This is a genomic window from Flavobacterium sp. KACC 22763 (assembly GCF_028736155.1).
GTDB lineage: Bacteria > Bacteroidota > Bacteroidia > Flavobacteriales > Flavobacteriaceae > Flavobacterium.
This window is the reverse complement of sequence record NZ_CP117879.1, coordinates 4,498,378-4,556,048: the sequence shown is the minus strand read 5'-3', so window position 1 is coordinate 4,556,048 and position 57,671 is coordinate 4,498,378. Positions and strand designations below refer to the sequence as shown.

Sequence of the window (57,671 nt, the reverse complement as noted above, 5' to 3'; positions counted from 1 at the left end):
TTACCTTTATAATCAGGATGGGAGAAATTTGCTAAACCATCCGAATGAATAACATTTGCTAAACCATCACCATGCAAATAACATCCTACTTTTCCAACTTTTACTAAACGATAATCTTTTTCAATTCCGTAAACATATTGTATTGCCCAAGCAAAATGATCATCTTTCCAGTTTCTTATTTTCTTTGCAATGCTAGGGTTATATTTTTTATCATCTTCTTGATCAATTAAACGTTGCATTTCATGCATTGTTTCTGTCAAAAAGTGGCCACTTCCTGCTGCATAGTCCATTACATATGGCAAAAGCGTATCATTATCAATTTTTGCAGAATTTAATTTATTACGCAAAATAGTATCTATTGGTAAACTTTTAATAACAAATTGAGCAACGGGAACTGGTGTAAAAAACTGTCCTGATTCTTGTTTTAAACCTGTAGTTAAAAGTAATTCAAAGAAATCTGAAAGATATTGCTGTTTCTTGGTATAGCGGAGCTTATATTTTTGTAAAAGTTCAACAATCTCTTTTACAACAACAGCATTTTCATTAAAAGACTGTTCGTCATAAACGTCTTTTATTGCAAACTCATTGTTTTTTTCTAATCGAATTTTTCGAAACTCTTCGATAATTGGATTTCTTTGTTCCTCTGTTAAAGTTGGAAATTTATTTTTGAATTCTGTCTCAGAAAAGTCCGTTACCACCTTTTCTAAAAATTCATGCATCCCATTCTTATATAAATCCGTAAGTCTTAATTGAAAAGTTCTATGAGTATCTACACCTTCCAACCATTGAAATCCAAGTTCATTATCTGTCCCTTCATTGGTTTTTTCATCGTAAATTTTACAAAGGAATAATGTGAAAATCCTATTAAAAGCATTTCCTTTATCAGAAACTACATTATGACGTAAAATTTCCAGAAAACGATTAAAAATAAAACTGCTGTCTTCTTGGCGAATTTCTTCAAGATCATTAATCGTTAAAGCTTTACTTTCAAAATTATAAGGATTAACCCAATTATCAAAAACACCATTGTCTTTGGTCAGTTTATTCCATTTTTCATAAAAATCTTTTACATCACCAGTTCTGTAATCGTCTTCTATTTTTACTATTTCACTTTTAGAAACAATATCGTTTCCTTTTAACTCTGATGCATAAAGCATGATAATATCAGCTTTATTACTAAATTTAAAATAAGTAAAAAGCTGGCCACCATCTTTTTTGATTCTGTTAAATTCTTTATCGAATTCTTTTCCGTAAGTCTTACATTCAATTAAAAGATATTCTGAACCATCTTCACGAGTCACACAAATATCTAATCGTCCAGAAAATCCATGCCCTGCAGGATATACTTTCTCTAATGAAATATTTTCAGGTTTATATCCTTTTTCTAAAAGTCTATTTACACATTCAAGAACAACCCAGTCTTCGGGCTTACAAATATTCTGAATATCTTTTCCTTGAATTTTAATTTTCCCTCCAAAATTAAATGTCAATTTTTCAAAATCAACTTCAATAGAATATCCATCGGAATATTTTTTAATAAAAATCCCTGACGCATTTTCTTTTGCTTGAAAACCAATGTTTTGTATTAATTTTTTAGTAGGCATTTAATAAATTTTGAGTTATTTAAATTCAATTATGAAAAATTAAATTTGTAAGTAATGTATTATATTGCTAATAATTACAAAAATATAATAAAAAGAAATCAATTTTCCATTATAAGAAAAATATTTTAAACCAATATACTAACAATAAAAAAATCCCAAATTCCAATTTAAAGGAACTTGGGATTTTTATGGTGAAATTCCGAATTCGGGCTCGGAATTTCACTATCAAAAATTAAAACTATTAATGAGTATGTTTCGGATTAAAACCATCTTCACTTAATTCTGTTGGTGTATAATCAGCATGCATTTCTGCTTCGTAGTCGATTTTTTCACCTTTAGAGAATTTTCTAATGATTTTCTCCATAATATCATAGATAACAGGAACCACAATTAACGTAAGGAATAATGAAGAAATCAAACCTCCAATAATTACCCATGCCAATCCGTTTTTCCATTCTGCTCCTGCTCCAGATGCTAATGCAATTGGGAACATACCAAATACCATCGCAATTGTTGTCATCAAGATCGGACGTAAACGTGCATGGTTTGCTTGAATCAAGGCATTTCTGATAGATTCCCCAGCTGCCCTACGCTGATTGGTATAATCGACAAGCATGATCGCATTCTTACACACCAGACCAATCAACATGATCACCCCTAAGATGGTAAAGATATTCAATGTATTGTTTGTTAATGCCAGTGCAAATAAAACTCCAATGAACGAAAGTGGGATAGCAAATAATACGACAAACGGGTGAACGAAACTGTCATATAATCCAACCATTACAAGGTAAACCAAAATAATAGCGGCTAATAATGCGATTCCTAAAGTACCAAATCCTTCTGATTGGTTCTCTTGGTCACCACCCCAGATGTAATTAACTCCTGTTGGTTTTTGCAATTTATCTAATTTTGCTTGCCATTGCTGAACGATTGTTCCTGCTGGAACCCCAACGTTCTGACCTTGTACGGTTACAGAAGCTGTTTTATCTCTACGCTCTAGTTTACTTGGTCCTGAACCTTCTGTAATTGTTGCGAATTGGTTTAATTTAATTTGCTGGCCTGCATTGTTGATGAAAATCAAATTACTAACGTCTGTGATGTTTTTTCTATCAAATTCGTTGTATTTAATGTTGATGTCATACTCGTATTCACCAGCTCTAAATTTACCATCCGTATTACCACTATAAGCTGTCTGCATGGTCAAACCAACTGTTTGAAGTGTTAATCCTAACGCAGCCATTTTATCTCTGTCAACCTGAACGTTGATCTCAGGGTTTCCGTCCTCAACTGTTAATTTAATCTCAGTTGTTCCAGGAATAGTACGCAATTCTGCTTCGGCAAGTTTAGCAAATTTCATGGCGCTTTCTACGTTCGGACCTGTTACGATCAAACCTAAAGTTGCATCCTCAGCAGTACCTAAGATACCTACAGGAACTGTTTTTACTTTTGCACCAACTAAAACTTTTTCCAGTTTACGTTTCACTTTTGCAGCGTATACATTGGCATCATCTGTACGATCTTTTTGATCGATCATTTTAACGTCAATCTCCGCTTTGTACGCAGTTGCCTGAGCCGCTCCTAAACCTTCACTGGTTTGACCAACTGTAGTAATTTGACTGAAAACATATTTCTCTCCTTTTAAGAAAGCTTCTGCTTTTTGCGTCATAAAGTTAGTTTGCTCTAACGAAGCATCTTTTGGCATCTCGATTTGCACTAAGAACTCACCACTATCAGATGATGCGAAGAACTCTCCTCCAATATATCCACCTCCCATTAACCAGAAGATTGTACCAAAAAACATTACAAGGATAACTCCCATTGTTTTAATGTAGTGATCTAAACACCAGTTAAGCAAGTTTGATACCCAGTTTGTAAAACGAGTCAAATAGCTTTCGAAACCAAGAATGATTTTTCCGAAAAGATTTTTACCTTCAATATGCTCTAGTTTTCCAAAACGAGAAGATAACCACGGAATAATGGTAAACGAAGCCAACAACGAGAACATTGTAGAAATAATTACCGTAACACAGAACTGTGTAATAATGTTCGATACTAATCCTGTACTCATCGCAATCGGTAAGAACACCACCACAATTACTAATGTAATCGAAGTTACTGTTGCACCAATTTCGGCAGTTCCATCATAAGCGGCACGAATTCGGCTTTTACCCATCTCCATGTGTCGATAAATATTCTCTAGTACCACAATCGCGTCATCCACAAGAATACCAACCACAAGAGATAAACCAAGTAAAGACATTAAGTTAAGCGTGTAACCTAACAAATAAATTCCAATAAATGTTGCAATCAAAGATGCTGGAATAGATACCATTACGATTAATGAGTTTCTAATACTGTGCAAGAAGAACAACATTACGAATGCTACCAGAATAACCGCAATTAATAAATCGTGTACAACAGAATCTGCTGCTTCAAGAGTAAAGACAGTACTGTCTTTTGCTACTTCTAATTTTAATTGAGCCGATTTATAATCGCTCTCTAATGTTTTAATTGTTTTAATCAACTGCTCACTTACCGCTACGGCATTGGCATCTGATTGTTTTACAATTTGAAGTACAATAGCACTTTTTTGATCTACACGCGCAATTTTCTCTGCGATTTTTTGTGTATCCTGAACATCTGCAATTTCTCCTAAACGAATTTGAATTCCGTTTTGAGAAGAAACCACTAAGTTTCTTAATTCGTCAACATTTTTATATTTACCCGCTAAACGAATTAAGATTTTTTGGTTACGAGTTTGAATATTACCTGTTGGGAAATCTAAGTTTGAACTCAAGATTGTCTGCTGAACTTGCGGAACAGAAAGTCCGTAACCTTGCATTTTTACTGCATCAAGGTTTACTTGAATCTCACGCTCTTGACCACCAATAATGTTTACCTGAGCAACCCCTTGTACACGAGATAAAACTGGAGCAATCTTTTTATCGATCAAATCGTAAAACGCTGCTTCGTCCATTTTTCCATTTGCACCAAGCGTCATAATTGGTAAATCACTCAAAGAGAATTTAGTCAATGACGGCGGATCTGCATCATCTGGCAAGTCACTCAAAATCGCATTGATTTTACGTTGAGCATCATTCATCGAAATATCAACATTTGCGTTTGACGTCAATGTGATCGATACAATCGAAAGACTCTCATAAGATTTCGAATCGATTTTTTTGATATTTTCAAGAGACGCAATCGCATCTTCAATTTTCTTTGTCACTGTATTTTCAACCTCACTTGGAGAAGCTCCAGGATATACAGTTGAAACCGTAATTACGTTGGTTTCGAATTTTGGGATCAGCTCGTAGCCTAATTGGCTGTAACTGAACAATCCACCTAGTGTCAGAATTGTAAACAAAACAATTACCAACGACGGACGTTTTATGGATATTTCGGCTAATTTCATATATTTTGTTTTAGGCTGTAGGCTATACGCTGTAGGCTTTAGGCTTTTTTGAAAGGCTTAAAGCTTATGGCTTACGGCTTAAAGCGGTACAATTATTTAATAATTTCTACTGTATTTCCGTCTTGTAAGTTGATTTGACCCGTAACAATTACAGTTTCTCCGTCATTTAAACCATTGATGATTTCAACTTTATCTCCTAAAATTCTTCCTGCTACTACTTTTCTTAATTTAGCAACACCGTTTTCTACAACAAAAATCTCGTTACTGCTCACGCTACCAACAAATGCATTTCTAGGAACCACTTTCAAGTTTTGTTTTTGGCTCTTAGCACCAAAGTTTGCCGTTCCGTACATACCTGCTTTTAAGTCGTTATTAGCATTGTTTGTAATTTCAATTTCTACAGGGAAATTTAAAGACGCATCTGCTTTTGCAGCGATGAAAGTAATTTTTCCGCTAAATGATTTATCAGGATAAACACTTGCTGTAATGTCTACAGTTTGTCCTAATTTTAAACTAGCAACTTGAGTTTCGTTTACTGTAACTGTCAATTTTAATTTAGAAACATTTACAATATCAAATAAAGCAGTTGCAGGCATTCCAGCTAAAATAGATCCTGGTTCGATATATTTTTTATTGATGTATCCATTAATTGGCGCTTTTACTCTTGTATCTCCAACATTGATTTTTGCTTGAGTATAGTTAGATTGAGCATTAGTTAAAGCTAATTTTGCTTGATCTAATTGCTGTTTTGTAACACCGCCTGTTTTGAAAGCATTTTCATATCTAACATAATCAGATTTTGCGTTTTGATATGCTGCTTCAGCTGCTTGAGCATTTACATTGATAACATCACCTCTTACTGTTAAAAGAGTTTGACCTACTCTTACATAGTCACCTTCTTTAACTAAAACACTAATTACTTTTCCAGATTTTTCAGCAGAGAAAGTCAATTCTTGAATTGGTGCGAAGTTTCCGTTTGCAGTAAAACCTAAGTTAACATCTTCTGTTTTTACTGTAGCCACTTTTACAGAAACTGCTGCGTTTTTTTCTGCTACAATGGCAGTTTTCGCTTCGTTTTCTGCTTTGTTCTTATTTAAAATGTAGCTAACTCCAAAAAAAGCTACAATTATGATTACGACTGTTATAATTATTTTCTTCATTGTAATAATTTGTTATTTAGTAAGAGATTTAAGTTCGCCTTTCGATTTGATTAGAGATATTTCGGCAATTTTATAATTTAAAACTGCTCTTGTAAAATTATTTTGAGCTTCAAGTGATGCGTTTTCTGCATCAAGCAAATCGGTTAAAGATGCTAAACCTTGAAGGTAATTGTTTTTGGTATTTCCTAAGATTTCTAACGCCAAACGCATATTTTCTCTCTGATTTTCAATAGTCACAAGATTATTATTAATCTGAGCCATTGCATTTCTATAATCTAAATCAAGAGAAAGTTTTGTGTCTTTAATGTCTTCTTGCAACTCTCTGATTTGAACATCTGCCTGTCGTACTTTTGCACGAGTTCCGAAACCTGTAAAGATTGGCACGTGTAAGTTTAAAGCAACAGCTGAGAAATCTGACCAGTAAACTCCTTTTTCTGGTTTTGCAAACCAAGGCATTTCAGGTCCTTGTCCGATGTAATTGTAACCTGCAGACAATGAAAGTGTAGGATAATAACCTGCTTCAACCGCTTTTTTATTGAATACTAAAAGTTCTTCTTGTTTCTTCAAAAGCAAATATTCTGTTCTATTTTCAATATTTGGCTCTTGTGTTAAAGCAGCTGGCACAACTTCAAATTCTTCTTTTGGCATAACGATTTGAGTTTCGATAGGCATACCCATATAAAACTTTAATGCATTTTCCTGTAATTCGATCTGATTTTTAACCTGTTGACGATCTGTATCAATGTTAGACATTTTTACGATAATACGGTCTAAGTCAATTTTTTTAGCTAAACCATTATTAAACTGCCCTTGAACAATATCACGAACTTTTTCTGTATTTACATAGTTACTATCTAATAGAATAAGTCTTTCTTTTTGTACATAAACTGAATAATAGTTATTTGCAACTCGTTCAATAACTTGCTCTTCTGTCAATTGATCATTTATCTGATAAAACTCACGAGTCGTTTTTGCAGCTCTCAAACCCGTAAAAACAGATTGATCAAATAATGCCTGAGTTAAAGAAAGCCCTGCAGTTGAAGTCCATTTCTGTCCAAATGCTGCCTGAATTGTAGTTCCTGGCTGCCCAAAACCTGCACCATCGATAACTGTAGTCTGAATTACCGGATTATACGTTAAACTTCCGTTTGCACTAATTTGTGGCAAAGCTCTCGAACGTATTTCCTGAATCTGATACTCACTATTCTCTACCTGAAGCTTTGCTTTTTTAGCATCGGCTTTATTTTGAAGCGCATAATTGACCGCGTCTTTCAGGGTTAAAGTGGTTTGTGCGTTGGCAGTCAAGCCAATGGTGCACAAAAATATAAGAAGGATTCTTTTCATAAGTAGTTAAATATTTATTTTTTAAATTTTGAGATAGTATCGCCATTTTCCATCCTCACTCAGAATAATGACGATTGAATATATTTAGATGAATTAATTATTTATTCTTTTTAGCTGCTTTTCTAATTCTTCTACTCCTTTTAAAGTTGCCATTGCGCGAGTATGATATTCTAATGCTTCCAGCTCAATTCTTTGTGCTTCGCTTTCAGAAACGGTGTTTTCGTTTATATGAAAAACTAGCGTATAATAAAACTTGACATAAACCTCTATATTCAAATCGCTTCTGTAAAGACCTTCACGAATTCCCTTTTCAATATTTTCTCTAAACATCTGTGTACATTGATCAATTTCAAATGAAAGAATATTTTGATAAATCTCAGGGTAATGCTTTTTGAGTTGATAAATTGGAGAAGTATCAATGTTATTTTTAAACATGTCGCGGAACATTTCTCTAATCTCAAAATTTTCATGAATAGCATTAAAATTCTTTGCAATAATGGTATCCATGATTTCGTGTACCTGGCCATGAACCAGCGAAGTGCTCTCCTCAATTAAGACTTCTTTATTGCAGAAATACTTGTAAATCGTTTTTTTCGAAATACACATTTCGCCTGCAATATCGTCCATTGTAACACTCTTAAAACCAAGCTTTAAAAACAACTCGCTTGCTTTTGCTATAATCTTCTCTTTCATTTTAAATTCTCGATTGCATCACAAATATACTTTGGAAACTAAAATTAAAAAAATAGTTTCCTGTTAATTTGTAATAATTTTACATCAAATTATTGATTTGGTAAGATTTATATGCTAAATTCTAAATTTGCTATAAGTTTAATGTCTTTGCCTAAAGCAGCACCCGAAGCGTGGTTGAAAGAACTGTAATCTAAACCAAAGTCTTCACGTTTGATATTTCCTTTGATTTCAAAAGCTACTTTCTTTTCTCCGTTATAAATATTTTCCCCTAGAAATTCAGCATCCAATTCAACTACTCTTGTAATATCTTTTATAGTTAAATCTCCTTTGAAAAAATTGATGTTCTGATTTACTTTTTGAAACGATGTCGATTTGAAACTGATAATTGGATGCTCATCTTCTTCAAAAAAATCCTGAAGCTGTAAATAAGCATCTATAGATTGGAAACTTTCATTTTTATTATTGATATCTAATGAGAATTCTACAGAAGCATCTTCAATCTCATTATCTTCAATATTTACATACCCATCAAATTTATTTGAGTCTCCTCCCAAATAAGCAGTTCTTGATCGTCTCATTTTCAATAAAACATCTGATTGGCTAGAATCTAAGGTCCATTTTGTTTTCATAAATAGCTGATTTAATTGATTTTAAGAATCATTAAAACTCTTCATGGAAACTTTTACAGTGTTCTTAGTTTCCATTTTATCGCTGCAAATATAGACAGGAAACTCTGAATACCAAAAAAGTTTCCAAGTTTTTTATAAAAAATTTTAACATCTTAGAAATGAGACGGATTAAAAGCCTGTTTAAAGTGATTCATACGCTTTTAACATTTCATCCTTAGAAATTCATATTTGAATTGTATCTTTGAGCCGCGAAATCAGAATTTATTATGCACGATATAAGTCAGTACCAAGATTTTTTCATCAATTATCTACAGAGTCAAAACATACATAAAGAACCCAAAAATCTTTACGAACCTATTGAATACATTTTAGGACTTGGAGGAAAACGCATCCGTCCAGTTTTAACTTTAATGGCTGCAGAGGTTTTTGATACTGATTATTCAATTGCACTTCCGGCTGCAATGGCGGTTGAAGTTTTTCATAACTTTTCGCTTGTTCATGATGATATTATGGACGATGCTCCATTAAGAAGAGGACAAATTACTGTGCACGAAAAATGGGATTTAAACACTGGAATCCTTTCTGGAGACGCCATGCTTATTTTGGCTTATCAATATTTTGAACAATACGAGCCAGTTGTTTTTAGAAACCTTGCCAAATTATTCAGTAAAACAGCGCTTGAAGTTTGCGAAGGACAGCAATGGGATGTAGATTTTGAGACTCGTAAAGATGTTACGATTCCTCAATATCTTAAAATGATTGAATATAAAACAGCTGTTTTGGTTGCTGCAGCCATGAAAATGGGCGCAATTGTGGCTAAAACTTCTGAAAAAGAAGCAGATCTAATTTATGATTTCGGATTAAATTTAGGATTAGCTTTCCAACTTCAAGATGATTATTTGGACGCTTTTGGAGATCCTGAAACTTTCGGAAAACAAGTTGGTGGCGATATTATAGAAAACAAAAAAACCTATTTATATCTAAAGGCTTTAGAGTTTTCTACTGAGGATAAAGCTTCTGAATTAGAAAAATTATTCACGTTACAATTAGAAGATAATTCAGAAAAAATAGAAACGGCAAAAACTATTTTTAACGAATCTGGAGCATCACGCGCCACGCAAGAAGCTATTGAAATGTACACTTTAAAAGCCTTTGAAACCTTAGAAAAAATGGATATTAATTCTGAAAAAAAGGATATTCTAAGAACATTTGGCGAGAATTTAATGGGCCGTAAAGTTTAGTATTCAGGAAAAAATCTACAATCATAAATCAGCAATCTAAAATCTAAAATCACATGTTTGTAGCACCAGTAAATACCGAATCATTATTAGCGCAAGCGCAAGCAGAGACTTTATACCTTAGTCTTATTGAACAGCTTAATAAAGATTTTAATTTGGCCAATGAAGGAATCGATTTTCCGTTAAGCATTTCGCCAGATGAATTAAAAATTCAGCTTCACGAAAAAGTCTACAGAATGATTCAGTACAAATTTGCTGAATATTTAAATCTACTCTACATCATTGACGTTCCCGAAAATGAAATCAAACAACTAGATGGTTCGGATTTAGTTATTTTAGCTGAACAAGTTGCTTTCTTGATTTTAAAAAGAGAATGGCAGAAGGTGTGGTTCCGTAACTATTATAAATAAGGTTCTGAGGCGCTGAGATGCTAAGGTTTTTTATCATTGGAGCGAACGACATTATGTAATTTATCTAATTCACTCCAAAGTCCAAAATACTGGGTATCTATTTTACTTCCAATAATTTGGAAACGACCGCATTTAAAGCAAATCTTTGCTATTCCGATTGTCTTTTTTTTCTTTTTAAAAATAAAAATATCGCGATATTCAGGGATACAAGCATATTCATTAGTCTGAATAGAATCTTTTTCACTGAATACGTCTTGAATTTGTCTTTGTTGCTTACTTGATAAATTCGATTTTTTATAATCATATTTCAACAACAGATTCTCAAAATCTTTTTCGACAGTATTTGGATAATACCAATAAAAAAAGCTTGAGAATTCTTTTTTCTTTTCTATCTGTATATCATTATCCTTGGATAAATGTTCGAAATCACTTTTGAAATCAATATAATAATGATTGATTTCATCAGAATCAAAAAAAGGTCGTAATTCTTTTTTTATCACCTTTTCTCCATTGATATCCGGTTTCTTGGAATTACAACCTAAAAGTATAATTACCGTAATTATAAAAATAAATTTCTTCAAATTTCTGTATTTAAAGCTTACAATCTTAGCATCTCTCTCCTGACAGATATCGGGATAGCAACTTTAAAAATACACCCTCACAAAAGGCATAAATCCAGAACCGTAAAGGCTTTTATTAGGATTATATAAAACGTCATAACGTGCACCGATAGTGACACTTCCTGTTCTATAACCTGCTCCTAAATATAAAGCTGTATTCCAATAACTATCTGAATATGGACGATAATAATTACCATAAATATCATATCCTCCTTCATATTGACTATCGACCCTTACTTGTTCTAATTCAGCTGACAACTGGATTTCTGGAATTGGATTTACTAAACCAATAAAACTTCCTCCCCAAACAAACGATTCGTAATAATCTCTTTGATATAAATAACCAAATTGCAATCCAACACCGACTGCAACAATTTCGTTAACATTATAAATGGCGCTCGGCATAACCGAGATATTGGTGTAACCAGATCCGAAACCCAATCCGAGTCCTCCACCAAATTGAACTTTGTCCCAAAAATGATTACTGTTGTCAATGACATATTTTTGTTGTCCAATACTATAACTTGAAAACAAGACCGCCAAAATCACAAAAAAATATCTGAAATCGATTGAAGATTGAATTTTATTCATAGTTAACGTTTATTTTAACAAATTTTTACGTAAAAGTACGTAAAAAAAAGATTTAAATAAATGCGATTGTTGTACTTTTGCCTTTCTATATAACAAAAAAGTATATTCACTCATATTATGGATAGGTTTTCATTTTTAAACGCAGCGCATACTGAGTTTTTTGCACAATTATACGATCAATATTTAGTTAACCCAGACAGCGTAGAGCCTAGCTGGAGAAGTTTCTTTCAAGGTTTTGACTTTGGACAAACGACTTATAATGACGAAAACCCTGTGCAAACGATCGTTGAGTACGTGACTAGCGATAACACAGATTACAGTCAGATTTCTGAAAAACTAAAGAAAGAATTTAACGTTCTTAAATTAATTGACGGATACCGTACGCGCGGGCATTTATTCACGAAAACAAATCCTGTTCGTGACCGTAGAACTTCATCTCCAACTTTGGATATCGAGAACTTCGGATTATCTACAGCAGACCTTTCAACTGTTTTTGATGCGGCTCAAACAATCGGAATGGCGCCATCTTCTTTGCAAGATATCGTAAATCGTCTAAAAGCTATTTACTGCCAGCATATCGGTATTGAGTACATGTACATTAGAAATCCTAATGTAGTAAAATGGATTCAGGACAAATTAGCTGTAAATACAAATCAGCCTAACTTCTCTTCTGACGAAAAGAAAACAATCTTAAATAAATTAAACGAAGCTGTTTCTTTTGAGAATTTCCTTCATACTAAATATGTTGGACAAAAACGTTTCTCATTAGAAGGTGGAGAATCTATCATCCCAGCTCTTGACGCTTTGATCGAGCAAGCTGCTGAAAAAGGTGTTGAACAATTCGTAATGGGAATGGCTCACCGTGGTCGTTTGAACGTTTTGGCAAACATCTTCGGAAAATCTACTCAAGATATCTTTGGTGAGTTTGACGGAAAAGATTACGATCAAGAATATTTTGACGGTGACGTAAAATACCACTTAGGTCTTACTGCTGACAGAAAAACAAGATCTGGAAAAAGCATCAACATCAACTTAGCACCAAACCCTTCTCACTTAGAGACTGTTGGAGCTGTTATTGAAGGTATTACAAGAGCAAAACAAGAAAGACATTTCCCAGAAAATATTTCAAAAGTATTGCCAATCGCTGTTCACGGTGATGCGGCTATCGCTGGTCAAGGTATTTTGTATGAAATCATTCAAATGTCTTTATTGGACGGATACAAAACTGGTGGTACAATTCATATCGTGATCAACAACCAAGTTGGTTTTACAACAAACTACTTAGACGCTCGTTCTTCTACTTACTGTACAGACGTTGCCAAAGTAACACTTTCTCCAGTATTGCACGTTAACGCTGACGATGCTGAAGCTGTTGTTCACGCTGTATCTTTTGCATTAGATTACAGAATGCAGTTTGGACGTGACGTATTTATCGATTTATTAGGATATAGAAAATACGGACACAACGAAGGTGATGAGCCACGTTTTACTCAGCCTGTTTTATATAAAATCATTGCTAAACATAAAAACCCAAGAGACATCTACGCAGAGAAATTACTTTCTGATGGCGTAATTGATGCTTCTTACGTGAATGCTTTAGAAAAACAATACAAATCTCAATTGGAGGAGAACTTAGAAGCTTCTCGTAAAAAAGATTTGACTATCATTACTCCATTCATGAAAAACGAGTGGGAAGGTTTTGTTCAGGTTACAGACACGCAAATGCTTCAAAAAGTTGATACTTCTTATCCAAAAGAAAAATTAACTCAGATTGCAAATGCTATTTCTAATTTACCTGAAGACAAAAAATTCATCAGTAAAATTCAAAAATTAATCAACGACAGAAAAACAATGTTCTTTGAAACTAATCTTTTAGATTGGGGAATGGCAGAACATTTAGCATACGGATCTTTATTACAAGAAGGTTTTGATGTTCGTATTTCTGGACAAGACGTAGAAAGAGGAACTTTCTCTCACCGTCACGCTGTAGTTAAAGTTGAAGATTCTGAAGAAGAAGTAATCTTAATCAATAGCCTTGAAGACAAAAAAGGAAACTTTAATGTTTACAACTCTCACTTATCTGAGTATGGAGTTTTAGGTTTTGATTACGGATATGCATTAGCAAGTCCAAAAGCTTTAACAATCTGGGAAGCACAATTTGGAGATTTCTCTAACGGAGCTCAAATTATGATTGACCAATACATTTCTTGTGGTGAAGATAAATGGAACAACCAAAACGGTATCGTTCTTTTATTGCCTCACGGATACGAAGGACAAGGTGCTGAGCACTCTTCTGCAAGAATGGAGCGTTACTTACAGCTTTGTGCAAGACATAATATGTATGTTGCAGATTGTACAACTCCTGCTAACTTCTTCCACTTATTAAGAAGACAATTGAAAACGAATTTCCGTAAACCATTGGTTGTATTTACTCCAAAAAGTTTACTTCGTGACCCAAGATGTGTATCTCCAGTAGAAGATTTAGTAAACGGAAGTTTCCAAGAAACAATTGATGATACTACAGTAAACAAAAAAGATGTTAAAACATTAGTTTTCGTTACTGGTAAATTCTACTATGATATTACTGCAGAAAGAGAAAACAACGGAAGAAAAGACGTTGCAGTTGTTCGTATTGAGCAATTATTCCCTTTCCCAGTTGAGCAAATCAAAGAAATCATTGCAAAATATCCAAATGCTGATGATTATGTTTGGGCACAAGAAGAACCTAAAAACATGGGAGCTTACAGCTTTATGTTAATGAACTTTGATCTTGTAAAATGGAGATTGGCTTCATTAAAAGCATACTCTGCTCCTGCATCTGGAAGTTATACGCGTGCTAAACGCCGTCACGCAGATGCAATTAGAATGGTATTCGATAAAAACTTATTTAGATAATTAAAAAATAATTGTTTCAAGTTTCATGTTTCGGTTTCAAGTGCAACAACTTGAAACTTGAAACTTGAAACCATAAAAACCTTAAACAAAAACAAGATGATTTTAGAAATGAAAGTCCCATCACCAGGGGAATCAATAAAAGAAGTTGAAATTGCAACTTGGTTAGTAAAAGACGGAGATTATGTAGAGAAAGATCAGGCTATTGCTGAAGTTGATTCAGATAAAGCTACTCTTGAATTGCCTGCTGAAATGAGCGGTGTAATTACACTAAAAGCTGAAGAAGGTGATACAGTTGCAGTAGGTGCTGTAGTTTGTTTAATTGATACAGATGCTGCTAAACCAGCAGGAAGTGCTCCAGCGGCACCAGCGGCAGAAGCTCCAAAAGCTGAGGCTCCTAAGGCAGAAGTAAAAGCAGAAGCTCCAAAAGCTGAGCCAGTTCAAGCTCCAGCTGCTACAAGTTATGCAGCAGGAACTCCATCTCCAGCAGCAAGAAAAATATTAGACGAAAAAAATATTGCTCCAGCTTCTGTATCAGGAACTGGTAAAGGCGGAAGAATTACTAAAGATGATGCTGTAAACGCAGTACCTTCAATGGGAACTCCAACTGGTGGAAGCCGTGGAACTGAGCGTACAAAATTATCAATGTTGCGTCGTAAAGTAGCAGAAAGATTAGTTTCAGCTAAAAATGAAACTGCTATGCTTACTACTTTCAACGAAGTAAACATGACGCCAATCAACCAAATTCGTAATGAATACAAAGATGCTTTCAAAGCTAAACATGGTGGTTTAGGTTTAGGTTTCATGTCATTCTTTACAAAAGCAGTTACAAGAGCTTTACAATTATACCCAGATGTTAACTCAATGATGGATGGTGACTACAAAATCGCTTACGATTTTGCTGATATCTCAATCGCAGTTTCTGGACCAAAAGGATTAATGGTTCCTGTTGTTCGTAACGCTGAACTTTTAACTTTCCGTGGAATTGAAGCTGAAATCAAAAGATTGGCTTTAAGAGCTCGTGATGGTCAAATTACAGTTGACGATATGACTGGAGGAACTTTCACAATCACTAACGGTGGTGTTTTCGGAAGTATGTTATCTACTCCAATCATCAACCCTCCTCAATCAGGAATCTTAGGAATGCACAACATCATTGAGCGTCCGATTGCTGTAAACGGAAAAGTTGAAATTCACCCAATGATGTATGTAGCTCTTTCTTATGATCACAGAATTATCGACGGACGTGAGTCTGTTGGTTTCTTAGTTGCTGTAAAAGAAGCTTTAGAAAACCCATTAGAATTATTAATGAATGGCGACGCTAAACGTGCTTTAGAGTTGTAATTTTTAAGTAATTTTCGACAATACAAAAGCCTGTTCTTTCATTAGAACAGGCTTTTTTTTGCTTAAAATTAGCTTAAGATTAGCTTAAGATGTTAATTTTTTGCATTAATGAAAATTTTAACCTTTAAAAAATAATTTATTTAGAATAAATAAAAACAACTTGCCTGATTGCTCTCCAGCAGTTAAATTTGCACTATCAAAATTAATTCTAAATAAAAATGAAATTAAAATTTACGATTTCGCTATTAACTTTATGCTTTGTTCTACTTACGGGAACATCTGTTTTGGCACAGGAGAAAGCGACAATAAAAGGTCAGATTAGTTCGGATAGTGGAACAGCAGATAACATTTCTGTTGCTTTAAAAGGAACAAAAATCGGAACAAACACAGATACTAAAGGGAATTATGAAATAAAGAACCTTAAACCGGGAACTTATATTATTAGAGTTTCGGCAGTTGGATTTACATCTAAAGAAAAAAGTATCACTCTTAACAGCGGAGACGAATTAATTGAAAATTTCAGTATTAACTCAAACTCTGAGCAGTTAAACGAAATTGTAATTAACGGAAACGGCAGAAAAAATCCTCTGGCACGCAAAGAAACACAGCAAGTATCAAGATTACCGCTTAAAAATCTTGAAAACCCACAAGTATATACTACCATTACAAGCGAGCTTTTAAAAGAGCAAGTCGTTACAAACCTTGATGATGCGCTTAAAAATGCTCCAGGATTAAATCCGTTATGGGCTTCTACAGGTCGTGGAGGCGATGGAGCAGGATATTTCTCTTTACGAGGATTTGCTGTACAGCCAACTATGATTAACGGTTTGCCAGGTTTAACAAACGGAAGTTTAGATCCTGCAAACATCGATAAAATTGAAGTAATAAAAGGACCTTCTGGAACTTTATTTGGAAGCAGCCTTATTTCTTATGGTGGTTTAATCAATATGACTACCAAAAAACCTTATGACCGTTTTGGCGGAGAAGTGACTTATACGGCAGGAAGCTACGGATTAAACCGTGTTACTGCTGATGTAAATACTCCATTAGACGAAGAACACAAAATTAACTTCCGTCTTAACACTGCTTACCACAGCGAAAACAGCTTTCAAGATGCTGGATACAGAAAATCTTTCTTCTTTGCTCCTTCATTGTCTTATGAAGTAAATGACAGACTTTCATTTTTCATCAATACTGAATTCATGAAAAACGAAGCGACTAACCCAACGATGCTTTTCTTAGATAGAGCTGCTCCATTAAGAGTTCACAATATTGACGAATTAGGTTATGATAACAAACGTTCATATACAAGTAACGAACTTGCAATTCAGACACCTTCTTATAGTCTTCAAGGACAAATGAACTATAAAATTTCTGATCAATGGACTTCTCAGACAGTAATTTCTAGAGGTTCATCAAAATCAGAAGGATATTATACTTATTTATATGAAGGAACAAAATCAATTCCTCAAATCACCGAAGGAATTGTTTTAGGACGTTCTATGAACTATCAAAACTCTACAACTTTAACTACAGATATCCAACAAAACTTCATTGGAGATTTCAGAATCGGAAGTTTAAGAAATCGTATTGTTGCCGGTTTAGATTACTTCAACAGAGGACAAATCGATAATGGATCTGGATATGTAAGAAATGGAAATGTATATATCGGAAACATGGATTTAGCAACTGTTAACCAATATGTATTTGGTATTACAGATCCAAAAAAATATGTTACAGATGGAGATAATGGTAATTTAACAAAAGCCGGTTCAGACAAACTTTTGGCCGAAGCTGCTGCAAATAACAACAAAACTAAACAAGAAGTTTTTAGCGCTTATGTTTCTGATGTTATTAATATTACTCCTTCATTATCTGCAATGGGAAGTTTACGTGTAGATCGTTTTATGACAGCTGGAGACGTAACTACCAGTGATGATGATTATAACCAAACTGCCTTTTCTCCAAAATTTGGTTTAGTTTACCAGCCAATTATTGATAAGGTTTCGATTTTTGCAAACTACATGGATGGTTTTGCCAACTCTGCTCCAACAAGCGATATTTTACCTGACGGAAGTTCTAGTCCAAGAACTTTCAAACCAGAGCATGCTAACCAATTTGAAATTGGAACTAAATTAAATGTTCTTAAAGATAAAGTTTACGCAACTTTTAGCTACTATGACATTCAGGTAAAAGATCAGGTATATACCGTATACGGAACTAGTGGTTCTGTTAACACTCAGACATCTTACCAAAACGGTGCTCAAAGAAACAAAGGTTTTGAAGCAGAAATCGTGGCAAGTCCAGTTCCTGGTTTAAACATTGTAGCAGGCTATAGCTATGTAGATGCAATCTTAAACGCAGGAGATCCTGATTTCGTAGGACACAGACCAGAAAGCTCTGGACCAAGAAACTCAGCAAACTTCTGGGCAAGCTATAAATTCTTAGAAGGAGATTTACAAGGATTTGGTTTAGGTTTTGGAGGAAACTATGCTGACAAAAACCTAATCATGAACAGAACAATTACAGGTCAGTTTACTATACCTTCTTACACTGTTTTAAATTCATCAATTTTCTACGGAACAGAAAAATATACATTGACACTTAAACTAGACAACATAGCAAATGTTGACACTTACGATGGATGGTCAACTATTCATCCAAGAAACATGAGAAGCGTTGCTGCTAGTTTCGCTTATAGATTCTAATAAAACAACAAAAACACCTTCCTTAATCGGAAGGTGTTTTTTAAATTCTAATTGATTATGATTACAATTGCCAGTCTTATCGTTTTCTTAGCTTTTTATACACTGTATTATACTTCGAAAAGAGCAGTGTTGTCGTATGATTTGGGGTTTGAAAAATGGATGCAGAAAAATCCAAAACAAACTAAAATCATCGGATTAATGCTTTTGCTTTCTGCTTACGCAATGTGGCTTTTCACACAATCTTTAGGCTGTGGCACCTTGATGTTTTTCATTCAGCTGATGACTGTGGGAAGCTTAATCATTATCCTAACTCCTTTAAAAAAAATAAATAGCAAACTACTTTTGGCTTTGCTGCTTTTTGTTGCTGTAACTGAAATTTATTACAACTAAAATCCAATTTAAATTATAATATGCCAGCAAATCCAAAATATCTAAATCCTTCTTTTTGGCCTCGTTTTTCCAAAATTACTGCTGCAATTTTAGGCGGATACTTTGTTTCTGTTACTTTTCATCTGGCTTTAGCGGCTTGGTTTAGCCGAAAAGATATCTTAATCACAATGGCTTTCAGCGGTTTTATTCTTTGGGTAGCCTTAATGATTATTGCTTTTTTAGCCAAAAGCGGCTGGAAAATTTGGGGAATTTACATTCTGCTGTCTCTACTTTTTTGTCTTTTCATTTATCTAGGTCAAACCTATAATACGGCACAATAATATTTATGAATAACCGTCATTACAATATCTATTTTCACACGCATACTGTCAGCGGAATCGTTATCAGTGTAGTTCTTTTTGTAATTTTCTTCGCTGGATCTTTTTCTTTTTTTAGAGATGAAATCATCAATTGGGAAAGAAATGAATCTACAGCAATCACAAGAGAAATTCAATTAGATTACAATAATGCACTGCAGCATCTTGACAAAAAATATGTATTGCATGGAAGAAATCTTACCATTTCTAAACCGTCTGTAGAAAATAGAGTTGCCGTTTACATGGAAGGAACCAAAGACACCTTGGCTCCAAAAAAACAGCAAGCTGGAGAGTTTTTTTATTTGGACAATAAAAATTACAAGAGCTACACTTATGAAGAATCTTATTCATTAGGTGAACTTTTATACCGTCTTCACTTTCTCGCACAAATTCCATATCCTGCAGGATATTATTTGGCAGGATTTACAGCTTTGTTCTTTTTATTCGCCATCATAACGGGAGTTCTCCTGCACTGGAATAAAATCGTTTCTAACTTTTACATGTTTCGTCCGAAAGAAAAATTAAAAACACTTTGGACAGATGCGCATACAGCATTAGGAATGATTGGTTTGCCATTTCAATTTGTATACGCGGTTACAGGAGCATTTTTTATGATTAAGCTTTTAATTGTAGCTCCAGCTGTAATGGCTTTATATAAGGGAGATCAAGATAAATTATACAAAGAACTGGAATATACTGATCCAGATTATAAGTTTGAAAATAAAAAACTGGCAAATCCATTTAACATTAACGAACTGGTTGCAAAAACCAAAAAGAACTGGGCCGATTTTGAAATTACCCGTGTTTTTATCCAAAATTACGGCGATGCTAATATGCATGTTTTGGTTGAGGGTGAACTTTTAAGCCACAAAAAATTTACCGGAATTGGAAAAGTAGTTTACAGAGTTGCTGATGGAAAAGAAATTGCCAAAAAAGACCCAATTGCACAAACGAGTTATTTAGATGTCGTAAAAAATGTTTTATACAGAATACATTTTGGCGATTATGGCGGATATGCTTTAAAAATTGTAAGCTTCATTTTAGGAATTATAACTTGTTTTGTCATTATTTCTGGAGTTATGATTTGGCTTGTTGCCCGACAAAAAAACAATATGCCAGAAAAGAAAAGACGCTTCAACGCTGCTGTTGTTCGTATTTACTTAGCGATTTGTTTAAGCATGTATCCAATTACAGCTTTGGCTTTTATAGGAAGTAAAATTTTCTACCCTTTAAGTCAGTCCAATCTGTATGCGCTTTATTTTGGAGGCTGGCTAATTCTTACCGTCTTCTTTATCATTAAAAAGGATGATGCTTTCACCAACAAGTTCTGCCTGATTTCAGGAAGTATTTTAGGATTCCTGATTCCAGTTGCAAACGGAATCGTTTCTGGAAATTGGTTTTGGAATTCTTTTATGCAAAACAAATTTCAAATTTTCTTTATAGATGTTTTCTGGATTTTCTTGGCATCAATTTCATTATACGTTGCCTATCATTTAAAACCTAAAAAAGCGGTTGCTTAATTAAGTTTTTTTTCAAAGAACATTTAATCTCGCAAAGTCGCGAAGTCGCAAAGAAGTATTCAAAATAAAACTTTGCAACTTCGCGACTTTGCGAGATTTTTCTTTGACCAATACTTTACCCTATAAACAAAATACTTTCGAAATATTTGCCCTATATAGATTTTGAGCATACTTTTACGCTTTTAATCAAAAAATGGGATTCAAAACCAAAATACGTTTTATACACAAATGGCTCGGATTAATTTCTGGGCTTATCGTTTTTATAGTCTGTATTACGGGTTGTATTTTCTGCTTTCATGATGAAATAAAAGACATTACCAGAAAAGAATGGCGTTTGGTTGAACCTCAAAACAAACCTTTTCTATCGCCATCTGAGCTGCAGGAAAAAGCAAAAGAAGCTGTTCCTGCAAACAAAGCCAGTATGATCGCTTATTATGGAAAAAATAGATCGGCAATTGTTTACACTTATTCAGACGCTGGAAATCTCTACTTATATTTTAATCCGTATACTGGAGAATATCTGAAATCTGAAAATCCAGAAACCGACTTTTTCATTATTGTAGAATACATTCACCTATATCTGCTTCTACCCGATTATATCGGAAAGCATATTATTGGCGGAGCGACGATCATTTTTATTTTATTGCTTATTTCAGGAGTCATACAATGGTGGCCAAAACGAAAGAGTGACATTAAAAGAAGTTTCACTATAAAATGGTCGGCAAAATGGCGACGCGTTAATTACGACTGGCATAATACTACTGGATTTTACATCTCAATAATAGCCTTAATTTTAGCTATTACCGGACTTACTTTTACCTATGAATGGGTTGGTGACGGAATTTATAAATCCTTTAACTTTGGAGGAGACAAAGCAGTTGAAACAAAAACTCCAGTAATTGATACCACCACATTCAAAGTAAATTCGGTTACAGCAATTGACAAAGCATTTGTTCAAACTCAGCAATTGCAGCCAAAAGCAGAAATGTTTTTTATAATGATTCCGCAGAAAAAAGGCGATATTGTCAGCACAGGCGCTTATCCACATACATTACGCTATGATCAGCAGAGCAATTATTATTTTCATCCGTCAAGCGGAAAATTAATCCAAAGCCAGACTTTTGACAAAAAAAGTCTAGGACTACAAGTTGTCGAAATGAATTACGGAATACATACCGGACAAGTTTTAGATCTTCCTGGAAAAATAATAGCTTTTACTGTGAGTTTAATTGCCGCCGCGCTACCTATCAGCGGATTTATAATTTGGTTTGGAAGAAACAGAAAATCTAAAAAAGTAAAAGCATAAAAAAACCGTCCCGAAATATCGGGACGGTCTCTTTATAAGTGATTTTTGAAATTATGATTAATTTCTGTTTGCTAAAGCATTTTTCTGTAAACTTTTAACTGAGCTCACTTTGTTGTCTACATAAGCAACTTCGCTTAAACTGTTTTCATTAAAGTAAATCCATTTTCCAGTTTTAACTCCGTCTGTGTATTCTCCAACGGTTTTTTTATTTCCTTTTTCGTCATAAGATACCCAAACACCGTCTAATTTACCGTCTTTAAAAAAGCCTTCTTGCTGCACTTTACCATTGTCATAGTAATACGTTGCTTTTACCTTGTTTCCAGCAGCTTCCAATTCAGGCTTTCCTTCTTGTGCAACTACAATTCCAGAGAACAATATTGCAGCTAAAATTACACTCTTTTTCATATCTTTAGGTATTTAATGTTAAGAAATCTTTATCAAATATAGTTAATAGTTTACATTAAAAAAACTTTTACTTAACAATTTGGTAACATAGAGTAAAAACTTAACATTGGAAATTTCCCAAAAAAGAAAAAACCAGCGCTCAAGCACTGGTTTTACTGGTATTTTAGAAATATTTAAATTTTACGATAACGTTGTAAATTTCGTAAAAAAATTAGTTCAATAATGCACTAAGTTGCTTATCAAGCTCAGGATCAGATGGTCTTGATGCATCAGATTTTAAAATATTGCCTTGCGGATCAATTAAAATAAATCGAGGAATTCCGGTGACACCGTAGTTCACAACAAACTCAGATTCCCAGTCTTTATCAGCAAATAGTTGAACGCCTCCTAACTTTTTATCCGTTACGAACTTTTTCCATTTTTCATTATCTTTTGCTTTATCAATAGAAATACTTACAAATTCAATATTTTTTCCATGATATTTTTCTTCAATCTTCTGCAAATACGGGATCTCAGCTCTACAAGGCGCGCACCATGTTGCCCAAAGATCAATGTAAACATATTTTCCTTTTAAATCAGAAAGTTTCGTTTTTCCTCCTTTAAAATTTTCATAGTCAAAACCTGGAGAAGCTTTTCCAACCATTTTATTTGCCTTTGCAACTCTTTCATATTCTTCACCCGCATATTGGTGAAAACTTTCGAAACTGCGTTTTAGAGCCGTTTTAAATTCAGGAGCAAAATCACCTTTTTCAAGACTTTCTATATCTGCTTTTAATTTACCATCAAGTAAAGCGGTAAATTCAGCCGATTCTTTTGCAAAAGCATCTTTCTGAAAATTTTCATCTTTTAAAGCTTGTTGAGCTAAAAAGTTACTTTCGTTTACTCCTTTACCTTTATAAACAATCGTTTCATCAAATTCTTTGGCATTCATAGTCAAATTGACTTCAGAATTTGGCTTTAAATATAAATTAGAAGATTCTGTTCCGTCAGAAAAAACATAAAACCCCTGAGGAGCATCAAAAGTTGCAGAAAAAATCTCTTTTTTATCAATTGGAATTACTTGTCTGAAATTATCTCTTCCTTTAATAACCAAAGTATCGCTATTTCTATTGGCGATTTTAGCTGTAAATTTTACCGAATTTTTGCTTTGACCAATGATATTTAAAGCATTAAAAAGCACTAAACCTGCAACAAAAAGTTTTTTCATAGGTATTATGATTAGTTTTTAGATAATCAAAACTAAAGAAATTAAAGCTTCGGAATTTAGAATTAACAAAATATTTAACACTACCTACCCCTTACTTTAACAAAGTCTCGAATTGTGACTGAAGTGATAGCGAAGCAGGCTCCCATGCATCAGTTTCCAAAATATAACCTTTGGGATCTACTAATACATACTCGGGCACTTCTTTTATACTACATTTTGTTATAAAATCAGATTTAAATCCTTTATCAGATAAAAGCTGAATTCCACTTAATTTCTTTTCTTCTATATATTTTTTCCATGAATCACGCTCGTACTGCTCATCTATTGAAACATTTACAAATACAACATTCTTGTCTTTATATTTTTCAGTAACTCCTCTAATATTATTAAACTCCTCCAAGTATTTATCATTCCAGAATGTCCAAAAAATGATATAAACATACTTTCCTCGAAAGTCTGATAATTTTGTTTTTCCTCCTTTATAATTTTCGTACTCAAATTCGCTGGCGCCTTTACTATTTAACTCACGCAATTTTGAGCCATCTTCATATTCTTTCGATAATTCATTATAAAATGCTTCCAACACATTTGTCATTGTGTCTTTAAAATCTGAATCATAATTTCCACTATTAATACTTTCTAAATCTGCTTTCTTTTCTTTTTCAACCAGCGATACAAACTCAGAGCGCTCTTTCAGTAAAACTTCTTTTTTAAAATTTTCCTTTTTAAAAGTGTATTTTACTAAAAAGTTATTTTCATTTATCTCTTTTCCTTTATAAACAATGGTTTTGTCCACATCTTTTCCATCAAATGTTAGATCTATTTCAGCATTTGGCTTTAGATATAAGTGCAGATAATTATTCCCATCGAATAAATCATAAAATCCCTTCATTATTTTGAAATTAGCTTTAAAAGATCCTTTTTTATTAATTAAAATCACCTTTTTAAAATTATTGGCTCCAGTTATAACTAAACTGTCGCTATTTCTATTAGAAATATTTGCGGTAAATTCTACTTCGCCTTCAGTTTGACTGCAACTACTCAGAATACTAAAAATCATTAAAGCTAAAACAAAGCATTTATTCATATCTATTAAATTTTGGTTTTTGATAAATTCAAATCTAAAGAAATAACGATTCAAATTTTAACATTTGACAAAATATTTAAAATTATACGCATCAAGTTTCCCTCTTTACTATATTATATTGAATTTTGTATTTACTTTTGCAATCTAAAATTTAGATCATGTATAGAAGTCATAATTGCGGCGAACTAAATGCCTCAAATATTAATACGGAAGTTACACTAGCGGGATGGGTACAAAAATCGCGCGATAAAGGATTTATGAACTGGGTTGACTTACGTGACCGTTACGGAATTACACAGCTTATTTTTGACGAAAGCCGTACCGATAAAACTGTTTTTGAATTGGCAAAAACCTTGGGAAGAGAATTTGTAATTCAAGTAAAAGGAACTGTTATTGAGCGTGAAGCCAAAAACAAAAATATTCCAACGGGTGAAATCGAAATTTTAGTTTCTGAATTGACGATTTTAAATACTGCATTAACTCCTCCATTTACAATTGAAGATGAAACTGACGGTGGAGAAGACATCAGAATGAAATATCGTTATTTAGATATCAGAAGAAATCCTGTAAAAAACAGTTTGTTATTCCGTCATAAAGTAGCGATGGAAGTTCGTAAATATCTTTCTGATTTAGATTTCTGCGAAGTTGAGACGCCTTATTTAATTAAATCAACTCCAGAAGGAGCAAGAGATTTCGTTGTACCAAGCCGTATGAACGAAGGTCAATTTTACGCTCTACCACAATCTCCACAAACTTTCAAACAACTTTTGATGGTAGGTGGAATGGATAAATATTTCCAAATCGTGAAATGTTTCCGTGATGAAGATTTACGTGCAGACCGTCAGCCAGAGTTTACTCAAATTGACTGTGAAATGGCATTTGTTGAACAAGAAGATATCTTGAATATTTTTGAAGGTTTGACAAGACATTTATTAAAAGAAATTAAAGGTATTGAAGTAGATAAATTCCCAAGAATTACTTACGACTATGCCATGAGAACATACGGAAACGACAAACCGGACATTCGTTTCGGAATGAAGTTTGGAGAATTAAACGAATTTGCACAACATAAAGAATTCCCTGTATTCAATGCAGCTGAATTAGTTGTGGGAATTGCTGTTCCTGGAGCAGGAAATTACACTCGTAAAGAAATCGACGGATTAATTGACTGGGTGAAACGTCCTCAAGTTGGAGCGTCGGGAATGGTTTATGTAAAATGCAACGAAGACGGAACATACAAATCATCTGTAGATAAATTCTACGACAATGATGATTTGGCAAATTGGGCAAAAGCAACAGAAGCAAATCCTGGAGATATGATTTTTGTTCTTTCTGGTCCAGCAAATAAAACAAGAGCACAACTTTCTGCTTTACGTATGGAATTGGCTACTCGTTTAGGATTGCGTAATCCAGAAGAATTTGCACCACTTTGGGTTGTTGATTTCCCATTGTTGGAACTTGACGAAGAAAGCGGACGTTATCATGCAATGCACCACCCATTTACTTCTCCAAAACCAGAAGACATGGCGTTATTGGAAACAGAACCAGGAAAAGTTCGCGCAAATGCTTACGATATGGTTTTAAATGGAAATGAAATTGGCGGTGGATCTATTCGTATTCACGATAAAGCGACACAGCAATTAATGTTTAAATATTTAGGATTTACCGAAGAAGAAGCAAAAGCCCAATTTGGTTTCTTAATGGATGCTTTCCAGTTTGGAGCACCACCTCATGGAGGATTAGCTTTTGGTCTTGACCGACTTGTTGCTATTTTAGGAGGACAAGAAACCATCAGAGATTTTATTGCATTCCCTAAAAATAATTCAGGGCGCGATGTCATGATTGATGCTCCTGCCGCAATTGATGATGCACAATTGAAAGAGCTTCGAATTAAAGTAGATGTTGCTTAATTTGAAGTAAATTATTCATAAAAAAACAAAAAGCCGTTGAAATTTCAGCGGCTTTTTTATATTAATGAAATTTTAAGAAAAATCTTAGCTGCTGATTTTTTTGAATTATCATATTCTTACAAACGTAATGCTTTTATATTCTTACAATTAATGATTCGCAAATTATGGTATTTTATAAACAAATTGATGCAATAAACCGCGTAAAAACACTGTAAATCAATAATTTTTACAAAAAATTAACACGTATATGTCTTTTGTATGATTTTATATATTACATTTGTTTATTATAAATTATTATTACATTACAAATGCGTACAGGTACAGTAAAATTTTTCAATGAGTCTAAAGGTTATGGATTCATTACAGACGAAGAAACAGGAAAGGACATCTTCGTTCACGCTTCAGGAATTAACGCGGAAGAATTACGCGAAGGTGACCGTGTAAGCTATGAAGAAGAAGAAGGAAGAAAAGGGAAAGTTGCTGCTAAAGTAGCAGTAATCTAAGAAAAATATAGCAATTATTTTTTTTTGCCTCTGAATGGTCTCAGAAGACGTCCCGAAGTATTCGGGACGTTTTTTTTTACCCATTTCTTAAAAAAATATTAAAATAACGCAATGTTATTTATAATGAATAAAAATTAGACATAAACACGGTTTTGCACCCTACTTAAATCCTTTTTTAACTTGTGTTTTACAGACTTCCAAGTTATCTTTGTGGCTCATTTTTTAAGTATAAAATCTAAGTTTATGCAATCTGATCAATACAGTTACATTCCTATTTTAATGCAGTTTATTCTAGCTGTTGGTTTTGTGGTAGGAACAATCATCATTTCTGGAAAATTAGGACCAAAAAGATCCTCTGAAGTTAAAGATCAAAACTTCGAATGCGGTATCGAATCTGTTGGTAACGCCCGTATTCCTTTTTCTGTAAAATACTTCTTAGTTGCCATTTTGTTTGTATTGTTCGATGTAGAGGTTATTTTCCTTTATCCATGGGCAGTAAACTTCAAAGACTTAGGAATTGAAGGAATGTTAAAAATGTTAGTTTTCATGTCTTTGCTTTTGGTTGGTTTCTTTTATATCATCAAAAAGAAAGCATTAGAGTGGGAATAATATGATTTTAGATTTCAGATTTTAGATTTTAGATTACTTGATTTAGAATTTTAGATTTGAAAAATAATTTCTCAAAACACAATATTGAATTTTAAAATATTGATTTCGGTTCCAAGATCAAAAATCTAAAATCTGAAATCTACAATCTAAAATAAAAATGAGCGATTCAAAAGTAAATATGGTTGCGCCGCCAGAAGGAGTTACTGGTGAAGGTTTCTTCGCTACAAAACTTAGTGATGTTGTTGGTTTAGCAAGAGCCAACTCATTATGGCCGCTTCCTTTCGCGACTTCATGCTGTGGTATCGAATTCATGGCAACAATGGCATCTCACTATGACTTAGCTCGATTTGGTTCTGAGCGTGTGAGTTTCTCGCCAAGACAAGCCGATATGTTATTAGTAATGGGAACTATTTCTAAAAAAATGGCACCTATTTTAAGACAAGTATACGAACAAATGTCAGAGCCTCGTTGGGTAATTGCTGTTGGAGCATGCGCTTCTTCAGGAGGAGTTTTTGATACTTATTCTGTTCTTCAAGGAATTGACAAAGTAATTCCTGTTGACGTTTATGTACCAGGATGCCCACCAAGACCAGAACAAATTGTTGATGGAGTTATGAGACTTCAAGACTTAGTGAAAAGTGAATCTGTAAGAAGAAGAAGCTCTCCAGAATACCAAGAATTATTAGCTTCATATAATATCTCATAAGATGGCCTTAGAAAATACCCAAATTCAAGACAAACTTGTAGAAACATTCAATAACGATGTTTTCAACTTTCAGCAAGAAAGAGATATTTTTTCTTTAGAAGCTTCGGCTGATAAAATTACGCCTCTGATTCTATTCCTTAAAAATGATCCAGAATTAAAATTTCATTTTTTAACTGACTTATGCGGAATTCACTATCCGGATAATGAAACAGAACGTCAGTTTGCAGTTGTTTATCATTTACACAACTGGTACGAAAACAAAAGATTGAAAATCAAAGTTTTCTTAAACGGCGAAAAACCAGAAATTAAATCGGTTTCAAATATTTTCCTTTCATCCAATTGGATGGAAAGAGAAACTTTCGATTTCTATGGGATTGACTTTATAGGACATCCTCAATTGAAACGTATTTTAAATATGGACGAAATGCAGTCTCATCCAATGCGAAAAGAATTCCCATTGGAAGACAGCGGAAGAACAGATAAGGATGATAGATTCTTCGGAAGAACAACATCAAATTGCTAAAAAATAATTCAACATTATAAAATGTCAGAACTATTATTACCACCAGAGCATCGTTATGCTAAAATAATTAAGGAGAGACTAAATGACGACGGAAGCGAACTTTCTGTTCTGAATTTAGGTCCAACTCACCCTGCAACACACGGTATTTTTCAAAATATCTTATTGATGGATGGTGAAAAAATTCTTGAGGCTGAGCCAACTATTGGTTACATCCACAGAGCATTTGAAAAAATTGCCGAAAATCGTCCTTTTTACCAAATTACACCTCTTACAGACCGTATGAACTATTGTTCATCTCCTATTAATAATATGGGATGGTGGATGACAGTAGAAAAACTATTAGGTATTGAAGTTCCTAAAAGAGCTCAGTATTTAAGAGTTATTGTTATGGAGCTGGCTCGTATTACGGACCACATTATCTGTAATGGTATCTTAGGTGTTGATACAGGTGCGTATACTGGTTTCTTATACGTATTTCAATTTAGAGAAAAAATCTACGAAATCTACGAAGAAATTTGTGGAGCTCGTTTGACTACAAATATGGGAAGAATCGGTGGTTTTGAAAGAGACTGGTCTCCAGAAGTTTTCAAAAAACTAGATAAATTCCTAGAAGAATTCCCACCAGTATGGCAAGAATTCCAAAACTTATTCGAGAGAAATAGAATTTTCCTTGACAGAACTGTAAATGTAGGTGGAATTACTGCTGAAAAAGCAATGGCTTACGGATTTACAGGTCCAAACTTACGTGCTGCTGGAGTTGATTATGACGTACGTGTAGCACAGCCTTATTCATCTTACGAAGATTTCGATTTTATTGTTCCTGTTGGAAAATCAGGAGATACTTATGATCGTTTCTGTGTTCGTAATGCTGAAGTTTGGGAAAGTTTAAGCATTATTCGTCAGGCATTAGAGAAAATGCCTCCAGGAAACGAATATCACGCTGAAGTTCCAGATTACTACCTTCCTCCAAAAGAAGATGTCTACACTTCTATGGAATCTTTAATTTATCACTTTAAGATCGTAATGGGAGAAGTTCCTGTACCAGTTGCAGAAATCTATCACCCTGTAGAAGGAGGAAATGGAGAACTTGGTTTTTATTTAGTAACAGACGGAAGTAGAACTCCATATAGATTACATTTCAGAAGACCATGCTTTATTTATTATCAAGCATTCCCAGAAATGATTAAAGGTGCCATGCTTTCTGATGCAATTATCATTCTTTCAAGTTTGAACGTAATTGCAGGAGAATTAGACGCCTAGATAATTGTAGATTTTAGATTGTAGATTTTAGATTGCTGATTGAGAATGCAAATTTTAGAATTTAGATTTAAAATTATAATTAGGAATTGAAAAATTCAGATTGAAGAATCTAAAACTTAAAACAAAGATTGCAGAATAAGGATTGTAGATAAAGATTTGAAAAAATCTAAAATCTAAAATCTAAAATCTAAAATAAAAATGGAACGTAAACATTACAAACAAGAAATAAACATGACTGAGGCATTGATGAACCGCATCAATGAATTAATCAGTCATTATCCTGAGGGCAAACAAAAATCGGCTTTATTGCCTGTTTTGCACGAAGTTCAGGATGCACATAACAACTGGCTTAGTATTGAATTGCAAGACAAAGTTGCCGAGATTCTTCAGATAAAACCAATTGAGGTTTATGAGGTGGTAACTTTCTATACGATGTTCAACCAAAAGCCAATTGGTAAGTATATGTTTGAGTTCTGCCAGACTTCTTGCTGTTGTTTAAGAGGTGCCGAAGATTTGATGGATTATACTTCTGAAAAACTAGGCATTAAGATGGGTGAAACAACTCCAGACGGAATGTTCACTATTGCTGGTGTAGAATGTTTAGGTGCTTGCGGATACGCTCCGATGATGCAATTGGGAGATTTCTACAAAGAAAAACTGACAGAAGAAAAAATCGATCAGATTATTGCTGATTGTAGAGATGATAAAATAATATTACACGATAAATAAGATGTCACAAAAAATATTATTAGATAAAATCAATATTCCTGGAATTAAAACCTACGAAGTGTATCGCCAAAATGGTGGTTATGCTTCTGTAGAAAAAGCTTTAAAAACACTTACTCCAGACGAAGTTACTGAAGAAGTAAAAAAATCAGGATTACGTGGTCGTGGTGGTGCAGGTTTCCCTGCTGGAATGAAATGGAGCTTTATTGACAAAAAATCAGGAAGACCAAGACACTTAGTGTGTAACGCCGACGAATCTGAGCCTGGAACATTCAAAGATAGATTTTTGATGGAATACATTCCTCACTTATTGATCGAAGGAATGATTACTTCAAGCTACGCTTTGGGCGCTAACCTATCGTATATCTACATTCGTGGAGAATACATGTGGGTTTTTAAAATCTTAGAAAGAGCAATCGCCGAGGCTAAAGCTGCCGGATGGTTAGGAAAAAATATATTAGGATCAGGTTATGATCTAGAACTTCACGTACACTGTGGAGCTGGAGCATATATCTGTGGAGAAGAAACAGCATTAATCGAATCATTGGAAGGTAAAAGAGGAAATCCTCGTATTAAACCACCTTTCCCAGCGGTTTCTGGTCTTTGGGCAAATCCAACTGTAGTAAACAATGTTGAAACAATTGCAACTGTGCCATGGATTGTAAACAATTCTGGAGATGATTATGCTAAAATTGGAATTGGACGTTCAACTGGAACTAAATTAATTTCTGCTTCAGGGCACATCAAAAATCCTGGTGTTTACGAAATTGAACTAGGTTTAAGCGTTGACGAATTCATGAATTCTGATGAATATTTAGGAGGAATGTCTTCTGATCGTCCATTAAAAGCATTTGTACCAGGAGGTTCTTCTGTGCCAATCTTACCTGCTGACTTGATTTTCAAAACAGCAAACGGAGAAGATCGTTTAATGACTTACGAATCTTTAAGTGATGGTGGTTTTGCTACTGGATCTATGTTAGGTTCTGGAGGATTCATTGTTTACAACGATACTGCTTGTGTGGTAAGAAACACTTGGAACTTTGCTCGTTTCTATCACCACGAATCTTGCGGACAATGTACTCCTTGCCGTGAAGGAACTGGATGGTTAGAAAAAATCTTATGGAGAATCGAAAACGGTCAAGGCCGTGAAGAAGATATCGAATTATTGTGGAGCATTCAGAGTAAAATTGAAGGAAACACAATTTGTCCACTTGGTGACGCTGCTTCTTGGCCAGTAGCTGCAGCGATTCGTCACTTTAGAGATGAATTCGAATATCACGTTCGTTTCCCAGAAAAAATTAAAAATAGAGATCACTTTGTAGCTGAGCCTTTTTCTCAGGTAAAACATTTAGTTGGCGGTAAAGTAATCGTATAAGAATATATAGCAGAAAGTTATAAAGTTAAAAATATTAAAAAGGACAGCAACTCTTTTGAATATTCCGACTTTCAACAAAAAAAGTTTAAAATAGTTTCAAGTTTCAAGTTATTATAGTTTCATGTTCAGCAACGTGAAACTTTAAACCTGAAACTAAAAAAACAAAATAAGAGATGAAAGTAACCATAGACGGTCAAAGTATAGACGTAGAACCAGGAACAACGATCCTGCAGGCTGCACGTATGATTGGTGGAGATTTAGTTCCGCCTGCCATGTGCTATTACTCAAAATTAAAAGGCAGCGGCGGTAAATGTCGTTGTTGTTTAGTTGAAGTTTCTAAAGGAAGTGAAGCTGACCCACGCCCAATGCCAAAATTAATGGCATCTTGTGTAACAGGATGTATGGATGGTATGGAAGTAAACAGTAAATCGTCTGCAAGAGTAACTGAGGCTCGTAAATCTGTAACAGAATTTTTATTAATCAACCACCCATTAGATTGCCCTATTTGTGATCAGGCTGGTGAATGTGATTTACAGAATTTAAGTTTCGAGCACGGGAATCCTAAATCACGTTACATTGAAGAGAAAAGAACATTTGAACCAGAAGATATTGGTCCAAATATTCAACTTCACATGAATCGTTGTATCTTATGCCAAAGATGTGTACAAGTTGCAGATCAATTGACAGACAACAGAGTTCACGGAGTATTAGATCGTGGTGACCACGCGAATATTTCAACTGGAATTTCTAAAGCAATCGACAACGAGTTCTCTGGAAACATGATTGACGTTTGTCCAGTTGGAGCTTTAACAGATAAAACTTTCCGTTTTAAATCAAGAGTTTGGTTTAACAAACCTTACAACGCACACAGAGAATGTACTACTCCAGGATGTTGCGGTAAAACTACCGTTTGGATGTTTGGTGGAGAAATTCAGCGTGTTACAGGTCGTAAAGACGAGTACCATGAAGTTGAAGAATTCATTTGCAACAGCTGTCGTTTTGATCATAAAAATGTTAATGACTGGGTTATTGAAGGTCCAAGAGAATTTGAAAAAGATTCTGTTATCAACCAAAACAACTACACTCAGAAATTAGAGAAAGTTGAAATCGATACTGAGAAAAATATCCTTTTAGGTAGAGATATTGACCGTAAAAAAATTAGTATGGCAGCGATTCCATTAACTGATAATGATAAAAAAGTTTAAGAAATGGAAAGTGCATTTATTATAGAAAAGAGTGTTGTAATTGTTGTCGTTTTTGCGGTAACAATGATCATGGCGATGTATTCTACTTGGGCAGAACGTAAAGTTGCTGCTTTCTTGCAAGATCGTGTTGGACCAAACCGTGCTGGATGGGGAGGTTTATTACAGCCACTTGCAGATGGTATGAAATTATTCTCTAAGGAAGAATTTTTCCCAAATACACCAAACAAATTTTTATTCGTTGTAGGTCCGGCAATTGCAATGAGTACAGCTTTAATGACAAGTGCTGTAATTCCTTGGGGAGATCGTTTACACCTTTTTGGACGAGACATTATTCTTCAGGCTACAGATGTCAACATTGCTATTTTATACATTTTTGGAGTTCTTTCTGTTGGAGTTTACGGCATCATGATTGGTGGATGGGCTTCTAACAATAAATTCTCTTTGATGGGAGCTATCCGTGCTGCTTCTCAAATGGTTTCTTATGAGGTTGCAATGGGATTATCAATAATTGCTTTATTGATGATGACAGGAACAATGAGTTTAAAAGAAATCTCATTACAGCAGCAAGGTATGAACTGGAATGTATTTTATCAGCCATTATCATTCTTGATTTTCTTAATCTGTTCATTTGCAGAAACAAATAGAACTCCTTTCGATTTAGCAGAATGTGAAAACGAATTAATTGGAGGTTACCATACAGAATACTCGTCAATGAAAATGGGGTTCTATTTATTTGCTGAATATGCAAGTATGTTCATCTCTTCTACTATTATTTCTGTTTTATTCTTTGGCGGATACAACTACCCAGGAATGCAATGGATGGTAGAAAATGTAGGTGTAAACACAGCAAACTTATTAGGAATTGGAGCATTATTTATAAAAATATGTTTCTTCATTTTCTTCTACATGTGGGTACGTTGGACAATTCCAAGATTTAGATATGACCAATTAATGAACTTAGGATGGAGAATTTTAATTCCGCTTTCGATTATTAATATCATGATTACGGGTGTTGTTATTTTAAGACACGATATTGCAGCAGCTTTAGGCTTCTAAGAACCGTAATAAGCTTCAAATAAAAAACAAAATAGATTTTAAATTTGATTCTTTTCAAATTGCAAATCATAAACTATAATAGTAAAAATGTCAATAGAAACTATATCATTATCGGGTAGAAAAAAGGTGGTGTCAAATAAGGACATGTCTTTTGTTGAACGATTGTATCTTGTGGCGATTGTAAAAGGTCTAGTTATTACTGTAAAACACCTTTTCAGAAAAAAAGTTACCATTCATTACCCAGAACAGGTTCGTGAAATGAGTCCAGTTTACCGTGGCCAACACATGTTGAAACGTGACGAACAAGGTCGTGAAAACTGTACTGCTTGCGGATTATGTGCTTTATCGTGCCCTGCAGAAGCAATCACTATGAAAGCGGCAGAACGTAAGCCTGATGAAAAACATTTATATAGAGAAGAGAAATACGCTGAAATCTACGAAATCAATATGCTTCGTTGTATTTTCTGCGGTTTATGTGAAGAAGCTTGTCCAAAAGACGCTATTTACTTAACAGAATCTAAAGTATTGGTTCCTGCTAATTACAATAGAGAAGATTTCATTTTCGGGAAAGATAAATTAGTGATGCCTTTAGAAATGGCTATGAAAAATGCTCAACTTAAAAACGCTAACTAAATGATACATATTCCTGATTTTGCACACGCAACAACTATTCAAGTTATCTTTTGCTTTTTAGCGTTCATTACCGTTATTACTGCTTTCTTGACTATTTTCAGCAGAAATCCGATTCATAGTGCCATCTACTTGGTAATTTGTTTCTTTTCTATTGCTGGTCATTATTTACTATTAAATTCTCAGTTTTTAGCTGTTGTTCATATAATAGTCTACTCCGGAGCTATTATGATTCTGTTCCTGTTTACCATCATGTTGATGAACCTGAACGAGCAGCGAGAAGTTCACCGTCCTAGAATTACACGTTTAGGCGCTATTGTTTCTTTCTGTTTAATATTGATTGTTTTAATCACAATCTTTATCAACTCGAAACCAATTGTTGGTGAATACGATTCTACTGGAGAAGATTTCCAATCAATTAAAGTTTTAGGTAAAATATTATTGAACGAATATATGGTTCCGTTCGAATTTGCTTCGATCTTGCTTTTGGTTGCTATGATTGGAACAGTTCTATTGTCTAAAAAAGAAAAATTAAATAAATAATGGGTAATATATTAAATCAAATAGGTATTGAAAACTACATCTTTTTGAGTGTTGTACTTTTCTGTATTGGAATTTTTGGTGTATTGTACAGACGAAATGCTATTATCGTTTTCATGTCTATCGAAATTATGTTGAATGCGGTAAACCTTTTATTTGTTGCTTTTTCAACTTATCATCAAGATGCACAAGGACAAGTTTTTGTGTTCTTCTCGATGGCGGTTGCTGCAGCCGAAGTTGCGGTAGGATTGGCCATTTTAGTTTCTATCTTTAGAAATATCGGATCAATCAGTATCGATAATTTAAAAAATTTAAAAGGATAATCAGAAATGGATACCAATTTAGCTTTAATTTTAGTTTTAACTCCTTTACTAGGTTTTCTAGTAAATGTCTTTTTTGGAAAAAGCTTAGGAAAAACAGTTTCTGGTGCAATCGGAACTATTGCCGTAGCAATTTCTTTTGTAGTTTCTCTTTTACTTTTTAATCAAATAACTTCAACTGGAAAAGGAATTGAAGTTACTTTATTTGATTGGATTCAAATTAGCAACTTAAAAATCAACCTTGGATTTTTATTAGATCAATTATCTGTTCTTTGGTTACTTTTCGTAACTGGAATCGGATCTTTGATTCACTTATACTCTATAAGTTACATGCACGATGATGAAAATATGCATAAGTTTTTTTCTTATTTAAATCTATTCGTTTTCTTCATGATTACACTTGTAATTGGAAGTAACTTATTAGTTCTTTTCATCGGATGGGAAGGTGTTGGACTTTGTTCTTACCTATTAATTGGATTCTGGCATAAAAACCAGGATTACAATGATGCTGCGAAAAAAGCTTTCATCATGAACAGAATTGGAGATTTAGGTTTATTAATCGGAATGTTCATCATTGGCTCAATGTTCTCAACATTAGATTATGCAACTTTAAAAACGGCAATTGCTGGAGCTACAAATTTAAATTTACCATTACTTTCTCTAGCTGCTTTATGCTTGTTTATTGGAGCTTGTGGTAAATCTGCTCAAATTCCGTTATACACTTGGTTACCTGATGCGATGGCTGGACCAACTCCAGTTTCTGCATTAATCCACGCAGCTACGATGGTTACTGCTGGTATCTTTATGGTAACAAGATTAAACTTTGTTTTTGACCTTGCAACAGACGTTCAAAGTGTAATCGCAATTATTGGAGCAATCACTTCATTAGTCGCTGCTACAATTGGATTAGTTCAAAACGATATCAAAAAAGTATTAGCTTACTCTACAGTTTCTCAATTAGGTTTAATGTTTTTAGCATTAGGTTTTGGAGCTTATGAAGTAGCAGTTTTCCACGTAATCACTCACGCTTTCTTTAAAGCTTGTTTATTCTTAGGATCTGGATCTGTTATTCACGGATTACATGGAGAACAAGATATGCGTAACATGGGAGGTTTGCGTAAAGCAATGCCAATTACATTCTGGACCATGTTGATTTCTTCTTTAGCAATCTCAGGAGTTCCATTTTTCTCAGGATTCTTTTCTAAAGACGAAATTTTATTGACAGCTTTCCACCACAGTATTCCATTATACGTTGTTGGATCTGTTGCTTCAATTATGACAGCTTTCTATATGTTCCGTTTAATGTTCTTGACTTTCTTCAAAGAATTTAGAGGAACAGAAGAACAAAAACATCATTTACACGAAAGTGGTTCATTAATTACTATTCCGCTTATCATCTTGGCTATTTTGGCAACTTTTGGCGGATTAATCAGTTTACCTGGAAATAGCTGGTTGAATGGTTACCTTGCTCCTCTTTTCACAAAAGTAGCAGGCGAAGAACACCACTTAGGCGCAACAGAATACACTTTAATGGGTGTTGCAGTTTTAGGCGGATTACTAGGTATTTTAATTGCTTATGTTAAATACTTTAAACAAGATAATGTTCCAGAATCTGATGAAAACATTACTGGTTTAAGCAAAGTGTTATACAACAAATATTATGTAGACGAAGTTTACGATGCAGTATTTGTAACGCCAGTTAATAGTTTATCTAAATTCTTTAGAGATTACATCGAGACAGGATTATCTGCACTTGTTTTTGGATTAGGTAAAATAGCAAACGAAATTGCTTTCCAAGGAAAAAAATTACAAACCGGAAGTATAGGATTATATCTATTTGTATTTGTTTTAGGACTTTGCGCAATTGTTTCCTATATATTTTTAGCTCAATAATATTATTACTATGAACGTTTCTACTATATTAATTATACTTTTAATTGGTGCATTTGCCACTTACTTTTCTGGTGACAAACTAGCTTCAAAAGTTGCTTTACTTTTTAGTTTAGCCGCTTTAGGATGTTCAATTGTATTATTGAATAATTATAATGCTGGCGAAAATATCAGCGTAATCAACAGCTGGATTAATCAGCCAAAAATTTCTTTCGCATTAAACGGTGATGGACTTGGACTTGCAATGGTTTTATTAACTGCAGCTTTAACTCCGATAATCATATTTTCTTCTTTCGGAAATGAATATAAAAATGCAAAAGGCTTTTATGCTCTAATCTTGTTTATGGCTTTTGCTATGGCAGGAACTTTCTTAGCAGCTGATGGTCTTTTATATTATATCTTCTGGGAGTTAGCTCTTATTCCAATCTACTTTATTGCCTTGATCTGGGGTAATGGCGATGCTGAAGAGCGTAGAAAAGCAGTGGTTAAATTCTTTATTTACACACTTGCTGGTTCATTATTCATGTTAACTGCTTTTATCTATTTATACACAAAAGCAGGTTCTTTCTTAATCGAAGATTTATACAAATTAAACTTATCTGCTTGTGAGCAATTCTGGATTTTCTTGGCTTTCTTCTTAGCTTATGCTATCAAAATTCCAATTATTCCTTTCCACACTTGGCAGGCAAATGTGTACCAAAAAGCACCAACTGTTGGAACAATGCTTTTATCTGGTATCATGCTAAAAATGGGATTGTACAGCGTTCTTCGTTGGCAATTGCCACTTGCTCCGATCGCAGCTAAAGAATACATGCATATCTTTATCGCTTTAGGAATTGCAGGTGTAATCTACGGTTCAATCGTTGCATTGAGACAAAAAGATTTAAAGAAATTATTAGCTTATTCTTCTCTTGCTCACGTTGGATTAATTGCTGCTGGATCTTATACTTTAACTCTTGATGGTTTTAGAGGTTCAGTTATGCAAATGATCGCTCACGGTTTTGTTGTAGTGGGATTATTCTTTGCTGCTGAAGTAATTTTCAGAAGATACGAAACTAGAGAAATTTCAGAAATGGGCGGTATTCGTACGCAATCTCCAAAATTTACATCAATGTTTTTAATCTTAGTATTAGCTTCTGTTGCATTGCCAAGTACATTTAACTTTGTTGGAGAGTTTACAGTATTATACAGTTTATCTCAAATCAATATTTGGTTTGCTATTCTTGGCGGTACTACTATTATTCTAGGAGCTTACTATATGTTAAGAATGTTCCAGCATGTAATGTTAGGAGAAACAAACTCTAAAGCTTTTGCTGATGTTACACTTAACGAGGGAATTTCATTTGCTGTAATCATTGCAGTTTTATTATTCTTTGGTTTCTATCCAAAACCAATCACAGATTTGATTACACCAAGCTTGGAAAACATTTTACAAGTTATCAATAAGAACTAATATTTTAAACAAAAAATAAATTAGGATTTAAGCTTAAAAATTGAAGTCCTAAATCAAAAAGATAAAAATGAATACATTAATAGCTATAACAGGATTGGGTATTTTCTGCCTATTGTTTGAAATTCTTAATTTAAGAAAGGCGATCGTTCCTATTACCATTTTGGGTTTATTAGGCGTATTGGCACTTAATTACTGTGAATTTGGAGCAGAACAAAGTTATTACAACAACATGATAGCAGTGAGTAAGTTTTCTACAGCTTTTTCATCATTGTTTATCGTTTTGACGATTTTCCTTGTAGCATTAAGTCATAATTTTTACCAAAATCACCCAACGAAAATTTCAGATTACGTTGCAATTAAAGTATTCTTGCTAGCTGGAGCTGTAGCAATGGTTTCTTTTGGAAACTTGGCTATGTTCTTCTTAGGAATTGAAATCTTGTCTATTGCTTTATATGTTTTAGCGGCAAGTGATCGTTTGAATATAAAAAGTAACGAAGCAGGTATGAAATATTTCTTAATGGGATCTTTTGCATCTGGAATTATTTTATTCGGAATCTGTTTGATTTACGGAGCAATGGGAACTTTTGATATAACTGAAATTCACGAAAGTGCTTTATCTGCAGAATTACCAATCTGGTTTCCTATTGGTTTGATTTTAATGATTATCGGAATGTTATTTAAAGTTGCAGCTGTTCCTTTCCACTTCTGGGCTCCAGACGTGTACGAAGGTTCTCCAGCTTTAACAACAGCTTTGATGAGTACTTTAGCAAAAGTAGTGGCTATCGCAACCCTATTTAAGTTGATTTCTGGAATGAATGTTATTGCTTCTTTAGAAAATCAAGACCTTTTACATACGTTTGAAATTATTGTTGTTATTATCTCTATCGCTTCAATGTCTGTTGGTAATATTATGGCATTAAGACAAGTAAACGTAAAACGTATGCTTGCTTTCTCTGGAATCTCTCATGCAGGTTTCATGTTAATGACATTACTAACGGTTTCTGCTTCAGCTGGAGTTTTATTATATTACACTACTGCTTATGCATTGGCTGGAATCGCAGCTTTCAGTGTTATTTTATATGTTTGCAGAGATCATGATAACGAAGATATTACAAACTTCCACGGTTTAGGAAAAACAAACCCACTATTGGCAGCTGTTCTTACAGCTTCATTATTATCAATGGCTGGGATTCCTATTTTCTCTGGATTCTTTGCTAAATTGTTCTTATTCAATCAAACTATTCAAGCAGGATATATCGGTTTAGTAATTGTAGCAGTAATCAACTCTATTATTAGTGTTGGATATTATTTCAAACTGATTATCGCAATGTATTCTAAAGAACCAAACCAAGAAAGAACAGGAAGACCATTTCTTATTTATGCTACAGCTGTAGTATCAATTGTTCTAAACATAGCATTAGGTTTATTTCCATCATTAGTTTTAGACTTATTGAAATAAGATAATTTCTTTAAATTAAAATATTCAAAAATCCATTAAATCAGTTTTAATGGATTTTTTTTATGTCCTAAATAAAGAACAGAAATTCATGTTAAAAAATTCTTTCCCGCAATTGCACTTCAAAAAATCTCCATATATTTGAATTCAATTAAATGTATTAAAATATGAACTTTAATTCAAAAAATCCATTTTTAAACAGTAAGCGTTTCTCATCAAATGCTGAACCAAGAACAGAAGTACACCAAGCTCAAATTATTGATTACAATCAAGAAATGACGGTGTCTGGAACAATTAACAAAACAGCAATCTTATTTCTAATCTTATGCGGTGCTGCTATGGTGACATGGTGGATGACTTTTAATGGAATGAACCCAATGCTTCCTACAATAGGAGGAGCAATTGTTGGTTTCATTTTGGTATTAGTTTCTTCGTTCAAACCACAGTTATCTCCTTACCTAGCGCCGGGATATGCTTTATTTGAAGGATTATTTATAGGAGGTATTTCTGCAATATTTGAATTAAAAGTTCCTGGAATTGTAATTAATGCAGTTGGAGCAACTCTTGTTACTTTCTTAGTCTGCCTCGGTTTATACAAATTTAAAATTGTTAAAGTTACTGAACAGTTCAAATCTGTTGTGGTTGCCGCAACATTGGCAATTGCAACTTATTATTTAATTTCTTGGGTTGTATCAATGTTGTCAAGCAGCTGGACGCCTGTTCATTATGGAAATTCTATGATGAGTATCGGTATCAGTGTTTTTGTTATCATTATTGCAGCTCTTAACCTTTTCTTAGATTTTGATTTAATTGAAAAAGGAGCCAGAGAAAAAATGCCAAAATATATGGAATGGTTTGGAGCCATGGGATTAATGATTACATTGGTTTGGTTGTATATCGAATTCCTAAGACTTCTATTAAAACTTTCTAGCAAAGACTAATTGTCCTTATTATAAATTGAAGGCCCTTTTGAGTAAAATCAAAAGGGCCTTTTTTATTGCTATAGATTAAATTTTGAAAATCAATTCAATATTCTAACTAAATCTTCTAAGAATAATCCCTTATTTAAAACACAAAACCAATTAATTTCCTACAAAAAGTAAAATGTAATTTATTGTAATAAAAAAAAATTACAGATCCTTTTTATTCTTTTTGTTTAACGTTTAAAATTTAAAAAAGCGAGAAAAATACGGCTTTCCGTACTTAATAGATGATGTGTAATAAATTACAATTAATGCAATTAATTACATTTTTACTATTTTAAAAGCAAATTTTTTCACGTATCCTCTTTTTTTTAGTAAAAAAATTATAGTATTAAAAATTAATATATAATTTTGTGTAATCGATTACAATTAAACCACTTGGAATCGGAAGTAAAAAACCACTTACTTATTTTATTAACTATCTTAAACAAACCTTATGAAGAAAAACCTACTTTTCGTGGCTGTCTTTCTTATGACAGTTCAATTATGGGCCCAAACCATCCAAATTAATGAAGCTTCTGGCTGGCTGGAATCTGCTTTTGTAAAATGGCAGCCAGTCAGTGGTGCCCAAACCTATAATGTGTATTACACAGGAAACGGATTTACAGATCAGAAAATAGATGACCAGCTTATTAGAAGTTATGGCTCTTATTTTCGTGCTGATATTCCAGGTCTTAAAGCCGGAACGTATACTGTAAAAGTTAAACCCGTAGTAAATGGTGTTGAAGGCACTGGAGCTACAACTGGCAATCTAACTGTAAGTGCACAAGACAGAAACGGATTTGCATTTGAAGGTGGCCGTGTTCCTGGAGGATACAAAGCAGATGGAACTCCAAAAGACAATGCTGTGATTCTTTACATTACCCAAAACACTAAAAACACTATTTCAATGAATATTACTGGAGCTAGTGCAAATCCTTGCATTGGTTTACAAAATATTCTTTATGCAATAAAAAAAGGAAAAGATACACGTCCGTTTATCATTCGTTTAATTGGGAATATCACTGACATGACCGTTATGGAAGGTGGTGACGTTGTTATTGAAAATGCAAACAATGCTTCTAGTTACGTTACCATTGAAGGTATTGGAGATGATGCCGTTGCAAATGGATGGGGCGTTAGATTAAAATCTGCTTCAAACATCGAAGTGAGCAATCTTGGATTTATGAACTGCGATAGTACTGCAGGCGATAACGTAGGAATGCAGCAGGATAATGACCACGTTTGGGTCCACAACTGTGACTTGTTCTACGGAAATGCAGGAAGCGATGCTGACCAGATAAAAGGTGACGGAGCATTAGATAATAAGACTTCGACTTATATCACATTATCTTACAACCATTTCTGGGATAATGGAAAAGCAAGTCTTTTAGGATTAAGCGAAGGGACAACGTCAGGACTGTACATCACTTATCACCACAACTGGTTTGATCACTCAGATTCTCGTCATCCTCGTGTACGTTATTATTCAGCTCATATTTACAACAACTATTATGATGGAGTTTCAAAATATGGAGCAGGATCAACTATGGGATCTTCACTTTTCGTTGAAGGAAATTATTATAGAAATAGCAAGCACCCAATGCTAACTTCTCTTCAAGGTTCTGACATTTGGGACGAAGCTAATCAAGTGAATAATGCAGGAACAATGGGAACATTTTCTGGCGAAGCTGGAGGAAGTATAAAAGCTTTCAATAATACTTTTGACGCTTCTAACGGAACAAACAACATGCGTTTTGTAGCTTACAATGATCCAAATCCGTTGTACAATATCTCCGGAAAAATAAGCTCTACAACAGATTTTGACGCATATGTAGCTGCAACAAGAGGAGAAGTGGTAAGCAGTTCTGTAAAATCTAAATCTGGTGCTAATGTCTATAACAACTTCGATACAGATGCTAATTTGTATGTGAAAAATTTAACTATCGATACTCCAGCCGCTGCAAAGACAAAAACTACTCAATATGCAGGACGTGTTTCTGGAGGAGATTTGAAATGGACATTTAATAATGCCACAGATGATACTTCTTCTCTAGTTATTACAGCTTTAAAAACAGCTCTTACAAACTACACTGGAACTTTAGTTGCCGTACAAGGTGAAGGGAATCCTCCTGCTGGAACACAAACTTTAACTTTAACTTCTGCTTCAAACAACAATCAAACAGTTGTTAGCGGAACAGCAATTTCATCAATAGTATTTACATGGGGCGGAGATGCAACTGATGCAACCGTAACAGGATTACCTGCTTCTGGCTTATCTTTTGTAAAAAATGCAACAGCAAAAACTATCACTATTTCAGGTACGCCAACTGCAACAGTTTCGTACTCCATTGCAACTTCTGGAACTAGTGGTTCCCCAGCTACTGGTTCTGGAACTGTAACAGTAACTCCAGCTGGAACGCAAACATTAACTTCATCTGGGAATAATAGCCAAACTGTTTCTTCTGGAACTGCTATTGCTTCGATTGTATTTACTTGGGGCGGAAACGCTACAGATGCATCTGTAACTGGATTACCTGCTTCTGGACTTTCTTTTGTAAAAAATACAACTGCAAAGACTATCACTATCACCGGAACTCCAACTGCAAATGTTTCTTATACTGTAACAACTTCTGGAACAGCTGGAACACCAGTGTCTGCATCAGGAACAATAACAGTTACTACAGGTTCAGGTGGAGGATCTGAATTACATAATTTTACTACATCAGGTAAAACAAGTACATTCTACTCTATTACAGGAAATATGAATTCAACTCCAGGTTCTGTAACTTACAATGGACTAACACTTACTGAGCGTCTAAAAATAGAATCAAGCACATCTATAACGTATACAACAACAAGTGCGTCTACTTTAACTTTGGTTTTCGACTCAAGTTTTACTGGAACCATCAAAGTAGATAATGTTTCTTATACGGCATCAGCAGGTATCGTAACGGCTTCAATTGCTGCTGGTTCTCACACTATAACAAAAGGTTCTGTTGCAAATCTATTCTACATCAGCACAGTTTACAGTGGAACTACTTTAAGAATGGCTGTAGCAACTGAAACTGCTGAGAAAGAAAGCACAGAAACTTCACAAATAATCTTATATCCGAATCCACTTTCAGACACTTTATACTTATCAGATCCTGAACAAAAAGTACAAAAAGTACTTATCTATAATATATCTGGAAATCTAGTGATTAATTCTGGAAATTCTCAAAGCATTGATACAAGCAGTTTAATTCCTGGCACTTACCTAGCCAAAATTTATACTGTCGATGGATCATTTAACCAAACACTAATTAAAAAATAAAAACTAAATTAACTTAAAAAGGCTTCCAAAATTGGAAGCCTTTTTTTATTTCAAATATTATGAATTACAAATCAAATTTAATTCCCTGCGCAAGCGGAAGATTTGTTGTATAGTTGATTGTATTAGTTTGACGTCGCATATAAATTTTCCAAGCATCAGATCCTGATTCACGTCCTCCACCCGTTTCTTTTTCACCTCCAAAAGCACCTCCAATTTCAGCACCAGAAGTTCCTATGTTTACGTTTGCAATTCCGCAGTCAGAACCTGTTGCAGATAAAAACCTTTCTGCTTCACGTAAATTATTCGTCATAATTGCAGAAGATAATCCTTGTGCAACTCCATTTTGAATTTCGATGGCATTTTCTACTTCACCAGAATATTTAATTAAATACAAAACTGGAGCAAAGGTTTCATGCTGTACGATTTCAAATGAATTTTGGGCTTCTGCAATTGCAGGTTTTACATAACAGCCACTTTCATAACCTTCACCAGATAATACTCCTCCTTCAACAAGGATTTTTCCACCTTCGGCAACTACTTTATTTAACGCCGATGCATACATTTCAACAGCATGAGTATCAATTAGTGGTCCAACATGATTCTTCTCGTCAAGCGGATTTCCGATTCGTAATTGTTTATAAGCCGCAACTAATGCATCTTTTACCTTATCATAAATACTTTCGTGAATAATCAGTCTTCTAGTAGAAGTACATCTTTGTCCAGCTGTTCCAACAGCTCCGAAAACTGCACCAATAACTGTCATTTTAATATCGGCATCTGGAGTAACAATAATAGCATTATTACCTCCTAATTCTAACAATGATTTACCTAATCTTCCTGCCACAGTTTGCGCTACAATTTTTCCCATTCTAGTTGAACCTGTAGCTGAAATAAGCGGAATACGAGTATCTGCTGACAACAACTCTCCTATTTTATAATCGCCGTTTATTAAACACGAAATTCCTTCTGGAAGATTGTTTTCTTTAATAACCTGAGCGATGATATTCTGGCAGGCAATACCGCAAAGAGGTGTTTTTTCAGAAGGTTTCCAAACGCAAACATCACCAGAAATCCAAGCTAAAGCTGTGTTCCAAGACCAAACTGCAACTGGAAAATTAAACGCCGAAATGATTCCGACAATTCCCAACGGATGATATTGTTCATACATTCTATGTCCTGGTCTTTCAGAATGCATTGTTAATCCGTGGAGCTGACGAGATAAACCAACTGCAAAGTCACAGATATCAATCATTTCCTGAACTTCTCCAAAACCTTCCTGCAATGATTTTCCCATTTCATAAGAAACCAATTTACCAAGTGCTTCTTTATTTTGTCTCAATTTTTCTCCAAACTGACGTACAATTTCACCACGCTGTGGAGCAGGAATTAATCTAAAAGTTTTAAAAGCTTCTGCTGCCGTTTGAATTGCTTTTTCGTAATCTGCTGCCGTTGACATTTTTACCGAAGCAATTAATTTCCCATCAACTGGTGAATAACTTTCTAGAATTTCTCCAGATGAAAAATTATTAATTCCTGTTGATGTTCCTTCATTTATTGTCTTGATGCCCAATTTTTCAAGAGCTTCCTTCATTCCAAATTGCGATGCTATTGTTGCCATTGTAACTTTTTTAGTTAAAATTGTTATATTTTTATGTAAAGATATTCTTTTAGAATTGAATTATAAATTAATTATTTCTTTTAAAACTTCTTTTCTTTTTGAAAAATAATATAAGAAGAATTACCAAGAGAATAACGCTTAGTAATGATAAAATATAAATCGTTAAATCTTTTCTCTTTAATTTTTCTTGAAATGAATTTTTGATTAAATCTATTTGATAGTCAAGGTCATTACGAAGTTTAGAAACTTTAACTTCATTATCGTTTAGATAGACCTTATTCAACTTGTCTAAAACTGCCAATTCTTCTAAGTCTACATTTTTCAACAAAGCTGTTCTACAACACATTGAACTACTTAATGCATAATTATTACGATTAGAATAGATTAGATATTCTTCCCCAATATCGAAATAATTATCACATGATCCTGAACCATTAGCCAATAGATCTCTATACTCATAACCAGGAAAGATTTCTCCTTTATATGATTTACTAATTTTTACAGAAAACACGTAAACCTTTTGTCCATAACTTCCATACAATAAACTGTCTACTTTAATAATTTTACCAATAAAAACCTGATGAGCTAACTCCCAATTTTCTTCTATTGATGGTTTTTCCGAGCAATCACAGCAATATACTTCTGAGCTCATTAAAAACAAAAACAGTACAAATAGTACTTTTCTAATCATTCTATCAATTTTTAGTTAAATGTAAATTTAGGAATTAATTAATATGATTTTTTCCAAAATTAAGTGCTTTATTTCTCTTTATTGATGAAATTTGCAATTCTAATTTTTTTGAATATGAATAATTTCCATCGCTTTTTCCTTTGCATCCTTTTAATGACAAATAATGCTTTTTCCCAAAAAGAAAAAACCTCTTTCTCTGTAGTTCCATTAGGAGTAATGGGAGGTATTGACGAAAAAAATCTTTCAGCTTATTTAATCGCTCCATCCAGCACAACCGATTATATCTGTCTTGACGCTGGAACTGTAAATGCTGGAATAGAAAAAGCAATAGAAAAGAAAACTTTTAAAGTTTCTACAAGCGAAGTTTTACGAAAATATATCAAAGGATATTTGATTTCTCATGCACATTTAGATCATGTTTCTGGTTTGATAATTAACTCTCCTGCTGATTCTTCTAAAACAGTTTATGCTACAAATAAATGCATGGAAATGATGGAAAACCATTATTTTAACGATCAGACTTGGGCTAATTTTGGAGACGCAGGACCAGGATTTCCTTTAAAAAAATACCATTTTCAGACTTTAAATTTGGGAGAAGAAACTTCTTTAACTAACACCAAAATGACAGTTAAAGCATTTTCTTTAAGCCATGTTAATCCGTTTGAGAGTACCGCTTTCCTAATTAAAAACAACGAAGATTATGCCTTGTATTTAGGAGACACTGGCCCAGATGAAGTAGAAAAAAGCAATAATCTTCGTAATTTATGGACAGCAGTTGCTCCATTGGTTAAAACCAAACAATTGAAAGGAATTTTTATTGAAGTTTCGTTCCCAAATGAACAGCCAGATAAATTTCTATTTGGTCATTTAACTCCAAATTATTTGATGAAAGAGCTTCATGTTTTAGAAGATTTGGCAGGAAAAGGTTCTCTAGAAAACTTTAAAATCATCATCACACATTTGAAACCTCCAGCAAAGAATATTGCCAAAATTAAAGAGCAATTAAAAGCGCAAAATGATTTAGGATTGAAGATTATTTATCCTGAGCAAGGGAAAAAACTTGAATTATAGAAAATACAATTTGTAGGTTATTTTTTATATTTTAGCCAGATAAATTATATTAAATGGAAATTGTTTGGTCAAAAAAAGCAAAATATAACTTTTACTCTATTCGAAATTATTTAGAATTATATTGGTCACCATTAATAGCAGAAAAATTTATTCTCGATGTATTAAGAGTAAATAAGTTATTAGAAAAAAATCCTCAAATAGGAAAATATAGGGATGATTTAGAATGCCGGGAAATAGTAATCTCAAAACATATTACTTTATATTATGCAATAAAAGAAAATCAAATAAAACTGATTGCTTTTTGGAATAATCGCCAACGACCTTTAAATCCTTATGATTTGTAAATCTATATAAGTTTTTTACTTCTTAATTCTGCCAGCATTTCTTCATGAGTAATAAAATCTCCATTTTCGAGATCACGTTTACCCTGCTCGATTTCCTCTTTTAATTCTAATCTAAAGTTTTCTTCTGGAGAAAGAATTTTAGCAATAGAAAGCATTTCATCGGCAGAAAAAGTCTGAGTCTTTAACTTACGATAGAACGTTGGACTTGGAATACCAACTTGCTCAATAATATAGCTTTTTTTAAAGGGTGATTTGTTCATTAAACTCTCAATATTATCGACAATATTTTTATATGCAATTATTTCTTGTATCATTTTTGATATATTTATGAGTTATTTGTAATACAAATATACTTCAAAAATGATACAATCTTCTTTTTTAGCGTTAAAAAAATAACCCAACAAGCTTACAATAGTTGTTGGGTTATTTTTTATATGTAATTAACATTATTTCTTCATTTCTTCGCCACAAACCTAGGATCAGTTTCCATAACAGTTCCGCAATTATCGCAAGTTCTTAATTCTTCCGAATTGTAGAAATGTTCAAAATGTGGAAGAAAATCTTTCTCTATGTTATGAAGCTCAAAATATACTTCATACAATTTATGGTTACAGTTATCACAGTGCCAAAGCAAACCATCTGTAAAACCTTGTCCAGCACGTTTTCTTTCTATAACGAGACCTATCGAACCTTCTGAACGAACAGGAGAGTGAGGCATTTTTGCAGGATGAAGATACATATCTCCAGCATTTAATTCCATTTCTTTTCGCTGTCCATCTTCCTGAATTACCACTTTTATACTTCCTTCTAACTGATAAAAAAGCTCTTCTGTTTCGTTATAATGATAATCTTTTCGTGCATTAGGTCCCGCCACAACCATTACAATATAATCACCAGAATCTACGTAGAGATTTTTATTTCCAACAGGCGGTTTAAGTAAATGACGATTTTCGTCAATCCATTTAGTTAAGTTGAAAGGTTTTGCTATAGCCATTTTTTTAATTCTAATTTATGAAAAGCTAAGATAATGAAATTGTAGAGACGCACCGCAGTGCGTCTATGGTTTGTAATTTAATTTCTGAAAAATGTTAGACGCACTGCAGTGCGTCTCTACAAAACCTCTTTTATCAAATAAACATAAACAGGAAGATGATCGCTAAAACCAGCTTGAGTCAATGTATTGCGCAAAGGATAACCTTTATACTGTCCAGAATTTTGAATAAGATAAGGTTTATTGAAAATACCTGCTTTCCAAAAATTAAAAGTTGAAAAATCCGATTTAACCAAAGAGGCTGTCATGATAATTTGATCAAATATGTTCCAAGAATCGCGATACGCAATGGTTCCTAAACCTTTATTCGCAAGATCTTCAAACGGATTAAAAACATCAAATTCAGCAACTTCAGCTTTTGCTCCTTTGGCTCGTAGCCCATTTTTTATACTTTTATTGAATGGTCCGTCATTAAAATCTCCCATTGTCAATACTTTTGCCTGTGGATTTATCTGCTGTAACGAATCGATAATTTTTCTGTTCAATTTTCCTGCAGCTTCTCGAAACATTGTTGTTGCCTTTTCTCCACCAGATCTAGATGGCCAGTGATTTACGATAATATGTATTTCTTCATTTTCTAAAAATCCCGAAACCAAAAGCTGATCTCTGGTAAAAACACGATTTTTATTTTCTTTTTTAACTTCAATTTCATCGTCTAAAACCTCTGTTTCTTCTTTTTGCAGAATTTCTTTTTTATAAATAATTAATGGAATATTCGAATAAGAAGTCGGTCTAAAATATTTTTTCTGATAAAGCAAAGCCACATCAATACCACGTTTGTCTGGTGAATCAAAATGAATGATTCCTAAATCTAAAGCTTGCAATGCTGGTTCTTTGATTAAGTCTTCTAAAACGTTACGATTTTCGACCTCTGCTGCTCCGATTAAAGTTGGAGCGTTTGAATTCTCCGGTGTACCAATTTCAGCTATCACTCTTGCCAAATTTTTTAATTTCTGCTGATATTTTTCTAATGTCCAATACTGCGCTCCATTTGGCGTCCATTCATCATCATTTGTAAACGCATCATCTACAGTATCATAAAGGTTTTCAAAATTGTAAAAAGCAACTGTATGTATTTTATATTTTTTAGATTGGCTAAGAAGGACTGACGTTCCAAAAAGAAAAAGCAGAAAAAATTTAAATTTTAAAGGCATATATAAGATTTTAAAAAGACAAATCTACTTAAAAAATGTAAGATTTTTACTTAAATAAAAATTCAAAATATTACATTTGTTTCTAACAAAAGTCTTGTACCTTGCTCAAAAAATCTGATCATTTATAACATGAAAAAAATACTGTTTTTTACTTTTTTCTTAACCTTTCTAAATACAATTTATGGGCAAAAAAACGGTTTCAAAGCAGAGGAAATCAGAAAACAATATAAAATTCCAGAATTGGCTTATGCCGTAGTTTCATCAGATTCTATACATGAAATTGAGGCTTTAGGATTTCAACGTTACAAATCTTCTCATAAAGCAAAAATTAATGATATATTTCGTTTAGGATCCATCACAAAAACGATCACAAGCTATATAGCAGCGACGCTAGTTAAAGAAGGAAAAATAGAATGGAATACTAAATTTTTTGATTTATATCCTGAATTAAAAGCAGCAAGTAATCCAGAAATTTACAATGTAACCTTGCAAGATTTCTTGACATTTCGAGCCCCAATTCCAACTTGGTCTTATGGAAATGAAACTCCAGCGCAAAAAGAAATACAAGGAAATAGCCAAGAACAACGTTATCAATTTATTGCATGGTTTTTTCAGCAAAATACAATTCCTGAAAAACAAGAAATCTATTTCTCAAATCCAAGTTTTGTTGCCGCAGGTTTAATGCTCGAAAAAGCAACTGGAAAAAGCTATGAAGCTTTAGTGCAAGAATTGGGTAAAAAGCTAAGTATTAACTTCGGTTTTGGGCAACCAAATGTTACTGATATAAACCAACCGTGGGGACATGATGAAAATTTGAAGTCTGAAAAACCGTTTGTAAATTATAAACTAAATTGGCTTTCATCAGCAGGAAATATCAATGTAAATCTTCCTGATTTTTGCAAATTCACGCAGATGCAATTACAAGGTTTGTTAGGAAAATCAAAAGTATTGTCTGAAGAAGAATTTAACAAAATGCATTTTGGGTTTCCTGAATTTTCTATTGGATGGTATTCTGAAACAAATGAAAAATCGGGCCTAAAATATTCTTTTCACTATGGAAATCCAGGAACATTTTTAACCAAAGTGTATATTTGCAAAGATATCGATAAGGCTTTTATAATATTTGCGAATGTGCAATCTGAAGAAGCTGACAAAGGCTTAATGTTGCTTCTTGCCGAATTGCAAAAACAATATGGAGGTTAAATTATTAAACCTTAAAAATTAATTTATAATTTTAAGCAAAAGAAAAAAATGAATAAAAACTGCTTTCACTATATAAAGAGACACTTTGTCTTTTGTAAACTCGCATTTCTTATTTTTGCTTTACAATCATTCAACTGTCAATCTCAACAAAACATGATAACACCGCCTTATTTACAAAAAGGAGATACTGTGGCACTTTTGGCAACAGCAAGAAAAAACATCGACGATAACTTAAAACCAACAATAGATTTATTGCACAGTTGGGGCTTAGAAGCCGTAATCGGGTCAACAATTGGTTTAGATTATAATCAATTGGCAGGAACAGATGAACAGAGAGCTGCCGATTTTCAGAAACAGATGGACAATCCAAATATTAAAGCGATTTGGTGCGTTCGCGGCGGATATGGCACTGTTAGAATGTTAGATTTATTGGATTTTACCAAATTCAAACAGCATCCGAAATGGGTAATTGGTTTTAGTGACGTAACCGTTCTTCATAATCATTTGAATACGATGGGCTATAAATCTATTCATGGTATTATGCCGGTAACTGTTCCTAGAGCAACTCCAGATGCGGTAAGTTCATTAAAAGCTGCTTTGTTTAACGAACCTATTTCCTACTCTATCAGCCCAAGTCCGATGAATCGTTTGGGAAGTGCAACGGGAGAATTGGTTGGAGGTAACTTGTCTATTTTATATAGTTTATTAGGATCTCCATCTGCAATTGACTGCAAGGATAAAATTTTATTTATAGAAGATTTAGATGAATACTTATATCATATCGACCGTATGATGATGAATCTAAGACGTAACGGTTGCATCGAAAATCTAAAAGGAATTATCATTGGCGGAATGACAAGCATGAAAGACAATGAAGTGCCTTGGGGTAAAAATGCATTAGAGATTATTGATGACGTAACAAAAAAATACAATATTCCAGTCATTTTCAATTTCCCAGCTGGACATATTAGAGACAATAGAGCTTTGATTATGGGAAATACCGTTTCTATAGAAGTCACTGCTTCTGGAAGTACGGTTACTTTTAAAAAATAGTATCAGTCTACTCCTTTTTAAGGAAACTCAAAAATACCACATAAAAATCTCGCAAAGACGCGAAGCCACAAAGAATATTAAAACTTTGCGACTTCGCGTCTTTGCGTGCAAAAAACTTAAAACTATTATTCAGTTTTCAACAACCTGAAACCTGAAACTTGAAACAAAAAAACAAACCTCATGGCAGAGCATAACGATTTAGGAAAACTAGGCGAAGATCTCGCCGCTGCACATCTTGAAGAAAATGGATATTCAATTCTTGAAAGAAACTTTGTCATCCAAAAGGCAGAAATAGATATAATTGCACAAAAAGATAATGTTTTGGCAATTGTTGAAGTTAAAACTCGTTCGAGTTTAGATTTTGGTTCTCCGCAAGATTTTGTCAAGCAAAAAAAGATTCAATTACTCATTAAAGCAGTAAATGCCTACATAAACGATAGGGAAAAGGATTTTCAAGAAGATTTAGAAATTCGTTTTGACATCGTTGCGGTCCATAAAAATGGGGAATCATTTGCAATTGAACATCTTACCGACGCTTTTTATCACTTTTAACATAATTTTTTATTGTTATAATTGTAACAATTTGTTTTTTTATTTATATTTGCAAAGAATTATAACATCGCAATGTTAAATTAACAAACCAACTCAACTGTTACCAAAAAAAAAAAAAAGAATTATGAAAACTGTTTCTTCTATTGTAGAAAACTACATTAAAACAAAACCATTTTTATTAAATGCCCTGTCACTCGGAATTATTAACCTAACATCACTTTCGCGAAATATCATGACCGAATTAGAAAGTGAGTTTGGAAAAGAAGTAAAACAAGGCGCTGTAGTAATGTCTTTAAAACGACTGACGGAAGAACTAGATTTTAAATTAAACCACAAAATCAATAAAGTAATTAAAAATATTGGTGAAATCACGGTTCGTTCTGAACTTACAGATTACACTTTCGCAGCATCTGAAACTGTCTTAAACAAACAAGCAGATTTAATCTCCGATATTAATGCTTTATCTGATATTTTTTATACCTCATCTCGTGGAGTAAACGAAACTAATATCGTAGTGAGCAGCAGTGTAAATCACTTAGTTGAGAAGCACTTCATGAGAGAAAAATTAATCCAGAAATTGGATAATTTAGCTTCTATTACTGTAAAATTGCCAAAAGAAAACATTGTTGTTCCTGGTATTTACTACTTCATTTTCCAGCGTTTGGCTTGGGAAGGAATCATCATCAACGAGGTAATTTCAACTTCAAATGAATTTACGATTTTAGTTGGAGAAGATCAAGTTGATGTGGCTTTTAAAGTAATTAAGGACTTGAAAAACTAATAGAATAAGATTTAAAGAATCGCTTTGATTCCTCTTTATAACACAAAATCCTTTTGTCTTTTTAATGAAAGATGAAAGGTTTTTTTTTGAATAAAAGGCTGTATCAGCATAATTACATTTTTAGTAAATAAGAATATTCTCAAAAGACAAATTCTCAAATAAATATTATTTCGAAAAAGCGTCAATATGACACTTACTTGTAAAATGCCACTTCGCATTGCGTTTTGTAACTTTTATATAAAAAACTAACAAAAAATACGAATTAAGTTTTTTTACATATAATTTATTACGAATAATATTTTTATATATTTGCGACGAAGTCAGATATCAGACCTCGGATTTTGATCGTTTAATACCATTGGAATTACATAAACGCAATTTAAATTGTTAGAAGCTGCCAACCATAGTGAAAAATTATTGGTAAGTGAACTCAAAAAAGGAAACGAAAAAGCCTTTCGCCAACTTTTTGATTTATACCGCCAAGATATTTATGGATACAGTATTAGTCTTCTAAAATCAAAAGAAGCGGCGGAGGAAAATGTGCAGGATGTTTTTTTGAAAGTTTGGCTCAACCGTGAAAGTTTGGATGTAGAACAATCTTTTAAAGCCTACATTTTTACTATTGCAAGAAATCAGGCTTTTAATGTTTTGAATAAGGCTGCGAATGAAATTTTATTGAAAGAAGCCGTTTTCTACGAAAGTCAGAAAACGCATGAATACGGAGATTATGCTGTTCGGGAAGCCGATTGCAAAAAACTCCAAAAGCAAGCAATAAAACAGCTCCCGCCCAAACGACGGCAGATTTTTAAAATGTCGCGAAAAAAAGGAATGAGCTACGAAGAAATAAGCGAGGAACTCGGAATCTCGATAAACACGGTCCGGAACCAAATGAGTAAAGCGCTCGAATCGATGCGCGGTTTTTTTCAACTTCACGATGAAATTATCTAACCAAAACCACAAATATTGCCCTTAAAATCACTCTTCGGAGTGATTTTTTTTTGATTGCTTTTTTGCCACAGATTAAAGGATTTCCACAGATCAGTATTTTTTCTATCTAAAATAAACGATTGTTTTTTTCCCAAACAGATTGAAATCTTTTTAATCTGTTAATCTGTGGCTTGAAAAAAAATCAATTGCCTCCAGCTTTAGCTGGAGGTTTATAAGAAAGTACGATTGGAGGCTTTAGCCGAATAAAGTATTTTGGCTAAAGCCCAGATTTGGAGACTTTTTTTTGACCTCCAGCTAAAACTGGAGGCAATTGAAAAAAAATTAGAAAACTCAAGGACACACAAACTCCAAAATCAAAATCGATAATTTTCGTCTGCTTCTATTTTGATTTTTCATTATGAAAACGAAAAAAATAGAATCGTGAATAAACCTGTTTGCCCGCGAGAGGGATGGGAGCAAGCTACCGAAGTAGCGCGGACAGCCCGACAGCATTAGGAAAAGGGGCACATAAAGACAAAGATTGTTGGTCCCTTTTTCTAATGCTGGCTCGCCCAAAAAATCAATTTTATATTCAGATTGAGGGACTTTTTTGTTGCTTTCTTCTGTGATCCTTCGTTACTCAGGATGACAAAATGTATTTAATCATTATTTCTTCAAAAAAACAAACTTCTACATTTTATTAAAAATCAATACATTAAATAATTTAAAATGTTAAAATTTAAAAATTTATAACGTTTGAGTAGTACTCGATTGCATCTCAGCTGTATTATAGAAACACAGAACCTAAAAACATTCTTAATGAATTCAAATTCTGAAATAAAAACGCTTTTAGAGAAGTTTATTTTAAATCAATGTACTGCCGAAGAAACAGAACAGGTTATTGCCTATTGCCGCAATAATAATCTAACTGAAGATTTTCCGACAGTAGAAGAAGTAAAAAATCTATTGGGCGAAATGCCAAAAATGGAGGAGCAAAAAGCTGATTCTATTTTCGACAATATATTATCTGCAGCAAAAGAGCAAGAAACAGTTATAGAATTACAGCCTAGAAAACCAAATTATAGAAAATACATTTCTATTGCAGCTTCTGTCTTGGTTCTTTTGGGAGTTGGTTTTGCTTACAAACAAGGTTTCTTTACTAAAAGTACCGAAGTCCCATTCGATTTTAAAAGCACTGATATTGTTTTACAGATGGAAGACGGAAGTGTTCAGATTATTTCTGAAAATGGAAAAGTTCAGGTCCATGATGAAAAAGGGAATGTTGTTGGAAATCAAGATGGAGATAAATTGGTTTACCAAAATCAAGCTGATTCTGATAAACTAGCATACAACACCCTTAAAATTCCTTTTGGCAAAAAATTCCGTTTGCAATTATCTGACGGAACTATGGTTCATTTAAACTCTGGCACCACTTTAAAATATCCTGTGAAATTTATTGCCGGAGAAAATCGTCAAGTTTATCTAGACGGAGAAGCTTTTTTTGATGTTGCAAAAGACAAAAAACATCCATTTATTGTAAATGCTGATGAACTGAATATACGTGTTTTAGGAACGCATTTTAACGTTTCTAACTATCCTGAAGATGCTGCGACAGATGTGGTTCTCGTTGAAGGCTCTGTTGGAATGTATCGTTCTAACGAAAATTTTGATGCTTCTAAAAATACAATCTTAAAACCGGGCTATAAAGGAAGTTTCAACAAAGAAAATGCTTCAATTTTTACTAAACAGGTTGCTACAGAAATCTATACTTCTTGGATAGATGGTGGACTTACTTTTAGAAACATGACTTTCAAAAACATCATTACCAAACTGGAAAGACGCTACAACGTAACGATCATTAATA

General features: G+C 33.7%; 51 protein-coding genes (2 of these 51 only partly in view). 35 read left to right on the top strand and 16 right to left on the bottom strand.

The genetic code is table 11. The features are described from left to right. The 6 genes from PQ463_RS19150 to PQ463_RS19125 all read right to left on the bottom strand — a co-directional run. On the bottom strand, nucleotides 1-1,604 hold the beginning of the coding sequence (locus tag PQ463_RS19150; protein ID WP_274255037.1) for an N-6 DNA methylase. 2,107 nt of this gene lie to the left of the window's left edge; 1,604 of the gene's 3,711 nt are visible here — the first part of the coding sequence; the start codon lies at nucleotides 1,602-1,604; the stop codon falls past the left edge of the window. A gap of 241 nt (nucleotides 1,605-1,845) precedes the next feature. Beyond that, complete coding sequence (locus tag PQ463_RS19145) at nucleotides 1,846-5,022, bottom strand: efflux RND transporter permease subunit (protein ID WP_111378936.1); 3,177 nt, start codon at nucleotides 5,020-5,022, stop codon at nucleotides 1,846-1,848. Nucleotides 5,023-5,114: 92 nt separating this feature from the next. Beyond that, complete coding sequence (locus PQ463_RS19140) at nucleotides 5,115-6,182, bottom strand: efflux RND transporter periplasmic adaptor subunit (protein WP_274255036.1); 1,068 nt, start codon at nucleotides 6,180-6,182, stop codon at nucleotides 5,115-5,117. Nucleotides 6,183-6,194: 12 nt separating this feature from the next. After that, nucleotides 6,195-7,526 carry a TolC family protein gene (locus tag PQ463_RS19135; protein ID WP_274255035.1) on the bottom strand — a complete coding sequence of 444 codons (1,332 nt, stop codon included), beginning with the start codon at nucleotides 7,524-7,526 and terminating at the stop codon, nucleotides 6,195-6,197. Between the two features lie 93 nt (nucleotides 7,527-7,619). Next, nucleotides 7,620-8,219 carry a TetR/AcrR family transcriptional regulator gene (locus tag PQ463_RS19130; protein WP_111378933.1) on the bottom strand — a complete coding sequence of 200 codons (600 nt, stop codon included), beginning with the start codon at nucleotides 8,217-8,219 and terminating at the stop codon, nucleotides 7,620-7,622. Nucleotides 8,220-8,326: 107 nt separating this feature from the next. Next, complete coding sequence (locus PQ463_RS19125) at nucleotides 8,327-8,848, bottom strand: YceI family protein (RefSeq protein ID WP_111378932.1); 522 nt, start codon at nucleotides 8,846-8,848, stop codon at nucleotides 8,327-8,329. A 266-nt stretch (nucleotides 8,849-9,114) separates the two neighbouring features. Here PQ463_RS19125 and PQ463_RS19120 point away from each other — a divergent pair, with 266 nt between their 5' ends. After that, entirely contained in the window at nucleotides 9,115-10,089 is a 975-nt protein-coding gene (locus PQ463_RS19120; RefSeq protein WP_274255034.1) for a polyprenyl synthetase family protein, read from the top strand. A 53-nt stretch (nucleotides 10,090-10,142) separates the two neighbouring features. Next, on the top strand, nucleotides 10,143-10,496 hold the full coding sequence (locus tag PQ463_RS19115; RefSeq protein WP_111378930.1) for a hypothetical protein: 354 nt from the start codon (nucleotides 10,143-10,145) through the stop codon (nucleotides 10,494-10,496). Between the two features lie 20 nt (nucleotides 10,497-10,516). Here PQ463_RS19115 and PQ463_RS19110 read toward each other — a convergent pair whose 3' ends face one another. Together PQ463_RS19110 and PQ463_RS19105 are read right to left on the bottom strand one after the other, a co-directional pair. Further along, nucleotides 10,517-11,077 carry a hypothetical protein gene (locus PQ463_RS19110; protein ID WP_274255033.1) on the bottom strand — a complete coding sequence of 187 codons (561 nt, stop codon included), beginning with the start codon at nucleotides 11,075-11,077 and terminating at the stop codon, nucleotides 10,517-10,519. Between the two features lie 63 nt (nucleotides 11,078-11,140). Next, nucleotides 11,141-11,707 carry a hypothetical protein gene (locus PQ463_RS19105; RefSeq protein ID WP_274255032.1) on the bottom strand — a complete coding sequence of 189 codons (567 nt, stop codon included), beginning with the start codon at nucleotides 11,705-11,707 and terminating at the stop codon, nucleotides 11,141-11,143. A 117-nt stretch (nucleotides 11,708-11,824) separates the two neighbouring features. On the opposite strand from PQ463_RS19105, the gene PQ463_RS19100 reads away from it, so the two are divergent. From PQ463_RS19100 to PQ463_RS19070, 7 genes are all read left to right on the top strand, one after another. Next, entirely contained in the window at nucleotides 11,825-14,602 is a 2,778-nt protein-coding gene (locus PQ463_RS19100; protein WP_274255031.1) for a 2-oxoglutarate dehydrogenase E1 component, read from the top strand. 96 nt (nucleotides 14,603-14,698) lie between these two features. Then, nucleotides 14,699-15,943, top strand: a complete 1,245-nt coding sequence (odhB, locus tag PQ463_RS19095) for a 2-oxoglutarate dehydrogenase complex dihydrolipoyllysine-residue succinyltransferase (protein WP_274255030.1) — start codon at nucleotides 14,699-14,701, stop codon at nucleotides 15,941-15,943. Between the two features lie 218 nt (nucleotides 15,944-16,161). Then, entirely contained in the window at nucleotides 16,162-18,651 is a 2,490-nt protein-coding gene (locus PQ463_RS19090) for a TonB-dependent receptor (protein ID WP_274255029.1), read from the top strand. Nucleotides 18,652-18,708: 57 nt separating this feature from the next. Further along, nucleotides 18,709-19,041: a hypothetical protein gene (locus PQ463_RS19085; protein ID WP_274255028.1), complete on the top strand. Its 333-nt coding sequence runs from the start codon at nucleotides 18,709-18,711 to the stop codon at nucleotides 19,039-19,041. 20 nt (nucleotides 19,042-19,061) lie between these two features. Then, nucleotides 19,062-19,361 carry a hypothetical protein gene (locus PQ463_RS19080; RefSeq protein ID WP_111378923.1) on the top strand — a complete coding sequence of 100 codons (300 nt, stop codon included), beginning with the start codon at nucleotides 19,062-19,064 and terminating at the stop codon, nucleotides 19,359-19,361. Between the two features lie 5 nt (nucleotides 19,362-19,366). Continuing rightward, nucleotides 19,367-20,917, top strand: coding sequence for a PepSY-associated TM helix domain-containing protein (locus tag PQ463_RS19075; RefSeq protein WP_274255027.1), 1,551 nt, complete (start codon nucleotides 19,367-19,369; stop codon nucleotides 20,915-20,917). A 193-nt stretch (nucleotides 20,918-21,110) separates the two neighbouring features. Beyond that, entirely contained in the window at nucleotides 21,111-22,223 is a 1,113-nt protein-coding gene (locus PQ463_RS19070) for a PepSY-associated TM helix domain-containing protein (RefSeq protein ID WP_274255026.1), read from the top strand. A 57-nt stretch (nucleotides 22,224-22,280) separates the two neighbouring features. Here the strand turns inward: PQ463_RS19070 and PQ463_RS19065 are convergent, their stop codons facing one another. From PQ463_RS19065 to PQ463_RS19055, 3 genes are all read right to left on the bottom strand, one after another. Next, nucleotides 22,281-22,628 carry a toxin-antitoxin system YwqK family antitoxin gene (locus tag PQ463_RS19065; RefSeq protein WP_008466129.1) on the bottom strand — a complete coding sequence of 116 codons (348 nt, stop codon included), beginning with the start codon at nucleotides 22,626-22,628 and terminating at the stop codon, nucleotides 22,281-22,283. 211 nt (nucleotides 22,629-22,839) lie between these two features. Continuing rightward, complete coding sequence (locus PQ463_RS19060) at nucleotides 22,840-23,835, bottom strand: TlpA family protein disulfide reductase (protein WP_274255025.1); 996 nt, start codon at nucleotides 23,833-23,835, stop codon at nucleotides 22,840-22,842. 91 nt (nucleotides 23,836-23,926) lie between these two features. Continuing rightward, nucleotides 23,927-24,922 carry a TlpA family protein disulfide reductase gene (locus PQ463_RS19055; protein ID WP_274255024.1) on the bottom strand — a complete coding sequence of 332 codons (996 nt, stop codon included), beginning with the start codon at nucleotides 24,920-24,922 and terminating at the stop codon, nucleotides 23,927-23,929. A 158-nt stretch (nucleotides 24,923-25,080) separates the two neighbouring features. On the opposite strand from PQ463_RS19055, the gene aspS reads away from it, so the two are divergent. From aspS to PQ463_RS18965, 18 genes are all read left to right on the top strand, one after another. Beyond that, nucleotides 25,081-26,832, top strand: a complete 1,752-nt coding sequence (aspS, locus tag PQ463_RS19050; RefSeq protein WP_274255022.1) for an aspartate--tRNA ligase — start codon at nucleotides 25,081-25,083, stop codon at nucleotides 26,830-26,832. A 308-nt stretch (nucleotides 26,833-27,140) separates the two neighbouring features. Then, nucleotides 27,141-27,335, top strand: a complete 195-nt coding sequence (locus tag PQ463_RS19045; protein WP_007137066.1) for a cold-shock protein — start codon at nucleotides 27,141-27,143, stop codon at nucleotides 27,333-27,335. A gap of 243 nt (nucleotides 27,336-27,578) precedes the next feature. Beyond that, a complete protein-coding gene (locus PQ463_RS19040) occupies nucleotides 27,579-27,944 on the top strand; it encodes an NADH-quinone oxidoreductase subunit A (protein WP_008466117.1) in 366 nt (121 codons plus the stop codon). Nucleotides 27,945-28,101: 157 nt separating this feature from the next. After that, complete coding sequence (locus PQ463_RS19035; protein WP_111378918.1) at nucleotides 28,102-28,650, top strand: NADH-quinone oxidoreductase subunit B; 549 nt, start codon at nucleotides 28,102-28,104, stop codon at nucleotides 28,648-28,650. Between the two features lies 1 nt (nucleotide 28,651). Beyond that, complete coding sequence (locus PQ463_RS19030) at nucleotides 28,652-29,173, top strand: NADH-quinone oxidoreductase subunit C (RefSeq protein ID WP_111378917.1); 522 nt, start codon at nucleotides 28,652-28,654, stop codon at nucleotides 29,171-29,173. Between the two features lie 21 nt (nucleotides 29,174-29,194). Next, nucleotides 29,195-30,433, top strand: a complete 1,239-nt coding sequence (locus tag PQ463_RS19025) for an NADH-quinone oxidoreductase subunit D (protein ID WP_111368854.1) — start codon at nucleotides 29,195-29,197, stop codon at nucleotides 30,431-30,433. A gap of 198 nt (nucleotides 30,434-30,631) precedes the next feature. Further along, nucleotides 30,632-31,162 (top strand): complex I 24 kDa subunit family protein, encoded by a 531-nt coding sequence (locus tag PQ463_RS19020; protein ID WP_057115709.1) that lies wholly within the window; start codon nucleotides 30,632-30,634, stop codon nucleotides 31,160-31,162. A 1-nt stretch (nucleotide 31,163) separates the two neighbouring features. Further along, a complete protein-coding gene (nuoF, locus tag PQ463_RS19015; protein WP_274255020.1) occupies nucleotides 31,164-32,534 on the top strand; it encodes an NADH-quinone oxidoreductase subunit NuoF in 1,371 nt (456 codons plus the stop codon). Nucleotides 32,535-32,707: 173 nt separating this feature from the next. After that, nucleotides 32,708-33,739, top strand: a complete 1,032-nt coding sequence (locus tag PQ463_RS19010; protein ID WP_111378915.1) for an NADH-quinone oxidoreductase subunit G — start codon at nucleotides 32,708-32,710, stop codon at nucleotides 33,737-33,739. Between the two features lie 3 nt (nucleotides 33,740-33,742). Further along, nucleotides 33,743-34,795: an NADH-quinone oxidoreductase subunit NuoH gene (gene nuoH, locus PQ463_RS19005; protein ID WP_111368849.1), complete on the top strand. Its 1,053-nt coding sequence runs from the start codon at nucleotides 33,743-33,745 to the stop codon at nucleotides 34,793-34,795. A gap of 87 nt (nucleotides 34,796-34,882) precedes the next feature. Beyond that, on the top strand, nucleotides 34,883-35,428 hold the full coding sequence (locus PQ463_RS19000; protein WP_111368848.1) for a NuoI/complex I 23 kDa subunit family protein: 546 nt from the start codon (nucleotides 34,883-34,885) through the stop codon (nucleotides 35,426-35,428). Then, nucleotides 35,429-35,968 carry an NADH-quinone oxidoreductase subunit J family protein gene (locus tag PQ463_RS18995; RefSeq protein ID WP_008466105.1) on the top strand — a complete coding sequence of 180 codons (540 nt, stop codon included), beginning with the start codon at nucleotides 35,429-35,431 and terminating at the stop codon, nucleotides 35,966-35,968. It begins immediately after the preceding gene. Further along, nucleotides 35,968-36,288, top strand: a complete 321-nt coding sequence (gene nuoK, locus PQ463_RS18990; protein WP_008466103.1) for an NADH-quinone oxidoreductase subunit NuoK — start codon at nucleotides 35,968-35,970, stop codon at nucleotides 36,286-36,288. Before PQ463_RS18995 ends, nuoK begins: the two co-directional genes overlap by 1 nt. 6 nt (nucleotides 36,289-36,294) lie before the next feature. Continuing rightward, the gene (gene nuoL / locus PQ463_RS18985) at nucleotides 36,295-38,178 is read left to right on the top strand and encodes an NADH-quinone oxidoreductase subunit L (protein ID WP_274255019.1); all 1,884 of its coding nucleotides are present in this window, start codon (nucleotides 36,295-36,297) and stop codon (nucleotides 38,176-38,178) included. Between the two features lie 10 nt (nucleotides 38,179-38,188). Beyond that, nucleotides 38,189-39,628 carry a complex I subunit 4 family protein gene (locus tag PQ463_RS18980; RefSeq protein WP_274255018.1) on the top strand — a complete coding sequence of 480 codons (1,440 nt, stop codon included), beginning with the start codon at nucleotides 38,189-38,191 and terminating at the stop codon, nucleotides 39,626-39,628. A 67-nt stretch (nucleotides 39,629-39,695) separates the two neighbouring features. Further along, nucleotides 39,696-41,087, top strand: coding sequence for an NADH-quinone oxidoreductase subunit N (locus tag PQ463_RS18975; protein WP_274255017.1), 1,392 nt, complete (start codon nucleotides 39,696-39,698; stop codon nucleotides 41,085-41,087). A gap of 164 nt (nucleotides 41,088-41,251) precedes the next feature. Continuing rightward, nucleotides 41,252-42,025 (top strand): Bax inhibitor-1/YccA family protein, encoded by a 774-nt coding sequence (locus PQ463_RS18970; protein WP_274255016.1) that lies wholly within the window; start codon nucleotides 41,252-41,254, stop codon nucleotides 42,023-42,025. A gap of 478 nt (nucleotides 42,026-42,503) precedes the next feature. Beyond that, nucleotides 42,504-45,362 (top strand): pectate lyase family protein, encoded by a 2,859-nt coding sequence (locus PQ463_RS18965; protein ID WP_274255015.1) that lies wholly within the window; start codon nucleotides 42,504-42,506, stop codon nucleotides 45,360-45,362. Nucleotides 45,363-45,426: 64 nt separating this feature from the next. Here the strand turns inward: PQ463_RS18965 and amaB are convergent, their stop codons facing one another. Together amaB and PQ463_RS18955 are read right to left on the bottom strand one after the other, a co-directional pair. Next, nucleotides 45,427-46,980: an L-piperidine-6-carboxylate dehydrogenase gene (gene amaB, locus PQ463_RS18960; protein ID WP_274255014.1), complete on the bottom strand. Its 1,554-nt coding sequence runs from the start codon at nucleotides 46,978-46,980 to the stop codon at nucleotides 45,427-45,429. A 67-nt stretch (nucleotides 46,981-47,047) separates the two neighbouring features. Further along, a complete protein-coding gene (locus PQ463_RS18955) occupies nucleotides 47,048-47,671 on the bottom strand; it encodes a hypothetical protein (protein WP_274255013.1) in 624 nt (207 codons plus the stop codon). A 114-nt stretch (nucleotides 47,672-47,785) separates the two neighbouring features. On the opposite strand from PQ463_RS18955, the gene PQ463_RS18950 reads away from it, so the two are divergent. Together PQ463_RS18950 and PQ463_RS18945 are read left to right on the top strand one after the other, a co-directional pair. Further along, complete coding sequence (locus PQ463_RS18950) at nucleotides 47,786-48,742, top strand: MBL fold metallo-hydrolase (RefSeq protein ID WP_274255012.1); 957 nt, start codon at nucleotides 47,786-47,788, stop codon at nucleotides 48,740-48,742. Nucleotides 48,743-48,795: 53 nt separating this feature from the next. Next, entirely contained in the window at nucleotides 48,796-49,086 is a 291-nt protein-coding gene (locus PQ463_RS18945; RefSeq protein ID WP_091128809.1) for a type II toxin-antitoxin system RelE/ParE family toxin, read from the top strand. Nucleotides 49,087-49,088: 2 nt separating this feature from the next. Here the strand turns inward: PQ463_RS18945 and PQ463_RS18940 are convergent, their stop codons facing one another. From PQ463_RS18940 to PQ463_RS18930, 3 genes are all read right to left on the bottom strand, one after another. Further along, nucleotides 49,089-49,400 carry a hypothetical protein gene (locus PQ463_RS18940; protein WP_091128812.1) on the bottom strand — a complete coding sequence of 104 codons (312 nt, stop codon included), beginning with the start codon at nucleotides 49,398-49,400 and terminating at the stop codon, nucleotides 49,089-49,091. A 140-nt stretch (nucleotides 49,401-49,540) separates the two neighbouring features. Then, nucleotides 49,541-50,080: a 3-hydroxyanthranilate 3,4-dioxygenase gene (locus PQ463_RS18935; protein ID WP_274255011.1), complete on the bottom strand. Its 540-nt coding sequence runs from the start codon at nucleotides 50,078-50,080 to the stop codon at nucleotides 49,541-49,543. Between the two features lie 116 nt (nucleotides 50,081-50,196). Further along, on the bottom strand, nucleotides 50,197-51,291 hold the full coding sequence (locus PQ463_RS18930; RefSeq protein ID WP_274255010.1) for an endonuclease/exonuclease/phosphatase family protein: 1,095 nt from the start codon (nucleotides 51,289-51,291) through the stop codon (nucleotides 50,197-50,199). 129 nt (nucleotides 51,292-51,420) lie between these two features. Here PQ463_RS18930 and PQ463_RS18925 point away from each other — a divergent pair, with 129 nt between their 5' ends. From PQ463_RS18925 to PQ463_RS18900, 6 genes are all read left to right on the top strand, one after another. Then, on the top strand, nucleotides 51,421-52,494 hold the full coding sequence (locus PQ463_RS18925) for a serine hydrolase domain-containing protein (RefSeq protein WP_274255009.1): 1,074 nt from the start codon (nucleotides 51,421-51,423) through the stop codon (nucleotides 52,492-52,494). 153 nt (nucleotides 52,495-52,647) lie between these two features. Continuing rightward, on the top strand, nucleotides 52,648-53,547 hold the full coding sequence (locus PQ463_RS18920) for a S66 peptidase family protein (RefSeq protein ID WP_111378905.1): 900 nt from the start codon (nucleotides 52,648-52,650) through the stop codon (nucleotides 53,545-53,547). Nucleotides 53,548-53,727: 180 nt separating this feature from the next. After that, entirely contained in the window at nucleotides 53,728-54,099 is a 372-nt protein-coding gene (locus tag PQ463_RS18915) for a YraN family protein (RefSeq protein WP_274255008.1), read from the top strand. Between the two features lie 124 nt (nucleotides 54,100-54,223). Continuing rightward, nucleotides 54,224-54,880 (top strand): hypothetical protein, encoded by a 657-nt coding sequence (locus PQ463_RS18910; RefSeq protein WP_008466087.1) that lies wholly within the window; start codon nucleotides 54,224-54,226, stop codon nucleotides 54,878-54,880. Nucleotides 54,881-55,264: 384 nt separating this feature from the next. Beyond that, nucleotides 55,265-55,828, top strand: coding sequence for an RNA polymerase sigma factor (locus tag PQ463_RS18905; RefSeq protein ID WP_274255007.1), 564 nt, complete (start codon nucleotides 55,265-55,267; stop codon nucleotides 55,826-55,828). Between the two features lie 798 nt (nucleotides 55,829-56,626). Next, on the top strand, nucleotides 56,627-57,671 hold the 5' portion of the coding sequence (locus tag PQ463_RS18900) for a FecR family protein (protein WP_274255006.1). The gene runs 134 nt beyond the window's last position; the window shows 1,045 of its 1,179 coding nt (coding positions 1-1,045); the start codon lies at nucleotides 56,627-56,629; its stop codon lies off the right edge, out of view.

Excerpts from the sequence above, each read along its gene's own strand:
- PQ463_RS19105 (WP_274255032.1), bottom strand. The coding sequence starts at position 11,707 with ATGAATAAAATTCAATCTTCAATCGATTTCAGATATTTTTTTGTGATT.
- PQ463_RS19025 (WP_111368854.1), top strand. The coding sequence starts at position 29,195 with ATGTCAGAACTATTATTACCACCAGAGCATCGTTATGCTAAAATAATT.
- PQ463_RS19045 (WP_007137066.1), top strand. The coding sequence starts at position 27,141 with ATGCGTACAGGTACAGTAAAATTTTTCAATGAGTCTAAAGGTTATGGA.
- PQ463_RS19070 (WP_274255026.1), top strand. The coding sequence starts at position 21,111 with ATGGGATTCAAAACCAAAATACGTTTTATACACAAATGGCTCGGATTA.
- PQ463_RS19120 (WP_274255034.1), top strand. The coding sequence starts at position 9,115 with ATGCACGATATAAGTCAGTACCAAGATTTTTTCATCAATTATCTACAG.
- PQ463_RS18995 (WP_008466105.1), top strand. The coding sequence starts at position 35,429 with ATGATACATATTCCTGATTTTGCACACGCAACAACTATTCAAGTTATC.
- PQ463_RS19035 (WP_111378918.1), top strand. The coding sequence starts at position 28,102 with ATGAGCGATTCAAAAGTAAATATGGTTGCGCCGCCAGAAGGAGTTACT.
- PQ463_RS19140 (WP_274255036.1), bottom strand. The coding sequence starts at position 6,182 with ATGAAGAAAATAATTATAACAGTCGTAATCATAATTGTAGCTTTTTTT.
- PQ463_RS19040 (WP_008466117.1), top strand. The coding sequence starts at position 27,579 with ATGCAATCTGATCAATACAGTTACATTCCTATTTTAATGCAGTTTATT.
- PQ463_RS18940 (WP_091128812.1), bottom strand. The coding sequence starts at position 49,400 with ATGATACAAGAAATAATTGCATATAAAAATATTGTCGATAATATTGAG.
- PQ463_RS19115 (WP_111378930.1), top strand. The coding sequence starts at position 10,143 with ATGTTTGTAGCACCAGTAAATACCGAATCATTATTAGCGCAAGCGCAA.
- PQ463_RS19030 (WP_111378917.1), top strand. The coding sequence starts at position 28,652 with ATGGCCTTAGAAAATACCCAAATTCAAGACAAACTTGTAGAAACATTC.
- PQ463_RS18975 (WP_274255017.1), top strand. The coding sequence starts at position 39,696 with ATGAATACATTAATAGCTATAACAGGATTGGGTATTTTCTGCCTATTG.
- PQ463_RS19060 (WP_274255025.1), bottom strand. The coding sequence starts at position 23,835 with ATGAAAAAACTTTTTGTTGCAGGTTTAGTGCTTTTTAATGCTTTAAAT.
- PQ463_RS18970 (WP_274255016.1), top strand. The coding sequence starts at position 41,252 with ATGAACTTTAATTCAAAAAATCCATTTTTAAACAGTAAGCGTTTCTCA.
- PQ463_RS19085 (WP_274255028.1), top strand. The coding sequence starts at position 18,709 with ATGATTACAATTGCCAGTCTTATCGTTTTCTTAGCTTTTTATACACTG.
- PQ463_RS19125 (WP_111378932.1), bottom strand. The coding sequence starts at position 8,848 with ATGAAAACAAAATGGACCTTAGATTCTAGCCAATCAGATGTTTTATTG.
- PQ463_RS19145 (WP_111378936.1), bottom strand. The coding sequence starts at position 5,022 with ATGAAATTAGCCGAAATATCCATAAAACGTCCGTCGTTGGTAATTGTT.
- PQ463_RS19000 (WP_111368848.1), top strand. The coding sequence starts at position 34,883 with ATGTCAATAGAAACTATATCATTATCGGGTAGAAAAAAGGTGGTGTCA.
- PQ463_RS19055 (WP_274255024.1), bottom strand. The coding sequence starts at position 24,922 with ATGAATAAATGCTTTGTTTTAGCTTTAATGATTTTTAGTATTCTGAGT.
- nuoK (WP_008466103.1), top strand. The coding sequence starts at position 35,968 with ATGGGTAATATATTAAATCAAATAGGTATTGAAAACTACATCTTTTTG.
- PQ463_RS19075 (WP_274255027.1), top strand. The coding sequence starts at position 19,367 with ATGAATAACCGTCATTACAATATCTATTTTCACACGCATACTGTCAGC.
- PQ463_RS18950 (WP_274255012.1), top strand. The coding sequence starts at position 47,786 with ATGAATAATTTCCATCGCTTTTTCCTTTGCATCCTTTTAATGACAAAT.
- PQ463_RS18925 (WP_274255009.1), top strand. The coding sequence starts at position 51,421 with ATGAAAAAAATACTGTTTTTTACTTTTTTCTTAACCTTTCTAAATACA.
- PQ463_RS18965 (WP_274255015.1), top strand. The coding sequence starts at position 42,504 with ATGAAGAAAAACCTACTTTTCGTGGCTGTCTTTCTTATGACAGTTCAA.
- nuoH (WP_111368849.1), top strand. The coding sequence starts at position 33,743 with ATGGAAAGTGCATTTATTATAGAAAAGAGTGTTGTAATTGTTGTCGTT.
- PQ463_RS18955 (WP_274255013.1), bottom strand. The coding sequence starts at position 47,671 with ATGATTAGAAAAGTACTATTTGTACTGTTTTTGTTTTTAATGAGCTCA.
- PQ463_RS18910 (WP_008466087.1), top strand. The coding sequence starts at position 54,224 with ATGAAAACTGTTTCTTCTATTGTAGAAAACTACATTAAAACAAAACCA.
- PQ463_RS18930 (WP_274255010.1), bottom strand. The coding sequence starts at position 51,291 with ATGCCTTTAAAATTTAAATTTTTTCTGCTTTTTCTTTTTGGAACGTCA.
- PQ463_RS18980 (WP_274255018.1), top strand. The coding sequence starts at position 38,189 with ATGAACGTTTCTACTATATTAATTATACTTTTAATTGGTGCATTTGCC.
- PQ463_RS19100 (WP_274255031.1), top strand. The coding sequence starts at position 11,825 with ATGGATAGGTTTTCATTTTTAAACGCAGCGCATACTGAGTTTTTTGCA.
- PQ463_RS19010 (WP_111378915.1), top strand. The coding sequence starts at position 32,708 with ATGAAAGTAACCATAGACGGTCAAAGTATAGACGTAGAACCAGGAACA.
- PQ463_RS18915 (WP_274255008.1), top strand. The coding sequence starts at position 53,728 with ATGGCAGAGCATAACGATTTAGGAAAACTAGGCGAAGATCTCGCCGCT.
- PQ463_RS18945 (WP_091128809.1), top strand. The coding sequence starts at position 48,796 with ATGGAAATTGTTTGGTCAAAAAAAGCAAAATATAACTTTTACTCTATT.
- PQ463_RS19090 (WP_274255029.1), top strand. The coding sequence starts at position 16,162 with ATGAAATTAAAATTTACGATTTCGCTATTAACTTTATGCTTTGTTCTA.
- PQ463_RS18935 (WP_274255011.1), bottom strand. The coding sequence starts at position 50,080 with ATGGCTATAGCAAAACCTTTCAACTTAACTAAATGGATTGACGAAAAT.
- amaB (WP_274255014.1), bottom strand. The coding sequence starts at position 46,980 with ATGGCAACAATAGCATCGCAATTTGGAATGAAGGAAGCTCTTGAAAAA.
- aspS (WP_274255022.1), top strand. The coding sequence starts at position 25,081 with ATGTATAGAAGTCATAATTGCGGCGAACTAAATGCCTCAAATATTAAT.
- PQ463_RS19065 (WP_008466129.1), bottom strand. The coding sequence starts at position 22,628 with ATGAAAAAGAGTGTAATTTTAGCTGCAATATTGTTCTCTGGAATTGTA.
- PQ463_RS18920 (WP_111378905.1), top strand. The coding sequence starts at position 52,648 with ATGATAACACCGCCTTATTTACAAAAAGGAGATACTGTGGCACTTTTG.
- PQ463_RS19020 (WP_057115709.1), top strand. The coding sequence starts at position 30,632 with ATGGAACGTAAACATTACAAACAAGAAATAAACATGACTGAGGCATTG.
- nuoF (WP_274255020.1), top strand. The coding sequence starts at position 31,164 with ATGTCACAAAAAATATTATTAGATAAAATCAATATTCCTGGAATTAAA.
- nuoL (WP_274255019.1), top strand. The coding sequence starts at position 36,295 with ATGGATACCAATTTAGCTTTAATTTTAGTTTTAACTCCTTTACTAGGT.
- odhB (WP_274255030.1), top strand. The coding sequence starts at position 14,699 with ATGATTTTAGAAATGAAAGTCCCATCACCAGGGGAATCAATAAAAGAA.
- PQ463_RS19135 (WP_274255035.1), bottom strand. The coding sequence starts at position 7,526 with ATGAAAAGAATCCTTCTTATATTTTTGTGCACCATTGGCTTGACTGCC.
- PQ463_RS19130 (WP_111378933.1), bottom strand. The coding sequence starts at position 8,219 with ATGAAAGAGAAGATTATAGCAAAAGCAAGCGAGTTGTTTTTAAAGCTT.
- PQ463_RS19080 (WP_111378923.1), top strand. The coding sequence starts at position 19,062 with ATGCCAGCAAATCCAAAATATCTAAATCCTTCTTTTTGGCCTCGTTTT.